The following is a 57,671-nucleotide window of genomic DNA, read 5'->3' on the forward strand; positions in this document are numbered from 1 at the left end:
GCTTCGTAATCTTGCCCTGGGGGGACAAATGTCCTCCTTTTTATTTGGAGAGGCGCAATAAAATAGGTGCCACTAAAACAAATAATAAAGGACACATCTATGGACCTATTCGCTCTACTTGATATCAACAATACTTTAGTCAATATCCCAATAGGGGATGGCTACGCAATGAGCTGGATTGAAGCATTCGGCACCGTGTTTGGTTTGTTGTGTATTTGGTTTGCAAGCCAAGAAAAAACCATTAACTACCTGTTCGGATTGCTGAATGTCACCTTATTCGCGGTTATCTTTTTCCAAATTCAGTTATACGGACTGTTACTTCTACAACTCTTTTTCTTTTGCGCCAACATTTACGGTTGGTACGCATGGACACGTCCTAATGAGCAAGGTGAAACGCTAGAAGTTCGTTGGTTGAGCCAAAATAAACTAGTAGCAACGGCCGTAGCGTGTGCGATTTCTATTGCTTTGTTAACTATGTACATCGACCCATTCTTTTTTGCGCTAGCAAACATCGCGGTAGATAGCCTGAATCTATTTGGTGCGGATTTAGCGGAGCCAGTGCTTGAACCGGATGCGTTCCCATTCTGGGATGCCACGATGACCATTCTATCTATTGTTGCTCAAGTTCTTATGACACGTAAGTATGTTGAAAACTGGATACTGTGGATTGTGATTAACATTATCAGCGTTGGTATTTATGCGACGCAGGGTGTGTACGCAATGTCTGTTCAATACGCAATCTTAATGTTTATTGCGGCAAACGGTACTCGTGAGTGGGCACGCACAGCTAAACGAAACAGTGATAAATCGTTAACTCAAGCAACGGCTTCTTAGGAGTGAAGATGGCAAAGCAACCTCATATCTGCGTTGATGAAACGCAAATTGCTCCGTTAGTTATTGTTTGTGGTGAGCCAGATAGAGCGAATCGAATCGCTAACTTGCTTGAACATGCTGAACTGGTCTCTGAAAACCGTGAATATCGAATCTTCACTGGTCAATATCAAGGTAAAGCGATATCGGTTTGCAGCACGGGCATTGGTGCACCTTCAATGATCATTGCGGTAGAAGAGCTTAAGTTTTGTGGTGTGACTCATATTGTCCGAGTAGGGTCTGCAGGCGCAATGCAGTCACATATCGGGCTTGGTGAGCTAATTATTGCAGAGGGCGCGGTTCGTGATGAGGGGGGATCTGCGGCTTACGTTAAACCGTCGTATCCCGCTTATGCAAGCTTCTCCCTGCTCAAAGAGCTAGATGGGTTCTTGCAGCAGCAGTCAACACCTTACTATTTAGGAACAGTGCGCTCACACGATAGCTTTTATACCGATGATGAACAGGCGCTTTGTCAGTACTGGAATGGCAAAAGCATTTTAGGTGCAGACATGGAAACATCCGCGTTGTTTACCGTGGGACGCTTGAGAGGGCTTAATGTAGCTTCTATCTTGAACAATGTTGTCTTGTATGAACAAGATGTAAAAGAGGGCGTTGGGCAATATGTCGATGAGGCTGAGGCAATGATGCAAGGAGAGCGGCTAGCATCTTTAGCGGCACTGGAAGCATTAATTGCACAATAAGGTTCTGGCGAAAAACAACAATAAAAGCGACGGGAGACCGTCGCTTTTTTATTGGGTTCTCTCCTGTGGTTTAAGTGGTTACAATCGTTTGAATATAAACAGCAGTAATGCAATGAGAGAGTAAGTATGAAGATTGCACCATACTCAAGCGGACGCTTTAAAAACTACTTAGAAAAAAAAAGCTCTGAATTTAGAGATCTCATCTACCAACACCAAGTTAACTCTCGTTACTTCAATCAAAATGATGAAATCCTACGTCAAGGTGAGCAGCTTCAGTATCTTTATGTAGTGCCCGCTGGAAGAGTCTCTATGAGTATTTCGGCGGCTAATGGGCGACGCTTTCAATTGGGCGAAGTGAATTGTGATTACCATATCTTCGGTGAGATGGAGTTTTTCACGCAGACCCCTTGTCAGTGGAACGTAGTGGCTGATGAACACATGCAAGTTGATGTTATTTGCATTCAGAGATTAGCAGAAGCACTACTTGAAAATCCGGGGATGATGTTCTTTTTCGCCTCTGCATTAGCGGAAGATTATCAAGACTCTATGGGCATTTACACTAATCGTCTTTTACACTCAATTACCTACAACATTGCCTACGACTTATTGGTTCAAAGTCAGACAAATACTGTGTTAGGCGGTTTCGATAAAGTGAATCAAGAAGCGGAACGTTTTGGCACATCGAGCAGAGTGTATCGAAGAGCGGTTAAAGACCTATTAGAAAAGGGTTTCATCAGAAAAGGAGAGCAAGGGTTAGAAATTGTCGATCAGCGAGCACTGCAAGCTTTTATTGACTCCTACGAATAATAAAAGAGCTTGGCACTTACTTAAATGCCAAGCTCGGTTTTTCAATGTTTACTATTAACTACTCGCATCTATTTATGAGAGACTTTCTCTCAGCAACTAGCCCGTAAGTGTCCGCGCACCATTACCGGCGACTAAGTATTAATCCTTAAGCTTTTGCATACATGAGTGTTCTATAACCACCGATTAAGTTGCGTGCTTTAAAGCCGTTGTTGACGAGTTGGCGATAAGCCACGTTACCGCGTAACCCAACTTGACAATAGATAACGATCTCTTTGTCTTTTGGTAGCTCGTCCATACGGTGACGCAATTGGTCTACAGGAATGTTGATCGCATCTTTGATAAAGCCAACATTTTCAAGCTCGCCAGGATTACGTACATCAAGAAGAACTTGCTCGTCTGTCAGTGAATCCATTTCATCGAAGTGAATCGGAGTGGCGTCACCCTTAATGATGTTGTTTGCTACAAATGCCGCTTGGTTGATTACATCCTTGGCACTGCCATACGGCGGCGCGTAAGTGAGCTCCAAGTGTTGAAGCTGCTCGACAGTCATGCCTGCACGCTGTGCAACCGCCATCACATCAATTCGTTTGTCGACACCATCTTTGCCCACTGCTTGCGCACCAAAGATCTTGCCTGTTTTAGGATCGAACAACATCTTGAATGATACAATCTCGGCACCAGGGTAGTAACTAGCATGGCTAGCGGTATGAACGTAGACCTTTTCGTACTCAACACCATCACGTTTAAGTTGTTTCTCGTTTTTGCCCGTTGAAGCAACCGCGAGGTCAAATATCTTACAGATAGCGGTGCCTTGTGTACCTTGATAGGTTTCACTGCGTCCAAGCATGTTGTCGGCAGCCATGCGACCTTGACGGTTAGCAGGGCCAGCAAGCGGCACCAAAGTTTGTGCACCTGTGACAAAGTCTTTTTCTTCGACCGCATCACCCACAGCGTAAATGCTAGGATCGCTGGTCTGCATCATTTCATTGGTGTAGATACCACCTAGTTCACCAATTTGAAGCCCTGCTTCTTTTGCCAACTTAGTCTCAGGGCGCACACCGATAGCCATGATTAAGATGTCAGTAGTTAGTGACTCACCATTGCTTAGAGTAAGATTTAGTTCACCTTCAATATGCAGGTGTTCGGTATCTTCACCAGAGCCGATGCTGGCTATATGCTCGTTCGGCACGTACTCGATAGCTTGAAGAGCAACGCCTAGTTTAAGGTCAATACCTTTTTGACGAATTTCAGCGTGAGCAAAGCCGGCCATTTCACGGTCGACAGGTGTCATCACCTGATCCGCCATCTCAATTAGCGTGGTTTTAATTCCCAATTGGTGGAAGGCTTCCATCATTTCTAGACCGATGAATCCACCACCGACAACCGTTGCGTGCTCTGGCTTGTTCATCTGGATCGTTTGAATGATACGATCCATGTCTGGGATGTTACGCAGCGAATGGGTTAGTGGGTTATCAATACCAGGGATTGGCGGTACGATAGGGCCTGCGCCTGGGCTAAGGAGCAAGAAGTCGTAGCTTTCAGTATACTCGCTATTATCTAATAGGTTCTTAACAGTAACCTGCTTGTTGTGTCGATCAATGGATATGACTTCGTTCATAACACGAACATCAACGTTAAATCGAGCTAAGAAGCTTTCTGGAGTTTGCAAGAGGAGCTTACTTCTATCCTTAATGTCGCCACCTATGTGGTATGGCAAGCCGCAATTGGCGAACGAGACGAAACTTCCTCTTTCGAACATGATGATTTCTGCATCTTCACTCAAGCGACGAGCACGTGCTGCGGCTGATGCTCCACCAGCAACGCCACCAACAATAAGAATCTTTGTCATTACCTAACTCCAAATTTAATCGAAAGTACTTAATAAACCACTCTCTGTAAAAAAGTGGTTTATTATTTACTTTTCTAAAGAGACGAATGGTCCTCGTTCAAACATTATTATTTCGGCTTCTTCACTAAGACGACGAGCGCGTGCAGCAGCTGAAGCACCTCCAGCTACGCCACCGATGATTACAATTTTAGTCATACGTTTACCTATTACTGTCTCTAAGTTTAACTATACAAATTGCCGAGCATAGAGCTTGTATCTTCTTAATGATCAGTACTGGCTGGTCGCCGGCGATTGAGTAGTTTTCGAAATACCTAGATACTATAAAGATGTAAATTAGCATTGTCTAATATTTATTTTGAAGCTATCACCTCGGGATTGAGCGTTTGGTCCAAGGGCTGTGATTAGACTAAAGCACGCTAGTAAAGGTAATACGCGTTAGCGAGTCGAGTACAGGTTAGCCAAATTAACTGTCATGAGCATAATGAACAGGATCACGGATGTGCTGACTGATTACGTTCTTCAGATCTTGTTCATACAGATCTAGCCAGGCATAACGCTCGCGATACAACTTACGCTTTTGACGTTTTAGAGCTTCAAGATCTTTCCTGTTCGGGTTTGTCGGGAGACGATAGAAATAGTTATCATGCACCTGTCCATCGTGCTCTTCCCACAGACTGTCGTATTTAAGGCTGATGTCTTTGTTTTTCTTACCGTAGCGTAATGAGTTCGAGACATGACCAGACTCTTTTACCGCATAGATATTGTCGATACCCAAGTTAATAGCGAGCAGTCGTAGTGTTTCTACCATGAAGGATTTAGGTCTTAAACCGTAAAAAGCTTTGGTGAATGTGCGGCTAAATCCATTGTCATTGGCACCACCCTGTATACCGCCGATGTAGATGTTGTTGTCGAAAACAGTAAACGAAATGGTATACATTTTTTCGAGTTGAGAGTTGGTCAATGAAATTGTCAGTTCACCTTCTTTTCTCGCGTTTCTTTCGAAGCTGAGATTAACCAGATAAACGTTGTCATCTATCTCAAGTTTTAAAAGATTGAGCCTTTCGTTATAGATTTGGTGTCTAGCTTCTGTTGCGAAGGTGTTTTCAAACCAGTCGTAGTGTTTGGATAAGATATCGGTCTTTTCTTTATTGCTAAAGCCAGTACATAAGTAGGGAGTCACAAATTTAGAAAGGAAGTTGGGTTGCTTGATAAATAATAACTTTCTCTCTTCAGAGTTGAAATTATTACTCATTTTTCGAGTAGCTGAATAATAAAACAGGGCTCGAATAGTAAACTTAACTATCGCTTTGTACTTACCCTTATTTTTATGGGTATTTGCTTCAATCCCCATGCGAACGACATTCATAATCACCTCAAAGAAGAAGGATTGCTCGAACATAGTCGTGTCATGAACCCTTCCAATAATCTCACCAATAACAAGAAAATGATGATAGTGAAAAAGGTGATTTGGGTAAGTATGGATATGTATAGCTATGTAACCTAATCAGTTACTTAGTGAGTGGTTCTTGTTCGATTATGCCTTGTTATGTGGAAGGGAACTGGATTGATGACTATAAAAGAGTCGTTTATAGGAACAATGTTGCACCTTTTACGGGTTACGTGCTTTTAGAGTTGCAAGCCGAAAAGTATTTGGTCTATCGAATCTGGTGGAGGTTAGCTTCGGTTTTAGGGTTCTGTATAAGACTTTGACCACATAAAAGCACCGATAACCCAGGCTGTAACATCTCCGCTTATAGTGGTTAGACGCAATATCATGGTTATCGCTAAAGAAACCTCTGAACCGTAAATTGGGTTAAGTAGGCTAACCAGAACAAGTTCTCTAACTCCGATCCCAGCAGGGGACCCGGGGGTGAAGAATCCAACAATCCAGGCGACCGCGAAAATGCTCCCTAGTGTCAATATATCGAGTTCCCAAAGGTCAAACAGTGCTCCTCCAACTAAAGATATTACCGCGCCCAATAGTAAATAGTTAAATAAATATGTTACTAAACTCACCATCACAATTGGTAACGTAGGGAGTTTAAGTTCGTCTATTTGTGCCACGTCTTGTTTTGATAGAAACCAAGCATACAGGCGAACAAACGAATGCCGAAAGATCTTCGGTCCAAAGACAATAGTGGTAATAGTCAAACTAAGTATAAGTACGTGTGTTTGTATGGATGATTCGTGAATGAAGTCATTCCCTTGATGGATCCCATGATATAGGGTCAAGATAACCACAACTCCAACTACCCAAATGGTTTCGATAAGCATACTCAAGAGAATTTTACTTCGCTTCATTCTTAACTTTTCAGATAACACAACGCGCCCTATATGGTGTGCTATGTTTCCGGGTAAGTACTTTGCCAATTGAGCTACAAGGTTTATTGAAACGACCTGAGTTATGTTACCTCTACTTTCTCCTACGGATTTCAGTAGGTAGTAGCTAACTAAACCACCGTTTATTAACGTCCAGCTATAAAGAGCAATACTTCCGACTAGGACTAATATTAGATCGTAGCTCCAATTAATCGTGTACCAAATTGATAATTGAATTGATGACTGATAACAAAACCATATAATTAGCGATATAGATATAAGCCAACCTAGTTTCTCTACCTGTATTCGTATATTAGACACCAAGCGAAACCCTTAGACGGTTACTTTGATATTTTTGATTTTTCATTCGCTAACCTATCCTCTAGTTTCTCGATTCGGTACAGCAGTTTTTCCATTAACTTGCGATTGAAGCTTACTAGGTCTGCGACAAATCCTACAATCATAGTGAGAAACCCAAGTATTAATAATGTGCTGCCGAGTAATAAGGACTGAATATGGCCATCGCCACCCCCATCCATGAAAAAGTATAGGAAACGAATGATGGGTAATACACCAACGGCAACCATTATGGCACCTAAAATAAAGAACACACGCAAGGGTTTGTACATTGTGTAGATACGAATTAATGTGGAAATAGACATCCTTAAAAAGTGAGGAATACTTGAAAATAGCCTAGACTCTCTAGTCTTCTCGTTAGTGTGGATTGGAACGGAGATTACACCGAGCTTTTTCGCACTAGCTTGAATAAGCATCTCAATCGTGTAACTGAACTCTGATACTATATTTATTTGTTGTGCTGCTGATCTTGATATTGCTCTGAAACCACTGACTGAGTCTTTTATGTCTAAGCCGGTCGCTTTGGACACGATATAACTACCTAACACTTGAAGGGTTCGCTTGAAAAATGAGAAATGTTTATTGTTATAACCACCTCGGTTTCCGACGACAATATCAGCTCTCTTATTCAGTATGGGTTCGACTAACTTAGAGATTTCAGAGCCATTGTATTGGTTGTCACCATCAGTATTAACAATGATATCAGCTTTCTTATCTATGCAGGTTTCTAACCCTAGGTGAAACGCGTGGGCTAAACCCTTATTTCTCGTGCTCTCTACTATGTAATCCACGCCTAACTGTTGCGCTATAGCAACCGTATCATCTGTAGAACCATCGTCTATAACAAGTATCTCGATTTTATCTATACCTTTGATCTCTTCCGGTATACCTCGGATTACTGATTTGAGGTTACTTCCTTCGTTATAGCAAGGGATTTGAACAATTAGTTTCAATTTTGCCACCTCTATTTATTCTGGTTTGTTTAAAATCCGCTAAACATACGAGATTCTCGATTGCTCTCTTTAGGCCTATATAAATTCTCCCCCCAACGAAGTGTATATGTACCTGTATCTTCGAAAATTTTAATAGTATTTTTTCCTTTTGATAAAGCGACGATTTCTTGTGGGTGGATAACTTTGTTATTTATGATTACTTTTGAATCTGATTCCAAAGTGTAATTACCAGAGATATTTAAGGTAAACGTCACGGCGTTATCCTCTTGAGTTAACAGCAACTCTTTACCTGCAACATAGAGTTCATTCCAGTGACTTATATAATTGTTTTTAATAGCTTTCCTATCTTCTTCTAAAAGAGCCAAATAGATTGATCCGACACTGCTCTCGCTGTGAATGAACTCAAGGTATTCTGAATTCACGATCAAAAATTTAGGTTCGTGATCTTCAATAGCAAGCTTAAGTATAGGCTGTCCTGCTATTAAGTAGTTATCCATCCCCCAAGAGCTCATGAAAAAGCCTTTCTGAGGGTATGATGAGATCATAGAGCACCTATCTATGTAGGCGACAGGTTCAGGAAATATCTTCTGAACAACATTAATAAAATGATACTGATAATCTAAGTTCCGGGAATATTTCAAATAAATACTTTGAAATATTAGGTTAAAAACAAACAAAAAAACAACCCCACGGCTTATTCTCATGTATCGCTTACGAGTTTTTCTTTGATTCCATACCTCCCAAGCTAGGCCGAAATAAATTGCTGAAGGAGCTAATATAAATGAATAAAAGTAGGGGAATGCGTTACGATAAATAAGAATAGATAATAAAGGAAGTATCAAAGTCATGAGCTTTAAGTAATCTAATTTTATTTCAATATTATTATTTTTAATTGTTGAAGATAGGCAGAAGTAAACGCCACAAACTAAAGTAAACCAAAAGCCTAAGTCTGTTCCTAATGTATATATAAAGTAATTAGCTCGAGGGAAAAATAAATTATGGTTTAGTGTTTTGTTTGCCCCACTTAGCATTGATATAGCATCGTTCTCGGTTGTTGATGTAATGCTTTGTGAGTGCCAAAAGTATAGAGATAAAAACAGTAACGTGACTAAAATAAAATATCGCGAAAGGATAATGCTAGTTCTACGTTTTTGGGAAGATTGTACAATGGATAAAAGTGAAATTAGGATAATAGTAGGAAGATAAAATACAGACTTTAGTGTTATAAGGAATGCTATGGCAGTAAGCAATGCAGTAATCAATGTTCGTTTGAAAGAATACTCTAGTTTTAGCAGATAATCTAAACTAGCCATTAAGCAAAAAGTTGCAATAGGGTCTGTCCGAAAACTAGCTCCCATCCTAATTACAAATGAAAATGAAAAGTAAGCTAAAACCGCAAATAGAGAAGCGGATCTACCAAGGTGTCTACGACAAATTCTAAATATAAAAAATCCTGTAGCAATTTGAAGACACAGCATAACATTACGAGCAACAATGATTTGGTTAACCTCATTATCGGATACCCAGCTTAACCAAGTGAAAACATGCACATGGAATGTTTGAAAGCTACTTATCGATTCTCCAGCTAAAAACTGATGAACAAAAGACAGATAGTAGAATTCATCCCAATTAACCTCATAATTGAACGCGGTGTATACTCGAAGAACTATAGCTAGAAATATCAAGGTAAGCATAATGGAACTTCTGCTTACCTTGATATCTCTATTTAATATATTAGGCTTACTATTTGTTTTTTCAAACATTTTCCTTCTACCCTAAACTTCCAAAGACTTTGTTATTTCATCTAAAAGCTCAGTTGCTTTTTCTAACTATAGTACCTTTGGATTTTCTTGTTTTTAGTGAGTTAGAACTTGATTACTTAGACGATTAGCTAACGGTTTGTCGTCTGTTGGGCTAAGATAAAAGTATGAAATAAGCTGTTTTATGGAACTATTGATGATACATATTTTGATTGGTACTCGCGCTCAGCTCATAAAAATGATTCCCATTATGAAAAATCTTCAAGATAGAAATGTTGAATACAATTTTATATTTATGGCACAGCATAGAGAAACTATATTAGAAATATTATTTGAATTTGGAATCAAAGAGCCAGATTATGTTTTATGTGACGATAATAGAGATATCGTTAGCAGTATACAGATGGTTGCATGGTCTATTAAGGTTTTACTTGTCGGTATTTATAATAAACGGGAGTTATTCAGAGGAGATAAGGACGGGATCGTAATGATTCATGGTGATGCCCCCCCATTGTTATTAGGTGCTATTTTGGCTAAAAGCCAGAAATTAAGGGTCGCCTCGGTCGAAGCTGGCTTACGTTCTTTTAATTTACTCAAGCCTTTTCCTGAGGAAATAACTCGTGTTGTTACAGCTAAATTGGGATTAATTGATGTTTTTTATTGTCAGGATCAACTCTCTGCAGAGAACGTAAGTAAATATAATAAACAAGTTGTCAACACTAATGGGAATACTATTGTTGATACTATACAACTTGCTAGCTCTATAAATAAATTATCGACCAATTCTATCTCTGATAAACAAGAACGCTACGCTACTGTCTCACTCCATAGATTCGAAACGATATCAAATATAAGTGGTTTGAAGAAAATAGTGGAACTAATAGAAAAACTCACTAATGTTATTCAAGTTAAGTTTATATTACACCCTCCAACAAGAGAAGCACTTAAGAAGAATGGGCTTTATAGAACTTTGGAAAACAACATCAATCTAGACTTAATTCCTCGTATGACATTTTTGAACTTTAATAAACTCATATCGAAATCTGAGTTTATGGTTACTGATGGCGGTAGTAATCAGGAAGAATGCGCATTTCTCGGAATTCCATGTTTAGTTATTAGAAATGAAACAGAGAGAAAAGATGGACTTGGTGATAATGCAGTTCTTTCATATTTTGACTATAACGTGATTGATAGTTTCATTGAAAACTATTCTGAATATCGTCGCCCGAGTAAAGTTCTCAAGAGAAGCCCCAGTGAAATCATTATCGACAACGTAACTAAGTCATTGTGATAAAACCAGTTTTGATCATCTACTTGGGTGGGTGTTAAGAGTTAGCGATACGTAACCATAACGAACAAACTCATTGTAGTTGCTGACGTCATAGATCACTAAGACAAGCCTATAACCAAAAATGCCACTACAAATCTGCAGTGGCATTAGAACGATAACAAACTATCACCTTGCTTAAACCTAAACTTTAGTTCTTATATAAACTAAAGTTCTAACAGTTTAGCCAGTTCACGCTCTTCGAGAAGCTCCTCAATGCGTTGACGAGTCTTAGGCGTTTCGGCTTGCGCTTTAGTCGACTTGCCTGCTTTTTTGCTTCGGCTCGTTTTCGCTTTTTCCTTAGTCGTCATCGTAATCTTCCTTGTGTTTTTTGTGTTACAGGTTGCACGTTTCTTTTAGTGCCTTGCCCGCTTTAAATGCTGGCGTCTTTGATGCGGCAATCTGAATCTCTTCTCCGGTTCGCGGGTTACGACCAGTGCGAGCAGCTCGAGAGTTAACTTTAAAGCTACCAAATCCAAGGATCGATACGTCATCACCGTTCGCAAGCGAAGTAGAGATACCTTCAACTAGCGCATTTAGTGCTGTGCCTGCTTGGTCTTTTGAGATGTCTGCAGAAGTCGCGATGTGTTCAACTAATTGAGATTTGTTCATAATCTATATTCCTTATTGAGTACGGCTGGCGTCTACCTTTAGCACCTAGCTTATGCGATCTTATCAACAGCAATTGAAATAATGTCAGTGAGCGGGTAGAGCTTTGTAAAGTAACCAACAGAATTGACTATAAAAGCATCTGTCGGTTCAATCAATGCAATTCATTGATTATTATTGGTTTATAGACATGTTGCCCAAATTTACTTGAGAAAAGAGCATTAGGGTTGCCCGTTCGATTCATAATCCAAATCGAAGCTGTCATCTATCACGTTGATAACGAAAGAGTAAAAACAAAGAAGCCCAGCTTAATTGCTGGGCTTCATGTTGTGCTGTCAGAGCGATTTGTTAATTCAGAACTATTTAGTAATAAAAATTTGTTCTGTTTCTAGTGATGTCATCGTGCGAACTTGACGCCAAATGTAGTAGAAAATACCTAACATCATCAGCATGCTTGGGATGGCGATTGCTGGGTAGCTGTAAAGTGTCAGCTTGCCAAGTTCTTCATTAAAGGCAGCGGTGCCAGCAGGGCTAGTCACAATCCAAGTCGCTAGGAAGTAGTTCATAGCTGAAGAAAATGCGAAAGTACTCGCGAATAGGTAGTTGGATGTCATTAGACAACGATCAAACTTTGCTTGGTTACCGAACTGCTTTAGGCGCTCTTCAATAAGAGAGATATTTAACAGGGCCGGTGTGAAGATAACTTTCTGGATAAACGGGTAGCGGGTGAAGGTAGAGCCAAGAACCGCCAAACCAATTAGACCAGGGATTAATGCTTCTTTTAGTGCTAACCAACGAGTGTCTAGCTCAAAGAAACCAATACCGCCCGTTAATAGCACGCTGACGAAGCCAAGCGCCGCGATGAAGTTGAACTTCTTGTTGCGGATCAACTCCATGCCACCATAAGCAATAGGGAAGGCAAGGGCAACAAGCAAAGCTAAGCCTGTTCCGAGATGCTCATCTCCACTGAACTTCATTAAAATGAATGAAGGAAGAAAGACGTTAAACACGACTTCGAAAAGAGGACTCGATTTTTTGTTTTCTGTGTTACTCATAATTTCTAAATACATTATGTTATGGATTTATTCTCAGGGATTGTTGTTTACCTCGCCCAAGATGTAAAGCCTTAAGGCGTCATGCTGTGTAACGACATGTGACATCAACGACATCTCTGAGCCTATATAACGCTCAATTTAATACTTTGTGAGGGATGTTTATCTGGCCGACTTGGGGAAATCGAGTGGAAATTTTGGTTTAGTTTATTCAAACCTAATTCAGTTTATTGCGTTGTCGCGTACTCTCACTCACATTCACCGCTCTTAAACGATTGATGAATGTGAAATGAGGCAGAACAGAAAGGAAGAGTTATAAGCCCATTATTCGTCGAAAAGTAGGTTAAAGCTCAAAGGGATTTGGTCGGAAATCGCTAATCCACCCACGGTCGCTGAAAGTTTGTTTAGATTCTCAGTAGATATCCCAAAATCAGCGCCGTTGACGATGATTGTCGAAGCTGAGCTAACCATGACAAACCCTGAGGATGGAACCACCACAACTGGGAAATCGATCGTTTTGGTTACGCCGTGTAAAGTAACTTCCGCTGCTACTGTTGTTATTTTTGGATCACCAGATAGCATCGACGGTTCAACCTTCCCAGAGATCTTCACTTCAGGAAAAGTCATCGATTCAAAGTAGAGTTCATTCAGTCTCTGGTCACGAATAGCGACTCCGGTGCTCACGCTTTTCAAGTCCAATACTATTGAAAACTGGCCCTCTTCGGTAAGTCCTCCAGACATAGGTTTGATGGATGCGGGCTCGACAACAAACTTCTTTTTAATGGTCGCGAATGTGATGTTCGATAACTTCGGATCTAATGTGTAGCCCGACTCCGCGAAAGATTGAGCGGAGATAACGGTGCATAGGAGGCCGAATGTAGAGATTAGTTTTTTCATAAGTTGTCACCAGATTGATGAATTCACAGGTTTACGTTCTTGAGTCGTACGTTTTTAAAATGACTTTTTGGAAAGAGTGATTGAGAGAAGCTTAGTTCAGCATTCGAAAAATTACCGCAGGAAAAGAAGAGCGTCGCTGTATTACTGGAATCATGATCGACGAAGTGACTTGTTTATTTTTAGTTATGTTATAACATAACTAAAATCACTCTTGCCAAGAATAATTATTCTGTTGGTAAAAGGGAAGCGATGAGCATGTATCAAGGAGACGACGTAATGAATGCCGTGTTAACCAAGCCTTTGGCTACCAATAGCAGCCAGCCACTCAACATTAGTTCAGCTGTGAGTATTCAGGATAAGGCAAATCACAAGCCAAGCTTGAGTGCTTCTGAGCAGCCAACGGTATTAGCGGAAATCTACCAAAGTGATATTAATATAGCGGTATGGCAGCGACAGTTTGATGAAGGCTTAACGACGGCAATTAGTGAATTTATCGCCTTGAATCCAAACTTTAGTAAGTCTGTTAGCGTGTCACCTGATAATGCTTTCGATAAGTTGGAATTTGCTACCGATGGCACCGCCTCTAAAGCGCTATTAGAAAACATGGCAGAGCTGGTGGATATGTTCTGTTGTTTGTTTGAGCTTGAAGAAGTCGGATTGCGTTTAGCCGTTCTGAATAAAGCGATGTGCCCACGTTTCCATTTTGATCAAGTGCCTTGCCGCTTGGTGACAACTTATCATGGTGTTGCGACTCAATGGTTGCCAAACGACTTAGTCGACCGTTCTAAGCTAGGGCTAGGGGCTAACGGAAAGCCTGATTCTGTTTCAGGCCTGTACAACGACGAATCTGACATCCAGAAAATGGCCAGTGGTGATGTTGCGTTATTAAAAGGGGAGCGTTGGAGTGGCAATGAGAATAGAGGCCTTGTTCACCGTTCACCAGTCACTTCATCTGACGAAACACGATTGCTGTTAACGTTGGACTTTGGTTGATCAACTTTTGACTACTTTGTCCGCAACCTGTTTCTATTCAGACGTTCAACTCATTTAAATACCTTCCTAATGATCTAACGGTATAGCGCGATCTGTGCTGTTATTATTCTCAAACAGAGACACTCATCAGCTGACCATGTTTAGCACATTAATTCAAAATTTAGAGTTTACCATTCTCTAAATCAATGGGTTACGATGCGTGCACTTACTCACATATATCAATATTTCAGTTCCTCATCGGTTTCTTAATTTATTTTAAAGCGTAAAATATATCCCGCTTGCAAACCGCTTTGGCAATCAATTTGTTCGCCACGGTTTATTACTTCCAAATTATAGGTTTCCTATGTTCAAGAAACTCTCGCTTAAAAATAAGCTGGCGATTTCAGCCAGTATGGCCATTATCCTGGGGGGGATTTTGGTCGAGGCATTGTCTTTTCGTGCTTCACTGCAAAGGTTGGATATTGAAGTTGAACAGCGCTTAGAGGGCGCATCGGCTTCGTACAATCAATATGTATCGGATTGGATCTTATCCAAAGAGCGTGCGCTTACTTCTCTTTCGAAAGAGTCCAAACAAGAAAGTTTGGTGACTCATCTAAAACAGGTTCGTGACTCAGCTTCTTTTGATAATGTCTTCTTGGCATTTCCTGATGGTTCGCAAAAGAACGCGAACGGAGTAGTACTGCCGCCGGGCAATGATGATCCCCGTTTATGGGGGTGGTACACCAATGCGGTTGCGAACCCAAGCAAGGTGTTCATGGATAACCCAACGGTTGCTGCAGCAACTGGGGCGAACGTTGTTTCATTAGGAACAGCAATGCAACTGCATGGGCAACAGGTTGTGTTGGGTGCTGATGTAGAAATTACAGACATCTTAAACAGTCTAGAGCAGGTGATTCTTCCTGGTGAAGGTTACATGTTCATCGCGACCAACAAAGGCACGGTTTATACGCACCCTGACACTAAGTTACTGAACAAGAATATCAGTTCACTTGGGTTAAATTTCTCCGATGTACAAAAGGCTCTGACTAGCGGTAAAGACACTTCTATCGAGCTGAATGGCAGCGACTATGTTCTGTACGCACGTGCTATTGACGGAACGAGCCTGATTACAGTGAGTGTTGTTAATCATGACTCTCTGGTTGCACCGTTATTTGATGCAGTGATTGGTCAAGTTTTAGTGACACTGCTGGTCGTCATTGTATGTACCATACTGTTTAACCTGTTGTGTACGATTCTATTCCGTCCGTTGAACCACGTATCTCAAGCATTGGCGCAAATCGCGAATGGTAGCGGTGATTTGACTCAACGCATTCATGTAGAAAACCAAGATGAAGTGGGCGAGTTGGCTCATAACTTCAATACCTTTGTTGGAAGCTTACAGCAGTTGATTGGCCATATCCGTGGGCAGTCAGAACAGCTAAATAGCCAGTCAGAGCAAAGTACTCAACGTGCGAACCGTTCTGTGGATGAGCTTAACCATCAACAACAAGAAATCACAATGGTCGCGACGGCCGTAACTGAAATGGCGAGCGCCACGCAAGAGATAGCATCGCATGCCGAGCAAACAGCAAAAGCGGCGCAAGATTCAGCGACAAGCACTAACAGTGGTCACGCTCTGGTCGTCGACACTAAAGGTTCTATCAATAACCTAGCCAATGAAGTGAACGAAGCAGGTAATGTGATCAGCGAGCTAAACAAGCATGCTCAAGAGATCTCGACCGTACTCGCAACGATTCAAGGTGTTGCTGAGCAAACCAACTTACTTGCTTTGAATGCTGCGATTGAAGCGGCTCGTGCTGGTGAACAAGGTCGTGGCTTTGCTGTGGTTGCTGATGAAGTACGTGTGCTTTCGCAGCGCACTCACTCTTCAACAGAAGAGATCAAATCAACGATTGATATCCTGCAACGCACGACAGCTCAGGCGGTTGAGCTGATGGAGAGCAGTTCTAAGTTGGCAATACATTCAGTAGAAGATGCCGATCGAGCTTCGCATGCGCTTGAAGAGATCAATACTGCAGTTGCTTTGATCAGCGATATGGCGACTCAAATCGCGACGGCTGCTGAAGAGCAAACACACGTGACGGGTGAAATTACCCAAAATATTACGACCATTAAAGATGTTACTGACCACCTAGTTGTGGGCGCACAGGACAGCTTAACTGAGTCAAACGAACTTAAAAGCCAAGCCGCGGGTTTAAGCGACAAAGTGGCCACTTTTAAGCTTGCTTAACTGTTTCACTCGCTGATGCCTGATCAGTGAGTGCGCGGTAAGCAATAAGTCAAAGCGACGTAGATTACGTCGCTTTTTTTGTGTCTTTGAACAATCGAATTCTTTACTAATCCGCTTCTGAAAATTCTCTAAGCGCACTCATTGCGGCTTCAGCTTTGTCTTTCTGAACGAAGATATGGTCGTGATAAAAGCCAGCAATCACGTTGGCGCTAATGCCGTAAGAACCAAGCTTGGTGGCAAAGGCTGCTGTTAATCCAACCGCTTCAAGACTGGAATGTACCGACAATGTAATCAGGCTAAACACACCATCGAAGTCTAGCTGAGCTTTGGTCGCAACTTCTTCTTTCAGAACCAGTGTTAAACCTTCTTTCTCACGAAAAGTCGAGATTGGATTGAGCTGAACATAGTCTGTTAACGCTCCGTCGACAGTACAGAAAACATAGTTGCCTTCAATGAGTTCTGGTGACATGGACTTTAACAAAATGTCTAAATCGGTAATGGCAGTCATAGTCAGTTTCCCTGCGTTAATAAGCTAATTGATGATGTATGCAGTCACGATAGAAGCAACTGACAGTTAAGTAAAATTAATGATTTTAATTCTGCATCAGTTTTACTAATGGCAAGTTTTCCTCCTTAGTGATGGCATCGTACTTCTACCAACTTGTCGATTGTTCCATCTCGTCAGATAAATGGTCGATAAAGGCTCTTAACAGCGGTGTGACTTGTTTACGCGTTCCATAAATAGCATGAACACCGAGCGTTTTAGGTTGCCATTCAGAAAGCAGTGGCACTAATAGACCATCACGCATCAAGGTTTCCACTGAAGGGAAGGGCAGTAAACAGATACCGTTGCCTTTGAGTGTGGCAGAAAGCAGAACCTCTGAGGTGTTTGCACTGATATTCCCTTTAATCGGAACCGATTCGAGCCCATTGGGGCCATTGAACGTCCAAGCGGTTTTGCCAAAGTAACTGAACGATAAACAGTTGTGGTGCGCTAGATCTTGGGCTTCTGTGGGTGTGCCTTTCTCTTTTAGATATTGAGGCGATGCGCAAATCACGGAGCGGCATTCACCGATCTGCTTCGCGACAATATTGGGCGTCAGTTCGTTGGTTATGCGAATGGCCAAATCGATGCGTGACTCAACCAGGTTGACGGTCTGATCAGTCGAGATAATGTCGATAGAAACCTCTGGCCATTTGGCGATGAAGCGACTAATTGATTCCATCAAGAAGCTATCGACAATCGAGTAGCTCGCAGTAATACGCAGCTGACCTTTTAAATGCTCTCGGTTTTGGTTTCTGATCCCAGCTAGGGATGTTTCCAGTGCCAAAAGTTCTCTGGCGACCTCAAGTGTTTCTTTACCTGCGCTGGTTAAACTCAAGCTTCGTGTTGTTCTGTGAAGCAAGCGTGTGTCCATCCATGCTTCTAACTCACCCAAATAACGAGTGACCTTGGTTCGTGAGAGATCAAGGTGCTCTGCCGCAGCGCTTAAACTGCCACGTTCCACTATGGTGACAAAGACATTCATTGCCTCGAGTTTATCCATTGTTTTATTGCCTAGAGAATTAAACCGACCTCAGTATATGTCCGAAAACTGCAACAGTTAAAGTTAATTTGATGTCTATTTCATCTAAAAACAATCAAATAAGATATTTGGACATTCAGCGAGTTGGCAGGTGTTCAACTCCAAATATCGGAATAAAGCCATGAATACGTTATCGAAAACCCTGTTATCAAAAAGCATGCTTTTAGGAACCATAAGCCTAGGAACCGTGCTGGCATCAAGTGTTGCGCTAGCGACAGAACTCAACATTACTCACTATAACCCCGGCGAGAACGCGATATTCCCGGCAAGCTCGGTATTGGTCTCGGGTGAGAAAGAAGTGATTCTGTTTGATGCGCAATTTAGTGTGGCTGATGGACAAAATTTGGTGGAGCAAATCAAAGCGACTGGCAAAAAATTATCGATGATTTACATCAGTAGCGGCGACCCAGATTACTACTTTGGTTTGGAACCGATAGTTTCGGCATTTCCTAACGTTAAAGTCGTTGCCAGTGAAGCCGTTGTCGCGCATATCAAACGCACCAAAGATGCAAAGCTTGAATACTGGGGGCCTATATTAGAAGGCAACGCGCCCTCTAAGGTGATTGTTCCAATGGTGATGAACGACACAACATTAAGCATCGAAGGTGAAACCATCGAAGTGAAAGAGATAAATACACACCAAGCTTACCTATGGGTTCCGTCTGAAAAAACGGTGTTTGGTGGCGTGTCGGTGTATAGCGGTGTGCATGTATGGATGGCAGATACTGCATCGAAAGAGATTCGTAGCCAGTGGTCACAATCGTTGGAGCGTATGAAAGCACTAGAGCCAGAGGTTGTAATTCCGGGTCACTATTTAGGTGAAATGCCAACAGGAATAAATGCAGTTCACTTCACGAAGGATTATGTGGCTGATATTGAAAAAGCGTTGGCGAGCAAAAGTAATCCAACATCGGTCGAGATCAGTGATTACATGAAGAAAGCCTACCCGAAATTTGAGGCTACGGAAGGCGATTTAGAACTTGGCGCGAAAGTGCTAAGCGGCGAGATGGCTTGGCACTAGAGTTGATTATCTCGGTTGTGTCCCAGAACAGTCTGAAGATTGTATGCTAGATTTATTGGTGATACACAACTGGAGATATCGATGATCTGGCTTTCAGTGAAAGTACTACAGATTGGACTTGTCTATGGATACAGGAAGTATCAAAAAACGAAAAGAGCTCCAGCTTAGGAGCTCTTTTTTTGTTTCGGAGAGACGACTTTCTATTTCAAGTGAGAAAGAAAATCAGCATTTACCCGGTTTACAGTTAGTAGTCAGATTAGCCTAGTAGCCAGATCCGCCCTGCAACTCAATATCACCAATAAGCGAAAGTATGTTGAAAATAGAACCCATTACTCCTCACATCGGCGCTCGTATTCACGAACTAGAGCTTTCTACATGCAGTGCTGATGAACTCGATAAGGTGTATCAGGCACTTATTGCCCATCAAGTGATCTTTCTCGACGGGCAGACTTTGTCTCCAGAACAACACTTGATGATTGCACAGCGCTTTGGAACGTTAGAACCTGCACATCCTTTCTTCCCTCGCGTGGAAAGTGCGCCACAGGTGAGTGTGATTGAAACAACCCGTGGCAATGCGCCAAAGGAAAGTTATTGGCATACCGACTTAACGTGGCGCAGCTTGCCGTCGAAAGCTTCCCTGTTGCATGCTCAACACATTCCAAGCATTGGTGGTGACACTATCTGGTGTTCTATGACTGCGGTTTTTGAATCTCTACATGAAGATATGAAAGCTAAGTTGAGAGGGTTGTCGGCGACTCATTCGCTTGTGGCCTTTGAAGGTATAGAATCAGAAGACATTGATCTCGATTGGCACAAATCCTTGATTAAAACAGCACAGGAGAATCCGCCAGTGGTTCACTCTGTTGTTCAAGTTCATCCTGAAACGGATAAAGAAACGCTCTGTATCAATGAACAGTTTACTCGTTATATCAACGAACTCGACCGCAAAGAGAGTGATGTTTTACTCAGCCAACTGTTTGAAATTGCGAGACGCCCTGAGTTTCAAGTTCGTTTCAAATGGGACAACGGCTCAATGGCGATCTGGGATAACAGGGTAACGCAACATTACGCAGTGATAGATTACGGGGATACTCCAAGAAAAATGCATCGAGTAACAGTGACATAGCAGTAAGCTGAACACAGTTATCAAAAGAACACCGCGCATGCCCATCCCTGAACCAAGCACTCGTACTTAAATTTAAGCGTCAGCAGGGTGCATCATTCATCTACGCTTAATAATAAAAACAAATGCGTTGGTACATATTTGATTGAAACCTCACTGCTCGGACGTGATGTGTAATATAATCGGCGCCAAAATATAAGTATAAAAACCAAATCATAGAATTAATAAACGTCAGGGCTTAGAGAGCAAAGTATTTCGTATGAACGCGATTCGTAAAGTTTACCAGTACGCAGAACCGAATTTAACCCTCGTGGGTTGGATGGGCTTTGTCGGCTTCCCAATTTACTACATTGTGTGGGAGTTTTTGTTCCCGCAACCCTACGAAAACTTAGCGCTTCGCCTGTTTTGCTCGGTATTGTTCTTTGGCATTATATTTCGCAATCGCGTCCCATTTGAATGGCGAAAATACCTTCCGGCTTATTATCAAGTTGCCGTAACTATCTGTTTGCCAGGTTTCTTCTTCTACATGCTGCTAATGAATAATTGGTCCAACGTTTGGGTTATGTCATTCATGTCGGCTATTTTCCTCCATATTTTATTGGTGCACGTGACGAGAGTGATGTTTGCACAAACCTTTGCCGGTATTGGGATTGCTACCTTGTGCGCTTGGATTGCACAAGGCTTCTACCTCGAACTCACAATGGATTGGACGCATGTGCCAATCTTTTTGTTTATCTACTTATTCGGCAACTTGTTCTACTTCCGCAATCAGGTGGAACATGAAAACAAGGTGTCATTGGCGAAGTCTTTTGGTGCGGGTATTGCCCATGAGATGCGAAACCCTCTAAGCGGATTACTTACCTCTATTGATGTCATGCAGTCCATATTGCCGAACCCTAAAAGTGGCGATCAAAGAGGGCAATATGCGTTAAGCAATGAAGAAGTGATTCAGTTGCGTGAAGTGGGCGATGAAGCGATGGAGATCATTCATTCCGGTAACGAAACGATAGATCTGTTACTGACTTCAATTGATGAAAACCGAGTCTCTCGATCTACGTTTAAGAAGCATTCAGCGCAAGCGGTGGTTGAGGATGCGATAGACAGTTTCAATTACAAGCGCTCTGCTGATAAGTCAGCAATCTCCTTGGATGTGCAGAGTAACTTTGAGTTCTTGGGTAGCGACACCTTGTTGAAATACGCCATGTATAATCTGTTCAAGAATGCGTTCCATCATCGTAGCCCTGAAGATTTTCATATTCATGTCACCATGTTCAGTGATGAAGTGACGAACCAGATAATGGTGACGGATAACGGCTCTGGTATTTCGAGCGATATCATTCGTCGTATTTTCCAAGACTTTTACACCACAGGCCAGTCGGGTAATTACGGTTTAGGTTTGCCATTTTGTCAGAAGGTCATGCGCTCGTTTGGTGGTGAGATTAAATGCCAGTCTGAAGTGGATCAATGGACACAGTTCACGATGATTTTCCCATCTTTGACTTCCAATTCGGTAGAGGAAATCAAGAGCGAACTGACTAAACTCAAGACGGTGCTGATGATCAGTGATCAGACAGTGCTTTCCAGTAAAATGACTGAAATCTCTCGCTTTATGGGTTTTGACCTAGAGATTTTGGATGTGGCATCAGCGCTTCAGAATAAGGAATATCAATTTGAGTTCGACTTGATTTTCGTTGATATGGAGAGCTTGGATTTAAGAGCTAGTTGCCTCGATAAGATTGAATCGTTACTTTCGTTCACTGAGGCGCGAATCATTTACTTGTATGAGCGTCATCCTATCAAGCGTGTACGTAACATTTCTTTCGAGCCTATTTGGGTGGAAACACAAGTCTGGCTACTAAATACTGAAGCGACCATTGACCGTTTACTGTTTGACTCCAACTACGTGATGCCATCGGTTGCTGTAAAACCGCTAGAGGCCACCACTAGACGTACGATTATGGTGGTCGATGACAATGAATCTCTACGCCGATTTACGGCAATGTTATTGGAAAAACAGGGCTTTGATGTTGTGCAAAAAGAAGACGGACAACAAGCCTTAGATGCGCTTGATACCGACGAAATCGACTTGATCCTAATGGATATTGAAATGCCAATCATGGACGGTGTTGAAGCTTCTCGCCGAATTCGCAGTGCCGACAAAGAATACTCTTCGGTGCCGATTATTGCTCACACGGGTGACAGTTCTCCCGTTACCTTGGAAAAGATGGAATCATCAGGCATGTCGGACTTTATTGTTAAACCTGCCGATAAAAACCGACTGTTTGATAAAATTGCTCACTGGATTTAGCGGGTGTAATAGTCTGAAGTTCACGGCCATTGGGTAGACATAGATTCAAGAAAGAGCTCAGCGAATTGCTGGGCTCTTTTTGTATCGCGACATGATAGCGTCCATTCAGTCCTGCCGTTGGTGTTGGTTATAAATATGGTTCGAAAAAGGTTACACGAACTCTAACTCGGGGTGATGGTACGCTTCGTGACAAACCGTGAGCACATGGTCAATGTCTCTTGGTGTCATATCGGCATTCACTGAAAAACGGATGATGTTTTTGTTCTTGCCAGTCGCAGGGCGGCAGAATACCGCACCGAACACATCACGTTCTTCTAAGAAGTCTCGCACACGCTCCGTGTTTCTTTCATTGCCGCACTCTAGCGCTACAATTTGAGACTCACTGCGGATATTAAAGCCAATTTGCTTTAGCCCCGTAGTCAGCGACTTAGCCCGATTGAATAAGGCTTCTCGTTTGTCTTCCGCACCTTTGATCACCTCCAACGTTTTCTCTAAACGAACCACTTCTTGTGGTAACACTGTTGAGCTAAAAATCGCAGGGTACGCCACAAACGGCAAGGTTTTAGACAGTTGTTTAGGGCCAAGGATTGCCCCAGCGCGATAAGCAAAGGTTTTTGCCAAGCTAACGGTGATGAAGTCGACTTGGTTGGTGAGCCCCAATGCTTGCACTAAGCCTGCACCATTCTCTCCATGTGTACCCAGTGAATGGGATTCATCAACGACGACCGCACAATCAAACTCTTGCGCCATTTCGTAGATGTCGCACAGTGGGGCAATGGTGCCTATTGTGCTGTAAACCGAGTCGACAACAATGACACCTGAGCCGTGGCGCTCTAACTGTTTGCGTAGGTGATTCATATTGTTATGCATAAACGGATGGGCAACTGCGCCGGCAGCCCGAATCCCTTCCCATAGCGACATGTGTGCAAGGAAATCAATATACACAGGTGTGCCCGGTGGGCAGATGGTTTGCAATAGCCCAATATTGGCCGCCCAGCCCGATTGAGAAAGCAAACAGCTCTCCATTCCAACATAGTTCGCAAGCTCAGTTTCGAACGCAGGTTTAGACTGCTCATCTTGTAAGAAAATCGCAGACATCACCACGTTGTCATCGTGCTCACAGATCGCCGCTTGATGGGCTTGTTGGATCTGTTTGTTGTGTGACAGCGCTAGGTAATCATTGCTCTGCATCACAACGGCACTGCGCTGGGGGCGTTTACCCAATACCAAATGCTTTTGGCTTTGGTTCTGGGTAATCAGGTCTTGAATATAGAAGTTCAAGCGTTCTTCGATAAAGGAAGGTAGTGGTTTGTTTTTTGTTTTATCACTCATAATAGTTCTCTTCAAATACAGGAAAACGCCAGCGCTGACGGCTGTATATTGACGATAAAAAGTGATGTGTCATTAGCCAAGTTGCATAATTTTGTGGGTGCTTGCAAACTCAGCATTTAAGGGTTTTGAGGCGAGTGGGTTTCCTTACGGTTTGGGGCTTTACCCGAATTAAGATAGGAATAATAGCCTTCTTTTTTATGACAAAAGGCTATTAGAATTCGGCATTCGAAGGCATTTAAAAAAGCGGATTTTGAAAGGCTACGTGCTACGTGCTGTTAGCTGTGAATATGGATAAGCTCGATTAAGGCATCCAATTGCTGCTTGGCTTCATCCTCTAACGGATACCCAATATTGAGGCGTAAGCAATTGCTGTAAAGGTCGAGAGTGCTGAACAGGTGTCCAAGCCTAATATCAATGTTCTTCTCGGTAATGCCCTGAGCAAAGGCTGACTGGTTCAAGCTTGGGATTTGCAGCCAAAGCACCATGCCACCTTGTGGATTACTTATCTTCACATCTTGAGGAAGGTGCTGAGCCAAATAACTTAGGTATTGTTGGCGCAAAGACAAGATCTGAGTGCATCTTCTCTTCACGTGCTTAGCGTATTGGCCAGATCCAATAAAGTCAGCAACCGCAAGCTGAGTGGGCAGGGCAACGCCGTAGCTCGCAGCTGAGAACTGAGCCTTGTATTCGTTGATAAACCTGCCCGGCAAGCACCATCCCAAACGGTAACTCGGTGACAAACTTTTCGATACTGATCCACACCATAAGACAAAACCGCCTTTGTCGTAGTATTTCGCGGGGAGCGGCATGTGTGAGGAGTAGGACAGTTCCAGATACACATCATCTTCAATGATCGGCACTCGATAGTGATTCGCTAATTCAGCCAGTTTCTGCTTTTGAGTGGCTGACATGTTGATCCCTTGAGGGTTCATATGAGAGGTACAAAAGATCGCGGCATCGACTTGTTTATTTTTCAAATGCGCTTCCAGTTGTTGCAAGTCGACACCATCATCTAGAGACGGGATCTCGATGATTTTTCGCGACATTTGTCTGAGCAATTCCAGAATACCGTTGAAACATGGCGAGCTAATAGCGATGGTGTCGCCTTCTTTAGTGCAAGATTCAAGTGCGGCCTTAATCGCAGACATACAGCCAGCCGTAATCACCATCTCTTCAGGTGAAAAGTGCACATCGAGCTTGGCAAAATGAGTGGATAATGCCTGTCGTAAAATCGGCTCACCTTGTGTATCTGGGTAATGGTTAAGCCTGTTGCTCATACGCCTAATAGCGCGACGAAAACTTCGTTCCAGTTCAACGATCGACTGCTCATCATTAGTGGTGCTCGAAACCCCTAAAGGCCCATTGATTGAGTTGTGAGTCGATGAGGTTTGCCTAACGCTGGACACCTTACTCTCAAACTGTGCCCACTCTGGGGTTGAGTGAGCAGGTTTATGAGGAGAAACAAAATATCCCGCTTGCGGTCGAGAATGAATCCAACCTTGTGATTCCAGTTTTTGGTAGCAGCTCACCACGGTCGACATGCTGATCGCCTGTTGCTTGGCGCTACTTAGTCAGTTATGGCTTTGTGTTCGGTGTGGGTATCTGGGGTATGGCTTCATGGTCGATCACTGCTGGTTTATCGTCTGGGCTTTCATCGGTCTTGCTTTCAACCAACGTATTAATCGGCATGGCGGTTGGCGTGTGGTTGTTCAAGGAGAGTGCTTCTATTCGTAAATTATTGGGTGCGATGCTAGCTATGTGTGCATTGGCGGTATTGGTATCTGCAGCTACGGGTAATGTCACCGTTAATGGCGTGATCTTGATTATGATTGCGGCGTGCAGTTGGACCTTGATGGGCGTGATCGTTAAGGCATCGAAAACCACTCAAGCTTTTGCGTTCAATGTCTGGGGGATGCTGTTTGCTCGTAAGCGTGTCACGAACCCCGCATTCTAATTAACCAGCACGAAGAATAAGATCATCTCTCCAACCCAAAGGAGAGTTGAAATGGTAAAACGACGCACCGACCTAGAATGGCAATCACTGTTTGAGCAATATGAAAGCAGCAGTGTTACCCAACGCGCTTTTTGTGAAGAGCATGGACTGAGTTTATCCACGTTCTTTGCCAAACGGCGTCAACTCCAAACAGCAAACCAATCGGAATCTGTCGGATTTGTTAGAGCCGAAATCGTTGAAAAGACAACCAAGTATCAGGCCCAGATAGCTACGGCGAACATGACACTTCTCATCAATGATGTGGAGCTGAGCATTCCTCAAGGCACGCCAGCCACCTATCTTGCTGAACTCATTGGAGCGTTGTCATGAAAGGTATGCTCAGCGCTCCAGACATTTACCTTTATCGTGAAAGCGTCGATTTTAGAAAGTCCATCAACGGCCTTGCAGCGATTATCGAAAATGATACTGACTTGCCTCTTGGCAGCGGTGCGCTGTTCCTGTTTACCAATAAACAGCGCGATAAGATTAAAGTGTTGTACTGGGATAAAACAGGCTTCGCCCTCTGGTATAAACGCCTTGAAAAAGCCAAGTATAAGTGGTCTTCAAAAGAGAAAAATCAGGTGTTTACCCTCACTCAATTTGAGCTTGATAGACTGCTTTCAGGCTTCACAATTATCGGCCACGAACCCATCAAAATAAACGATTTTACAATGAGTTAATCGAGAATAAAGCCTTATTCTCCAAGCGTTAACGGCACGATTTTAGTATAATCAATGCTATGAAAAAGACGCCAAATATCAACCCAGAAAGCCAAGATGTTGCCGAGCTACAAGCGATGGTAGCTGCTCTGATGTCGGAGAGAAATGAGTGGAAACAAGAGCGCCAATCGCTGCTTGAACAACTCAAACTCGCCTTCGACCGTCAGTTCGCGAAACGCTCGGAGGCATTAAAGCCTTACGATGAATCACAAGGTGACCTCTTCAACGAAGCGGAATGTGAAGCCGTTAAAGAAGACGAGGTTGAGGTGACAACCACGACCACAACGAAAAAGCGCGGTAAACGTAAACCTCTGCCTAAGACCTTGCCTCGTGAGGTTATCGAACTTGATGTAGACGACCATGAAAAGCAGTGCGCTTGCTGCAATCATAGCCTGCATAAAATCGGTGAAGACCGCAGCGAGAAGCTAGAGTTCACGCCAGCGGTACTCAAAGTGTTGGAATATGTTCGTCCTAAGTACGCTTGCCGCCAGTGCGAGAAAACAGGTGACAGCAGCCGTATCGTTCAGAAGCCATCCCCTCAGAGTCTCATCCCTAAAAGCTTCGCCACAGAAAGCTTGCTGACCAACATCATTCTTGGCAAATACCAATACGCGATGCCACTTTATCGCCAAGAATCGCTGTTTACCCCGTCGGGTATCGAGCTATCACGCACCACCATGGCAAGGTGGGTTATCCAAGTCAGTGAGAAGTTCGCCCCGCTGTATGCCGCCTTGAAAGAGCACCTGCTTCAACAAGTGGTGGTTCAGGCGGATGAAACGCCGCTCAATGTGCTCAAAGAAGAGAAGAAGTGTTATATGTGGCTCTACTGCTCAGGCGCTGACTCACCCGAAGCGGCACTGCCGAATGTGAAAAATATTGCCTTGTACGACTATCAAAACAGTCGCGCGAGGGCGTGTCCCGTGGACTTTTTAGGTGACTACAACGGTTATCTACAAACCGATGGCTACGCGGCTTATGATGGTCTGCATCACGTCACCAATGTAGGGTGCTTAGCGCATGCTCGTCGCAAGTTCATGGATGCGAAGAAGCTTCAAGGGAAAGGTAAATCGGGCAAGGCTGATAAGGCGCTGGCTAAAATCCAAAAACTCTACGGGATAGAATCACGCTTAAAAGGTGCGCCTGCCCAAGAGCGAAAAGCAGAGCGTCAAGCGCTTGCCAAGCCGATACTGGATGAGCTTTACCAATGGATGACGACCCAGAAGGTGATTGGCTCTAGCCCACTAGGCAAAGCGATAAAATATACGCTTGGGCAGTGGTCAAAGCTTATTCGTTATATCGACGATGGTCACTTATCTATTGATAATAATCGCGCTGAACGCGCAATTAAACCACTGGTTATTGGCAGGAAAAATTGGCTGTTCTCTAACACACCAAACGGTGCTGATGCGAGCGCGATGCTTTACAGCATCATCGAGACCGCGAAAGCCAACGGTCTTATCCTCTACGACTACATGGTCAAGTGCATGAAAGAGCTGGCGAAAGCTGAGCCTGATATCGACGCACTCCTGCCTTGGAACTTCAAACACTGACAAGTCGCCCCGTGGGTTCATGGGGCGGATACGCTGGGTCTGAGAAGATTTGGGGTAAAACTGAGCTAGCTTGCACTTTTTGAGAAAAGTGCCACGAGTAAAACTTCGGGTCTATGAAGCCTCTGTCGAGTAGACGACACTTGTTACCAAGTGCCGCCCCTCTAAGAACCGTACGTGCAACTTTCACTGCATACGGCTCAAGCCTCCACTAAGGCATCATTGATACCCAGCAACTTATAACGCAGTCGGGACAGGCTCTTTCCAAGAGTTACGAGCTAGCCTTTTAGATTTTCTCTTCACCAAATATTCTTGGTATTGAGGGTCAAAAGGGGTCGCTGCATTCCTGATTTTTACGTGTCGCTCGATGGGCACTTTAGCTATTTGGAACAGATTGAAGTGACAGTCCATGTCCATGATTTTCTGCCAACCGTGAAATTGCCACTGGCCTTTACGATTGAGAAAATACTTATGAACAACCCAGTCTTTGGACTTGGTTGGATAACGTCTAACTGCCCAGTGCCATAACGCTTGGAATAGTTTGTGGCCGACATACCCGAATACTTGTTTAGCAACACAGTGGCGATAGTAATTCGCCCACCCTCTAAGTTTCGGATTTATCAACTTGATAAGATCGTTAACAGGGATGGTTGCGTGCTTTTTAATAAGTTCACGTAGATTTCTAAGGAATAACAGCGTGTTAGATTTGCTCGGTTTAATGAGCAATTTCCCTTTGTACTTCCTGTGATTGAAACCCAGAAAGTCAAAGCCATCATCAATATGAGTGACCTTCGTTTTCTCTTCGGAGAGGGTTAACCCTCTTTCTGCCAGAAAGTCAGCAATCAACGGTTTGATATCGTTCACTAGCACTTCCTTTGAAGAGCAGGTGACCACGAAATCATCCGCATAACCAATAAAGTTGGCCCTAGCACCCATTTTCAGAGCTGTAGATTTTATTTGTTGCTCTATTCCCGCGAGAGTCATTAGCATCAAGGTTGGAGATATTATTCCACCTTGAGGTGTACCCTCATCGGTATCATAGAACAGACCCTTATCCACATAGCCAGACTGTAACCATTGCTCTAACATACGTTTATCTACCGTGATATTGTCCATAAGCCATTGATGCCCGATTTTGTCGAAGCAAGCCTTAATATCTCCCTCAAGAACCCATTTCGCTGATCGCTTTAGAGCCAAACATTTGAAACACTGACTGACGGCGTCAGCCGTACTGCGATTTGGCCTAAACCCATAGCTATTGAGGTCGGCAAGCGTTTCGGACACTGGTTCTAATGCTAGAAGGTGGAGGGCTTGTTGCGCTCTATCAATCATGCATGGAATACCCAATGGCCTGAGCTTACCGTTCTTTTTGGGGATGTAGATACGTTTGAGTGGTTTTGCAGAGTAAGCCTTGCGGCTCAGTTGATTGACTGCTTTCATACGGCGTACATCTGTGTTCCAGGTGACACCGTCTATTCCAGACGTTTTACTGCCTTTATTCTGAGAGACTCGCTTAACCGCAAGAAGCTTGGCTGAGCGAGAATGAGTCAAGAGCCACTGTAAGGACTTCACCTTACCGTATTTCTTTTCTCTCGTTGCTTTTGCGATACGCATTTGAAGCTTCAATACGTGTGCTTCAACGGATTTCCAGTCGATGGACTGCCATTGAGCGCCGTCAGAAGATGCACTAATCTCTTTCGAGATCACCATTTGCTTTTCTCCTTGAATAAAGTTCTTCAAATTCTCTCGCAATGGGAGACCAGTCGGAAGTGGGCTCACTTTCGTGATCAGACATAAGTCTGTATCTGCATCATTACAATGCAGCTTTCGCTTTTTCCGACCTCCTATACCTGCATCACTATCGGCCACAAAGGCTTTCCCAAAGGGAGTGATACAGGCTTACCCTGTTCCGTATGTTACGTAAAATGTCAGCTTAGATGCCCACTATAGTGCGGAGAGTACGGCGACCACGAAAAAGTACTGTCCAACCTCTTTCCAACTCTCATTGCCTTTTGGCCACAGCGTATTAACCACTTCCGCTGCTTCATCATATAACGCACCTTGAATGGATTCACATACGTTCATCATACTGACTACCTAGCACTTACCCGAATTGTGGTTTTCAGGAGGAACGTCCTCTCACGATTCTTTTCCCACTCAGCCCAACGGCCAAGTTTCGTTACATTGTCCGAGCCGCTGCTTTATTCAGGCTCGTAGGTTCATCTGGTGATACAGATGGTTCACTCGTTAAGCGGTGAACAACGCTTCATACGACCTCAGGTCGCACGGACAAAAATGAGTTAGAGAGCTTTCAATTCTTAGACGATTTAACGGAAATGTATAACGTTATTTTATCTAGTTTCCCCTCAATGATTGAAATACACATTTACTAACAGTTTGAAACCGTCATTCCATAAACTAGATAGCCTAATAGTAGTAAACTAAACACCATGAAAATCAGATAAAACAATACATTATATTAATGAAAAAGCTAACTTTAATCACCGCATCAGCACTATTATTAGGATGTGATGGCGGTTCAGACTCAGGCAATCAAGGCACAAGAGGCATCGCCAACGTAAACACCAAAAATGCTGTTGTTTTTATGCAGCAAGCTCAAACAGGTGCTCGATCTTCGGATATCCAAACTTGTGGTGATTACTTCACTCAAGTAGGCGAGCAAGGGCACAATCAACCAGATATTTCCAACCTCTTCGACTTTCATTACGTTGCGGGTGCAACCAAATGTGAAATAGTAGAAACAGTAGCAAGCCAGAACAACCTCTTCCTTAAAGGTGCATTTATTGGATTTGAGCTGGAAGCTGATGGTAGTGGTGATGTCTCACATGTGGATTCATGCGTAATACTTAAAGTCCCAATGCACAGCAGCGAAAAAGGCGGTGGTATCGAATGTATTGCTAGGGGCAATGATGACGATGATCACAGGATTCATTTAACCAACTCAGGTATGTCAGTTGATAAGAATGGCACTTTACGATTCATCCGACACAACCAGTACGACAAACAGTCATGGTTGATGGAATACGATGAGAACATTAATGACGTGAAAACACTGGTTGAGCTTAATTTCAAGCGAGAGAGAGATGGACAACCTGAGAGTTACATCACTTACTCCACTGACGGTGATAAAACAATCATCATTGCTATTGGCGATGTTTACTATGACAGTGAGCCACAGAATTACACCGCAGTAGGCTTGTATAATGACGGAGTAATGAACTATTACCATACCACTATGGATTTCATCGAACATGCTGACTTGATTGGTGATTGGGCATTTACTTACGAAAAGAAAGATCGAACTACGATTACAGACTTAAGCTCAAACAGTAACTACGGTGACAACGTTGGTTCGATAGACTTCTATGGCAATGATCGAGTTTACGAACAGAATGGTAAAATCTTCACTTTAGTTAAACCCTCTAGTAACGAGGATTATTCAAACACCAAGAGTCTTAGCTTAATTAACCCAGAAACTGGCGAGACAACACCTGTAATGTCAAATGAGCACTATGATTTTTACAATCTCGCTGAATCTGATTTAAACGGTGAAAGTGTTCACTGGGTAGTCTATGTTGATAAAGGTGGTGACCATTTAGCTAGAAAGATCGGGGTTTTAGGTGATGACTTAGGTTTAAAGGAAGGGTTCGAGGATTTACTGGGTGACAAACTGGAATATAGACAAGTTCCATTCCTTACACCTGTCGTGGGTGGCATGAAGGTTCATACTAACGGCGATAAAGCTCAAACCTTTTACCTATCAAGCTTCGATGGTCAAATTATTGATACAGAAGATACTCTAAATGAGCTGAAGGCACTGACTAGGATTCAAAAAGAGAACTAACAAAGCTTCATTCGTCAATGCCCCGGAACTCGTTTTGGGGCATTTCTGAGGTAGAACATACCACGGGTAATAATTCAACCTGTGAAGGTTTTGGACAAAAGCTTGTCTGCGATTGATTAACCAAGGGATGGGATTCGGGCTTCCAGAACGACTCTTGCACCAAAGGTGGCTGATAACTACTTTAGTATGAATTAGTATCGAAAATACTAATTAGTAAATTATTTTAAATCAATGACATCTTATTAAAACTAGCTCCCTTCTGGATAATATTCGCTTCCTGAAGTAGGGGGTACTTCTCTTCCTCTTTTTATTTCTCGAACTATACGACTCATCATTAACATCACTCTTTAACTTGTTGAAAAAAAATCTCTATAGTGCTTTTTCTTTTTACATCCAGCGTAAGTGGGCTTTGGAAACTCATTATGAATCGGATTCCATAAGTTATTGGGCATTTATACCTAATAACAACCCAAGAATTGTACTGTGAAAGCACTGTACTTTTGACACTTGGAACTTTAGGCATTAATTACGCCCCGTGGGTTTGTGGGGCGCTTACGTTTGCTCCAGTGCCATTAGTGTTATTTGCCGTGATGTTACATGGTGACCAAATTATCTGGCAGGGCATCGAACAATGGGATTGGAACACGACGATTGCGGTGCTGTTTCAGGCTTACCCAACCACGCTATTTGGTTATTGGGTATGGAATAAGCTGCTAATCCAATACCCTTTAAGCACGACCGCGCCGTTAACCTTGTTAGTGCCTATCTTCGCATTGATTAGCGGTTACTTTATGTATGATGAGGTGCTGTCTGTGGCTCAGGTTGTTGCATCAATACTGTTTCTTGTCGGAATTGGTTTGATTGTGAAACCTGCGAATGTAACGAATACCAAAGCGACACAAACACTTGCTGAACAAAAATGATTGAAGAAAGCTGATATTGCATGAGCAGCTTTGAATGACAAATAAGACCTCGCACTTGTGAGGTCTTATTCTATGTCGAAGAAGTGAAGTTATTTAAATAACCAACTTACTAAGCAATCAACTAACCATACACGCAAGTAACTGGCTCTCAAGATCATCGTCTATTTCTAGACCGATCATTTCTATTCTGATTTCGATACACTCATCGAGTTCTGATTCCGTCAAGCCATCCTCTGTTAAGTTGTAACCGAAAACCTCAAAAGAACATAGGCTTTTATAAGTGAATTCGAATTAAATTCTGAAATGATACAAATCTTATATTTAATAACGCTTATTTAGTAACCTTTGTTGAGTCCCATATCAAATCAAGTGGCTGATTTTATTGGGTATCGGAGAAAAGTCTCAAAAATTATTATTTAGTTCGCTAAAGTTTTAAATTCTATTAATGGTTGTTTGTATGGAATATAACTCCATTTCGTTACTGTTGAGTAGATGGTTTTTAGCTATATATGTGAAATTTGAAGCGAGTTATCTTTCTGATTTGAAAGAATAATTAAATAGTTAAGATAAAAAAGTTGGCGAAAATCAGAAGCTTGGCATACACTTTCCTAGTAAATGACCTTATCTCATTGATTGAATAGGGTAAATGCTTTGGCGCTACTGGCGATGGTAGCAATGTTTAACATAGCTTTGAGGAAAGTTTTATGGCACTCACGAAGGCCGATTTGGCTGAGAACCTGTTTGAGACACTCGGATACAGCAAGCGGGATGCCAAGGAAACGGTGGAAGTGTTTTTCGAAGAAGTTCGTAAAGCGCTCGAAAATGGCGAACAGGTAAAACTGTCTGGTTTTGGTAATTTTGATCTTCGCGAGAAAAACGAGCGACCTGGTCGTAACCCGAAAACTGGTGAAGACATTCCAATTTCTGCTCGACGTGTTGTTACTTTTAGACCGGGACAAAAACTAAAGGCCCGTGTCGAAAATATTAAAATCGAGAAGTAGCCAAGCAATAGACCACGCCTAGCGTGGTCTTTTTGTATCTGCATAGAGTTTAAGCTAAACGCATTTCTTTAATTTTTAGTAACCTTTCTCAAACTCCATCTATTTACTGTCCGGTAAGAACTTGCTTTAGATGCGAAAACAGAGGCTAGGCCTCTGACTTTGAATCTTCACTCTAAAGGGCTTGTTGAACCTTACTTGCGATGTCTTCAGACACCCAAGGCTTCCATACCTGTGGTGAGCTTTCTAGAAAGTAATACATGGCTTCTTCGGCGTCGGCTTGGTTGTCTTCCATCCAGGCCAGCAACTCACTCATTTGTTTATTGGTAAAACCACGCTTTTCAAAGTATTGGTAGGCAAGAGGTTCGTTATTAGCAAAGGCTTCTGTGGTGATTGTGTGAACCGGTGCTGGTGGATACATGGTCACTTTAGGAGATTCACAATCAGGTTGTGTCGTACAGTTACGGAATTCCTCAATGTCAGTACCACTTCCGAAATCAACCTTCACCATTTCATACTTACCTAGCACAGGCGTAGGCGACCAGTAATATCCAAACCATGCTTTTTTGCGTTCGTAAGCTTTCGCTATCGTACCTGCTAAAGCGGCGCCTGAGCCGGGATCAACCATTTCAAAATTGTGATCTTCTAACTTAAGCGCATCGAACAGGTGACCGGAGGTAATCTGACAAGTCCAACCCGCAGGGCAGCTATAAAACGCAAACTTCTCATCATCTTCTGGGTGTTCAAACAGCTTTGCGTTTTTAATCACACCTTCAATGGTTGTAAGCTCTGGGTACTGTTCAACAAGGTAGTTTGGTACCCAGAAACCTTCTTCACCGCCGTTGACCAAAGACTTGCCCGCGTAACGTAGACGCTTATCCGCAACACCCTTATCCAACGCTTCTTTGATGCCATTAGTCCAAAGCTCTGGCGCAACATCAGGTTGACCTTTTTCAATCATTGACGTGCCCGTAGGGACGCTATCACCGGGGATTAAGTCCGCTTCACAGCCGTAGCCGTTATTCAAAATGAATTGGTCGACATGAGCAATAAGGCTCGCCGAGTTCCAGTTCATGTCTGCAATGGTGATCTTTCCGCATTCGTCAGCACTAGCGTGTACAGAAAACGCAGCAAGTAGCGCGATGGAAAGCATGGATTTGTTATTCGGCATTGACGTAATTCCTTTTCTTGTCAGAAGCTTATTCGCTATAGAAACAGAAATGTTCGACGGAGAAAAGAGACTGAGATCTAAATTTAAACGATCTGATTATTTGGGATAGGAAGTGGAGAGGCTACTCAACAAGTACTAAAAAGGGCTGCGAGTGCAGCCCTTGTGATGTTTATTGGAATAGCCTATCTATGTGTTAAGCCGCTTTAATGTGCGTTGTAATGTACGGTTGCCATGCTTGTTGGTAAAGCTCTAAAGATTGGCGTCGTAGGCTATTGATTTGTGCCGCTTCGATATCGTTGATTGGGCGATGTTCTGCAATTGCGTGACGCTCAATACCTTGGATAATTTCGTACAGTTCGTGCTCAGGACCACTTTTCACATCAGCAATCGCTTTTAAGTGAAGTTGAACCTCTGCAATGATGTTGGTTTTAGGCAAACGAACCAACAAGTTAAGGTCACGGTAACCAGAGTCAGCCGGCGATTTAAACTTATTTTTCAGCTTAACAACGTCTGCTTCACGGCTTAGCGCTTCGTAAACTTCAACCAAGCTCTCTACATCGTTCGCGATGATAGTTGCACGGGCTAAGTCGGTAATTTTTGTCACATCACCATCAAGCTCAAGGGCGATTTTTTCTTCTGCGCGAGCTTGAGATTTAACGCCAGCAAATAGCGCTTCAGAATTGGTGAGTAGGGCAGTACTTTTACAGATAGTTTCTAGTTCAGCTTGGCCTTGATGCGCTTTGCTGTACAAAATATCGAAGTCGGTGTAAGGCTGAGTCGGGCGTGAGTCGAAGGCCTTGATGCCGTAAAGGCCGCTCAAACTATGACGGAATACGTTTGAAGATACTTGGTTTTGCGCAGGAGTGCGCGTTTGATCTGTTGAACTTGTTGAAACAGGTGCTGCTGCGAATGCAGGCGCTCGGCTCAATACCAAAAGCATTAGGGCCGTCGTACGGAGAAATACACTCATTCAAACTCCAAAATACAAGGTTACAAAAAACGGGTAGTCAAAAGGGGTAACCAGTAACGCACAAGAGTAAAAACAGCTTAACTAATTTCACTACATATTAAATGAGGCTAGCTAAGACAGAAACCAATTCTAACGTTTAATATTGCTTTAAAATGTGAAGATATAGCCAAATAACCCAACCGTTAGTTCCGCAATTATCAGAACTTTGAACTTAGCCAGTTTCTGATTTTATCGAAATCAATTTAGTACTTTAAACCAAGCTAAGGTTGCTCTTACCTCTCTATACTGTACCCTTGCATTATGACTGTTTAACATGAACGAAAGATGAATAATCCTGAATTTTGGCACAATAAATGGGCAGCCAACCAAATTGGTTTCCACCTCGAAGATGTAAACCCACTTCTGATTAAATTTTGGGAAAAGACTGAGCCTAGCTGCGAGAAGAGTGTGTTTGTTCCACTTTGTGGCAAAAGTGAAGATCTGATTTGGCTAGCTTCAAAGCATGAAGATGTTCAAGGTGTCGAGTTAAGCCAGATTGCGGTTCGCGCATTTTTTGCAGAGCACCTTTATACCCCGACTGTGACTCAAATTAGCGGTCAGCACGAGCTCTACCAATTCGATGAACTGAACATCTACACGGGCGATTACTTTTCAGCGCCAATCCAACCTGTCGATACCATTTATGATCGCGCGTCTTTAGTCGCATTGCCTGAAGAGATGAGAGTGCAGTATGTCGAGCGTTTGAAACAACTGCTGAAACCGGGCGGTAAGATCCTTCTGGTGACTCTGGATTATGATCAAAGCGAGATGGCGGGGCCTCCGTTTAGCGTACCTAAGTTAGAGATTGCTCAATTGTTTGCAGGATACAAAATTACATTGTTGAATCAAGATATAGCGAACGATGAACATCCGAAGATTGCTAAGAAAGGCTTGTCTCGCTTCTTTGAAGAAGTGTATTTGATTGAGTCAGACGCTTAAGTTCAGTCTGCTTAGTTAAGCGAACAGATAACACCAACAAAAAGACGGGCTCGATAGCCCGTCTTTTTATGGTTCAGATTTGAACTCGTGATTGTTCAGAATTGAATAGCAGGTTAGTAAATCACTTTTACTTTTGACGCGCTCTCAATGGCATCTTCAATCGCTGTTTCAGTGCTGTTACGACGAGTAAGCGCCACACCTAAACGACGGCGACCATCGATATCAGGCTTACCAAACAGGCGAACTTGTGTTTGTGGTGCGTCTAGCGCCTCTGTAAGACCTTCAAAACGAATGTTAGTTGAAGTGCCTTGGCCTAGAATAACCGCTGATGCACAAGGGCCGTATTGCGTGATGGATTTGATCGGCATACCCGTAAAGGCTCGTACGTGCAGTGCGAATTCCGATGAGTCTTGAGACATCAATGTTACTAGGCCTGTATCGTGTGGGCGAGGGGATACTTCGTTGAAGATAACGTGATCGCCTTTAACAAACAGCTCGACGCCAAAGATACCGTGGCCACCTAGTGCATTAACCACTTGTTCAGCCGTGTATTGCGCGGCTTTAAGTGCGTTGTCTGACATCACTTGTGGCTGCCATGATTCGCGGTAATCACCGTCTTCTTGGCGGTGACCGATAGGCGCACAGAAGTGAACACCGTCGACTGCGCGAACGGTAAGTAGCGTAATTTCGTAATCGAAGTCGATGAAGCCTTCAACGATTACACGACCCGCGCCAGTACGACCGCCTTCTTGTGCGTAGTCCCAAGACTTTTGAATGTCTTCCTCCGTTTTGATAACGCTTTGGCCTTTACCTGAAGAGCTCATTACTGGCTTAACAACGCAAGGCATGCCCACGAATTCAACAGCGGCAGCAAAGTCTTCAAAGGTGTCTGCAAAGCGGTAAGGAGAAGTGCTCAGCTTTAGCTCTTCTGCCGCTAGACGACGGATACCTTCGCGGTTCATCGTTAGCTTGGTCGCATTCGCAGTTGGAACGACATTTAAGCCTTGCGCTTCTAGCTCTACCAACTTGCTGGTGGCAATAGCTTCAATTTCAGGAACCACATAATCTGGTTTTTCAAGTTCAATGACTGCTTGCAGTGCATCGCCGTCTAACATGTCTAATACATGACTACGATGTGCAACTTGCATTGCGGGTGCGTCTGCGTAACGGTCACATGCAATAACTTCCAAGCCTAAACGTTGGCACTCGATAGCAACTTCTTTGCCGAGTTCACCTGAACCTAATAGAAGTACACGAGTAGCATTTTCACGAGTAGCAGTACCAAACATAGAAATTCCTTCCGATCTTTTGAGCGATTGATTGAAAACGGGGTGATCATACTTATTTCAATGATAAAAGCAAACGTTTGCGCAAGTTGTTGCGTTAATTACAGGTATAAAAAAAGCAGCCCCGTTAAATAGGGCTGCTTATTTAAAATTTTGTTAATTAGATGTACTTAGATTGCTAAGTAAGTCACTGGAATGTCGGGATTAATCGCTTCTAATGTAGATTGCGTATCCGCTAGGTGACTGATGCTACCTTCGGCAATTTCAACCAACGCTGCACTTTCAATCTGTTCAAAATCGAAGCCAGCCAGTTTAAGTTGAATCAACGCCACTTGTAGAGGAGGTAAGCTCGGGTTGAACGCTGCGTTTTCAGCGTAAGCACCGGTGAAAATCTCACCCGACGTCAATTGCAGTGAAACACCACTTAGGTTTTTGGTGTAAGGAGCATGGCTGCGGTTTAGTGCTGCTAGCGCTTCTACAACAATAGGCGTTGTTTCTTCAGTCGTGTGCTTATGATCAAGCTTAGTCATTAGGCCAGTCGTCACACCTAAGTCAGCAGGGCCGAATGAGTCTGGTAGGTACTCTTGCAGAGACATTTCATCACGTTGTGGAAGCTGAACTTTAAGTTCTTTTGCTGTGGTCAGTTCGTTCATGAATTGACGACAGTGACCACAAGGGCTGAAATTGATTGTGATATCAGAGATACCTTGCTCGCCTTTCATCCAAGCGTGGCTGATTGCAGATTGCTCAGCGTGTACTGTTTGGCCAAGTTGAGCACCAGCAATTTCAAGGTTTGCACCAAAATACAGAGTGCCAGACAAACCACGCACGATTGCACCAACATAAAAGTCAGATAACGGAGCGTAAGAATAGGCTGCGGCAAAAGGAAGTAGCGCAATACGTAGCTCGTCATCCGCTAAACCACTTGCTTGCAGTAGGCTAGCAAATTGTTCTGGAGACAATGTCGCGTCAAAGTTGTCTGCTAATACGATGTCACTCAAAAGTGCTTTGATTGCTGTTGGAGCACTTTCCAGCGCCAGGGTAATACGACTGTTCATGTTGAATCCTTAATTGACCTTAGGCTTTAATTCTATGCAATGCTCAGGAATTTTCTGTGACCTTGATCACCACTGTGTTGTTGTTGTTACATTGGTTTGCATAATTAGAGTGAGGTCACAGATGAAATCGATTGCAAGAGTAAAAACTACCATTGATATCCCACTTATTGGCCTAAACAGGGCGTGATTTGACTGCTATTGCCGAGTAATTGCGAGAAAAAAGCCCAAGCTATCACTGAAATAATCAGGTTATGCTTGGGCTTATTGATATCTGTAACGCCTAAAAGTCGCGAACCAGTGAGTTTAGCTATTTACCAACTCATCTATTAGAGCGCGTATAAACTGTAATCAAAGTGGTTAAGAATAGAACCAAACCACGAGCGAAAATATACTCGGTGCAATGATTGAGGTGATAACCCCACAAAGAACCAATGCCAACGAACTGAATGCAGCATCTTCCTGATTCTTTTCAGCACAGGTTGCCGTGCCTAAAGCGTGAGACACAGTACCCATGGTTAAACCACGCGCGATAGGGCTCTTAATACCAATGAGATTGTAGATTGGGTAAGCAAAAATTGCCCCAAACAGACCAACAATCAATACCAGTATTGCCGCAATTGCTGCTTCACCACCTAAATGGCTCGATACTTCCATCGCAATTGGTGTGGTGACTGACTTACCTAATAAACTCGCAATCAAAGTTAAGTCCGCTTTAAAAGCCACTGCGATTAATGCTGTCGTTGTCATCGACATCACACTGCCTAGCGTGCAAGCAAAGGTAATAATGCGCCAGTTGGCTCTGATTTGAGGTAGCTGTTCATAAAGCGGGTAAGCAAGTGCAACAACCGCAGGCTGAAGCATGTAGGTAATCCAGGTGTTGTCGGCATAGTAAGTCTCAAACGGTACTTTGAAGAACGTGAGTATCGGAATGATGATACCAATGCTGATCAGCAGGGGATTACACAGCGGTGAGTTTACTTTTTGACTTACCCAGCGAGCAAACAGGAATACCACGATGGTGAGTAGAATCCACATGATCAGTTACCTCTCGAAAGCAAGCGGTCTAAAAACCATGATAAGGACACCAACACCAGCAACGTGCCACCAACGGCGCTCGCCATAATTGGCAATGCGTTCGCGATGAGCATGTCGAAGTGATCCATCAACCCAACACTGATCGGAACAAACAGTAAGATCATTAGGCGGATAATCAAGCTTGCGCCGGGTTGTACCCAGTGCGAAGGAACAATACCAATCACCATGGCGGCAAACAGAATCAACATGCCAAAAATACTGCCAGGGATTGAGGTATCCAAAAAGTGCTGTAACGCGTTACCTGCTGTAAGTGCACCTATGATTAAGGTGAAGGAGATTAAGCAGTAAACCAGTTGGATCAATCTTTCTTTCAAAGTGTTACGTCTCTTGATAATGGAATTAGCTAGCTAACTTTTCTACGTATTGATAAACCGCCTTCAAGATAGCCATTTTCTTCTCGTCGCTTTCATGTTCATGCGCGAGGTTTTCAAGGTTTAGCATGTACTCTTCTAAACGGCTTTCATAAAACTCACGACAATGGTTCGCCCATTTCAATTGCTCAGCTTCGTCGAGCGTCCATGGGAAGTTACGCGCACGGTAACGGAACAGTAACGGTTTAATACGTTCATCACCGAAGGTGATATCTAAAGCTGCCAAGTTATTTGGGTCAGTTTCGCGAATGATGTTCATCGCTGTTTTATCAGCAGGTGAGAAGAAACCGTCATAAAGGTGTGTATCAACATCATCACTCTTTTCGTACTCTCGCTCTTGTGAGTACAGGCCGATCAGTTTTTCGCGGATCTCTGGGTGTTCGCGCAGCAGTGCCAAGTTCTTCAAGCATTGTTGGCGATCAATACCGATGGTTTCGGCATTTTCAGCCGTCAGCGTTTTGGCTGGAGCAAGAATAGGGCACTTGTTCAGTTGAACCAATTTGATGGGTACTGGTAGCTCGTCTTCACCCAGTTCACTGCGTTTGGTGTAGAGTCTGTCTCTGAGTTCATCAGCGTCCAGTTCTAACAGTGGGCTTGGATCTTTGGCTAAATCAACCACGATAACCGCATTTTGATTGGTTGGGTGCCAAGCCATAGGCACAATCCAACTTGTGTAGTTGCAGTCACGGCCAAACATGCCCGAAACGTGCATCAATGGTGTCATGTTTACGATATCAACCAGATCATTCAGCTTACGCTTATGACGCATGTTGTAAAGGTAATCGAACATCTTAGGTTGCGCAGCTTTCAGCTTCTTCGCTAACTCGATGGTCGCAATAACATCGGCCATCGCATCGTGCGCGTTCTCGTGTTCAATGCCGTTTGCCACAGATAGGTGTTCCAGTTTGAAGCTTGGGTAACCTTCTTCGTTCTCTGGCCAAACAATGCCTTCAGGACGCAGTGCGTGAACAGCGCGCATTACATCTAATAAATCCCAACGAGAGTTGCCATTCTGCCAGCTCCACGCATATGGGTCGATGAAGTTTCGGTAACAGGTGTAACGCGTTACTTCATCATCAAATCGAATACTGTTGTAGCCAAGGCTTGTGGTGTTAGGTTTCGCTAACTCAGCATGGATCTTAGCGATAAACTCTGGCTCAGGGAGACCTTGTGAAGCCGCTTTTTGTGGTGTGATACGGGTGATCAGTGCAGCTTCAGGCGCAGGGAGGTAATCAGCGGGAGGTTGGCAATAGATAACCAGAGGCTCTCCAATAACATTGAAATCTTGGTCGGTACGAACACCCGCAAACTGACTCGGACGGTCTTTTGCTGGGCTAACGCCCCATGTTTCGTAATCGAAAAAGAAGTAGGTTGGCTGATTATCTGAACTCATTGAATTTCCTGAACAGCAAGCGCGGAACGTTTACTGTGGCTGAAGGTTAGTTTTGTTCAGTATCTGATAGTATGCGGTACGCGTGCAACCCAGATCACAAATAAATTGCCGGAAAACGGTGCTTTACTATTCAATCGAGTCGGTGGGGAAGGTTTTGAATCCAATTGTGGCTTTTCTATGGTCACAATTCTGCCTGTGTACCTCTTTTTTAACCTATCTTGTCACCTTAGCTGTTGTAAGGCGATGAGTCGGGTTTCAGGTTTACCGCGAATGAGTTTGTTTGTCTTTTACTCTAAAGCTGTGTGATTAGAAGCATCTCGTTGTTTTTTGACTGGTGGTTAATCTGCTGTACCTGTACCTGTACCTGTACCTGAGGCTAATCCGCTGTGCTTATGTCTGACCGCAGCGCAGATGTTTAAACTGCTTCACTTGCCTGTCTAGGCTCTGTCCAATTAAGGTGTTTTTCGCAATACAATCCCCTTAGATTTAATTAATTTTTCGGTATTTATGATTGTCGGGGTTAATTTGTCTGGAGCGTTATGTCTGTCTCATTTTTAATACTTTCTATAATCCGTGTTTGAATTGGATATGAAGAACACTCTAATATTTCATTTTTATTACAATTTATTTTAATTGTCAGTATGTTTCACTTCTGAGACTGAATTGCAATACGGTGATCTATATAGTAATTAACCTGAATATAATAAGGGTTTATTCTTGTCCTTTATTCTTGTTCTTTATTTTAGGGTTACTTTAATTAAGGTCTTTTTATAGAAGTAATTACGTACAAAAATAAAGGAATTAAGTGTAAAACCAGTTTTATATATAATTGGTAAAAATGATCCAATACCATTATTATTGTTAGTGTTATTTATATCAATTTGCGTGATCTTATTCTCACTGCGCCTCATTTCTTTATAAATAAGTGTCAATATATATATTTTCTAAATAGGATTGTTGTTACTTAATTGTTAACTTTGATTGACTATTAGGTAACCCTAATAATAAAGCCGATTTTATATAAAGGATTAAAGAAATGAACAAAGTCTTTAAGGTTGTTGCTGTATCTGCACTTTCTATCTCTTCTGCGAACGTTTTCGCTGTGAGTGACACTTTTGATGCAACACTAGAAGTAAAACAAGCAATTACAATGACAAAAACAAGTGATCTTGACTTCGGTATCATCACTTCAGACAACACAACGGACGTTGTTATCGCTCAAGGTGATGCTGGAGCTGCGGCATTTACTCTTTCTGGAGAATCTGGTGATGCAGTAACAGTAAGTATTTCTGATACTAACTTGGTTAACGGCGTAAATACGATTGCAGCTGAATTCGACTTTAATAACGCTATTACTCTTACCGGTGGTACTGCGGCTCTTAATATTGGTGGTACTGCACGTACTTCAAGTGCGACATTAGTTGCTGGTACATATACTGCTAACGTTGCAGTAGATGTTACTTACCAGTAATTAAATGAAACCAGTGTAATATTGTGGCTGCTATAAAGCAGCCGCTTTTACTATGAGTGTTCTATTCAAATACGCGATTTATATTGGTCTGATGATTTACTCCAGCCCTTTTCATGCGCTAGAAATTATTCCTGAGAATATGGAAGTGAAATTTCCGGGCATGTATATCTCTGGGTCGGGCCAGAATGCGGATTCAAACCCATCCAATAGTCAGGTTTATGTGGTTCGTTTTTATGTTGAAGGTGAGCCTGGTAAAAAAATCGTGGTTTCTCTCCCTTCCAAGCAATATCTAAACCATTCTCGCAAATCCAAACGCCTGCGTATTAGAAAGTTCTATTTTGGTTGTGGCTTATCAAAGCGTGGTAGAGCCAAAATCAAAGGGAATGGAAGAAGCAAATTATTGTGTATTGGTGCCAGAGTGAAAATCGGCGCTAACCACCCAGCAGGCCTTTACACCAGTACAATCCCTTTTGAGGTTAATTATAAATGAAGTTGTTTATCTCATGTGTTCTCGGCTTAATCTTCACAACACAAGCCTATGCTCAGTTACTCATCGCACCGACTCGTTTTGTGCTGGATGCCGACACTTCGGTGACTGAGAAAATCGTCGTCGAAAACAATTCAGATCAACCGATTCGCTTGGAGATAAAACCGATTTATCGCCCGGTAAAGGCGAGTGGCTTAGTTCGAACTGACGCTAATATCTCGCAATCAGAAGATATCGCGAGTTGGATTAAAGTGTCACCACCAATAATTCGTGAACTTAAACCCAATCAAAGACGCACGGTTCGCTTACGTATGAATGCTTTACCTGCTGCCATGGCTGATGGTGAATATCGTGCTTACTTGTGGTTTTCCCCAATAGCAAAAGCTGCAGAGCTATCAGACATTGCGTTGTCTTCAAGTAAAACCAACAGTGATGGTTCAGCCTTTCAACTGAACTTTCACATCAACAGTTATGTACCCGTTTATGTTCAGAAAGGTGAGCAAGTGCAAGATGTTAAGTTTGCGTGTGACAACCAAAGCATCAAGATTCGAAACGATGGAAACTTTCAGTTTACTGCGAAATTGAATGTAGACGAGCATAGCGAAAAAGTGGTGCTACTTCGTAATGCTGAATTAACCAAGCCTTTCCCAAAAGGCTCAAAGATCTCACTGGTTCAGAACGAACAGCCTCTGTACGAATGTGTTCTGTAGTGCTCGTTTCATTGTCGCTGACTCTGTAAAAGCCAGTGTTCAATTGCATGGTTTGGCGACTTTTTTTGCTCGCTTCACTGTTTCCTTTTGGTGCGTATTCGCAATCTAAAGCAGAAAGTGAGGCGAGTGAACTCTATCCAGCCCATGTTGAAGTTCGAGTCGGGAAAGTGGGGGATAGCTTTTATCGTGTCATGATGGATGACTACGAAGAACCCTTCATTTCGATATCCAATGCCGCTTTTTATCTGCTCGAAATGAATGGTCAGTGTGATGAAAGCGGATATTGCGAACTGTATTTGCCTCAAGATGTGGGAAGAGAATCTCCTCCGTACATTTTAGATACCGAACAAGCCATTTGTTATCGCGATGACAACAATATCCAGTCGATCAAATATCAAGTCATCGACTCAGAAACTTACGTCCACTGGTACAGCTTACAAGCTTGTATCCCGGCAAAAGTGCGTTGGGATATCGATGATTATCGACTCACCGTTTCTCCAGAATTTAGTTCATTGACTGAGTTGGAAGCGGCCATTTCTAAGATGAAAAATGAGTCACGTAAGAAGGCCGAGGATCTCAAGCGAGCTGAAAACACGCCAGCTTTCGAACCTGTTGCTGCAGTGGGTTTGGCGACTCGGTTAGCGGCTTCTGTTTATCACGACAGTGAAACTGGCGGTGATGTTTACGCAATCTCAGACACCATATTAAGCACTGAACACTCCTTGTCTCGCTTGTCGATTGACTCGCGAGAAGATACCCCGATTGTTTATTACAACATTGCGGTTGAAGCTCATGACGGTGAAGGCTCTTTGGAAGTCGGCCATGTGTTATTAGATGGCAGCGTCTTTACCGTGAATCAAACCCTTGAAGACGGGCTCTATTACACCAATCGAAAGCGACAGACAGAGTTCGGCAACCTTCAACTCGAACGAACCACTCAACCTAACATCAGCATCGATGTTTTGGTTAATGGCATCTATCAAACCACTTATCGCTCTGATGAGTTTGGACGCTTCGTTTTTGAAGAAGACAACATCTCCCCCGGTGACACCATCAAGTTTCGCTACTACTTATCGAAAGGTGTCTGGCAGGAAGAAGAGATCACCGTCGCCGGTTTAGAAGATGCATTTCTGCCAAGTAATGAGTGGGGCGTGCAAGTGGTAGGCAATGAAGGTGCAGACCGAGCGGGCGCTGTGTCACTTGAATATGGGCTTGCCGATTACTTCACCGTGGGTGGTGCCTTTATGAGGCAAAATGGTAAAGACTTGATTGGTGTTCAAGGACGATACTTACCGGCGCATTGGTTCGCGGGTCATATCGGTTGGTTGCCGGAGTTCAATCGGTTTCCAATGGAGTTTGATATTTTGATCAATGGTGATCAGTCGGCATCGATAGAGCTCAATAAAACCGATGAATTGGACTTAGAGTCGATGGAGTACGATGTTTTCAAATACAACCTGTCGCTTGCCAATCTAACGGCCTTTTTGACGGTAAGGGATGATGAAGATGAGTTGAGCGTTGAACCCAAGTTGAACTCGAAAGTGGCTCGTAATCTGTTTGTCTCATACGCCGGTGACTATCGATACATCAAAGCTTCTCATCAAGACGATTACCTCCATACGATTGGCTTGGCTAAAAGCGGTTTTTCGGATACGTCGTGGAATATTTCTGGAACTGTTGATGGCTCTGGTCATCATGAACGAACGGAGCTGTCTCTGAGAAATGCGTGCAAAGAGTGCCTGTTAGATCCGTTGGAGGTTTTTCAAGAGCTCACGACGAACGTATCGGCTCGCTATCAGAAACAGGAAGTTTCGTTTTCCGCCTCTTTAGAAGCTCGAGTGAACCCTTATTTACTCTTTAAGCTAGAAGGAACCGAAGACCGATACGGTGTCGAGATGACGACAGAATTCGGTGCTAAAACTTACTTTGATGAAAGTATTGGTGAGTTTGTTGAGTGGAATCGTTACAACCATTCTAAGCTGACGGGCGTTGTCTACGATCACCACAAACAACCCATACCTGGCGTAAGCCTACAAATCTTGGACCAACGAGCGGTCAGTGATGCAAAAGGCCGATTTGAATTCTCAAGTGTTCCGGCTCGAGATAATCTACCTATCTATATCGATGAAGGGGCACTCGACCTTAACCTCACGCCGATTCAAAACCCTGTGTTTGTAAATACTAAGCAAGTCGGGCTAACTCATGCTCACATCGAAATGGTAGTGTCATTTGGCGTCGATGGCACGGTGGAAGGCGATCTAGAAAACAGTGCTTATCTGCACTTTAAACATATCCAGAAAGGCACCGAGTATTCGAGCGAGATTGAGAGCGATGGCTTTTACATGGTAGAGGGGCTCATCGCGGGCAAATACATTGTGACTTTAGAAATGGGCGACAAGCGATACGTGCAAGGTGCCGACTTGGACGGCGATTTCTGGGTAAGCGACCTCACATTCAACCTCATTGATTTTCATAAGGTGTACTAAATCCGATCGTTTTGATTAGTCTGAAGGAGGCGACAGTATCAATCGCACTTTTTGTTTCATGGTTAGCTCTCGGTTCTTCAAATCTTTGAATATGGCCTTCCATTCTTGAAAGGTGACCACTATCGGGTTAAAACTGTTTACCGGCTTGGTGACGCCGTAACGTACAGTTTCAACTTCAGGTTCGAACGTACCAAACAACTTATCCCAAATGATCAAAACACCGGCGTAGTTCTTATCGATGTATTGCGGGTTTTTGCCGTGATGCACACGGTGGTGTGATGGGGTGTTAAAGATGTATTCAAGTGGTCCTAAGCTTCGTATCCATTGTGTATGGACAAAGAACTGCAAACCTAGATTCAGAAGCACCACAAAGATGACCCATTTAGGGTCAAAACCTATGATGACTAACGGTACCCAAAACAACCAGATCCCAGCAAGTGGGTACATTAAGCTTTGACGGAAAGCCGTACTGAAGTTCATCTGTTCTGAACTGTGGTGCGCGACGTGCGCGGCCCACATCCAGCGAACACGATGGCTTGCTCTATGGAACCAGTAATAGCAAAAGTCTTGCAACACCATCAACACAATGAAACTCAGCACGCCCATTTCAATGTCCATTAAACGCCAACCAAACATCAAGAGATACAACTGCACGACCAATAACCCGGTGATCAAATCGGAGAGTTGATGCATTCCTGCAAGCGTGAAGTTACACATCACTTCTGAAAGTTTATAGCTGGAATTATCTGGCAATCGACCTTGCTTCTGACCGATAAAATACTCAGCCAACATGCACACCACGAATAAGGGCGCTAATACCAGCAGTAGCCATTCTGGGTGATTGATTAATGCGTCGATATTCATGTTTTATCCTTGTTGAGACGCCATACGCGTTCTTAGTATCAAGTTTACTTAGACTTGCTCGCCAGAGATTCAATCAGCAGAATTTCGCTACCAGCGAGCAAAGTGATCTTCTGTTAGGCCAAGAACACCATCGAGTTGATGTGTCACTCCATTGTTGTCTTCAATCGAGCCAGAAAAATGACCAATGAACTGACGAAAGTTACTCTTTAACAGCCATAAATTGAGCTTTTCGTTGCGGTTATTTAAGGGCGTAAAGGTCAGGTTTATACGTCCATCTTGTGATGTTATCTGCCAAGGCAAGTTCGTGTCTTGGCGACTGAACGTAAACTGTACCGGGTTAAGCAAGTGTCTGGTTCCATTGACCCATAACACGTTTTCGCAGCCTCCGGTTTCATTCACGCCCGCCGCGAGGTTTAAGCCAATATCTGTGCCATGGGATTGCGTGTTGATACTTGCCCAGCGCCAACTGGTTTCACGTCTCATGTAACCCGCTGAAAAGTCATAACCAGCACGAGCTTGTTCGAGAACGAGTGATTCTCCTTTGATTTGGATTTCACCGCTGATGCGCAAAGCATTGTGCTTTTGAGTGTAAGTCCAACCTGAATAACCCGTTGGGCTGCACATCGCCATGGGTAAGCTGTCGGTTTTAGGCTCTAAAGCGATATCGGCCTTGATGAGTTTGGTATTCAAGCGAACTCGCCATTGTCCGCCTTCAATCTCAAAGGTGATGCTTTGGTCTGCAATGATTGTCTTTCCTTCAAATGGCGAAGCGGTGACTTGCTTATCAAAACCAAACGGCCTCAACCAAGATGACTCTTGCAGATGGTTGTTTTCTATGTCGTAGACATAACAAAATGCTGAGCCTAAGTAGCGAATATCCGCGATAGCGACACCAATAATGTGCGTGTTGGTGACGATGCTGACAAATTGAAATTGTTTGTAGTGGAAGTGCTTCTGCCAAAGATTTGCTTTTGCATCCATCGAGTTTCGGTAGTCAAAGCTCTCGATGTTCAGGTGTTTGGGGATGCCATCGAAATGTCCAATGATCGGCTGACCATTAGAATCAATCAAACTGTGTGGGGCTGGGTTCGTTTTTATCATTGCGATGGTTCACATTAATTTAACAACTAAAGCCATTGTGCGATGAGTAGCGTAGAATTGGGAGGTCATATTCGGACAAGAGCGCGTTACCAATCACGATTTTGTTAGTAGTGTTGTTGAAGCTGAGTAGTCATGTTTATGGGAATGGGCTCGATATAAGGAGAGACGATTGGAGATTATTGCGGAGTATAAGCCGACCGGACATCGGCATCAGTTGGGTACATTAGATATCGCGCTGCTGTTGAATACGTTAGAGCAACGAGGTATCGATATTGAAAGGCTACTCAATGATGTGGGTTTGCCGAACATGGATTGGCGAGACCCGAATGGAAAGCTGACTTACGCTGACAAGCTTGCGTTATTTAGCGCGGCGAATCAGAGCTTTCCTCACGATGGCTTAGGGCTTTGGCTGGGGGAACACGCTAGCTTGAGCCACTTTGGTGTGTTGGGTTATGCGCTATCGACCAGTCAAAATGTCGGGGAGGCCATCAAGTCGGGCTTTAAATATCTGCGCCTGAATGGTCCTATTTTCTCGGTTAAATTATTTCTAGATTCCGAGCAAGCAGTGATTCAGATTGAGAACACCTTGGAAGTGGGCGATCTCCTACCTTTCTGCAGTGAGTATTTCTTGAGTTCAATCGTCTCTTTGTTCAAAGAACTGACTGGTCATGAGTTGGATATTCATACTTTGGCTTTGCCTTATGCTCGCCCTAATTACACCAAGCTTTATGACGAGCGTTTCCAGTGCCCGGTGATTTTTGAACAAAACCATTGTGAACTGCGTTTTGATGCCTCGGTTTTATCACAAACCTTATTGACTCATGATGCCGCAACACTGAAGCGCTATCTTGCGTCTTGCCAGTCGATAGTGGAAACGCTGGACTCTGAGCATCTGCTGACTAACCAAATCAAAACGATCTTTTATCAAACCGCAGGCAGTTTCCCGAATATTGAACAACTCGCGGATGAGTTTGGTTGTAGCTCTCGTACACTCAGGCGAGAGCTAGTGACCCATGATTCCAGTTATCAAATATTGCTTACCGAAGTTCGAGTGGAACTGGCCAAAGAGCTGTTACTCGGCACAACCATGAGTATCGATGATATCGGTGAAAGGCTCGGTTATAGCGACCCCGCAAATTTCAGAAGGGCGTTTAAAGGTTGGCTTAATAAAACGCCCGCGCAGTTTCGTGACGGTTTAAGTTAAAGCGTTACTTGCTAAAAAACTGTTCTCTGAAATCGGTGACTTGCTGTTGATAGTAACTGTCCCAATCGTGTTGAGTCCAAGTGGCATAACTTGATGAGCGCTGAGAGTCTAAGGTCGCGTTGAGCTGATCCAGTTGCTCGTGATAACTCATCACGGTTTGCTGCTGTTGCGCGACTTGTTGTTCTCTTGCGGCAATGTTGCTGGTCTGCGTTTTATCTAAGTAGGCCTCTTGAAGGTCGGCTTTGACTGATACTATCTCAGCAGGGCTATAACTGCTGGGTATCAAAGAGACTGCCAATTCATATTTTTGAAGCTGTGTTTCGGCGTTTAACGTGTCCGTATTGTTTTGCCATTCACTAAGCAAATCTTGATAGTTGGCCAAAAACTGGCTCGCTTCGTTTTCTTTAAGGGTGTTTGCGTCGAGCGTAAAATCCAGATGAGTAAACTGGTCTGCGAATAGCTGGTGGGCCAACTCGCCCCATATTTGCTGTGCAGACTGCTTGAATAAGGCAACACGATCTTCAAGAGTCTCTATGGATTCAAGTGGGATGGTACTTTGGGCTAATTGCCAGTCGACTGATAGCTGCGGATAGTCGCTCAGTAACTCAAACCATATACTCGGCAACTCTGATTTCAATCGTGCGAGTTGCTCAGTGCAGTCATCACGTTGTTGGCAAAGCGTCCAGAACCCATTGAGTTCATCGAATAGAGCTTTACCTTCAAGTTCGCTCAAGTTTTCAGCAAGAATTTTACCGTCCAGTGCTCCAGCTTGGGATTGATTGCTGTGCGATGCGGAGTTTTCCGAACTGGCGGTTGCAGTAGGGGTGGAATTATCGTCATCAGTTGTCATAGAAACACGCGGATTAGCTTCAGTGTGTTGAGCAGAAGATAGCGGTGTTTCAGTGGATTTTGATGACCACGAATAGCCAACAATGCTCGTCACCGCGACGAGCATTAGGATTAATATAACTCGACGCATTATTGGTTCACCGAGTTACTTGATCACGGCGCTAACAGGGAAGTGGTCTGAAAGGTTGTAGTGCTTCCATAATTCACTGCTGGTTGAGCGAGGAACATCAACGCGGTTATTGTTGTGAGTTTTTTGTGCGTACTCCGAACTCACCACTACGTAATCCAAGTATTCGACATTTTCCCCGCCAGACATAGGGTCGCCTGCAAAGTTGTTGATACGAGGATCAAAGGTTGAAGCGGTATAACCTGAATACTCCGGTTCATCGGCTTGCAGGTTAGCGAACATTTGTTGGTAGTCGCCTGGGAACTTCAGCTTGTTCACGTTGAAGTCACCGCTGTAAACCACAGTTTCTGATGTAGGGATATTCAGAGACTGAGCCAGTGCACGCATCTGCTTGAATTGACGTTGTCGGTAGTCACGAGCGGTGTCCGTATCGAATGATGCGGTGTGAGTGCCAAACACGTGGTAAGCCTGACCGTTTTTGATGACTTCAGCGTAATTCACGCCTTTATCAGCGAAACAATCTGTGCCTGTACAATCAGGGAACACGTATTGCGCTTCGTTGACAATAGGGTAGCGGCTCACAATGATCACACCGCCGTCATAGATGTTAATCCCATCTTTATCGAGCATTTTGGTTTGATAAGGATACTCTTTCGCAATTTCACGTAGGAACTCATCTCGTCCGTTGGCAAACACTTCTTGAAGCGCTAACACGTCGTAGCCCTTAAGGTATTGAGGAATAAGGTCGTAACGATCACCGATGTGCGAAGCGATAGCCGGTAGAGCCCAGATGTTATAAGTCATGACTTTGAGTGTATTGGCATCCGGCTCTGGCTGCTCATCCACTTTTGGCGGGGTGATGGTGTAATAAATATCATCGTAGCGCGCCGTAGAATCGGCTTTAAGTGCTAGTTCTGCATTGACCCCGAATGCATCGGTCGTGCTGCGATGAATATTGCGGTCGTCATGCAACGTTAAGTTGACGTCTGCGGCGCTTAAACCATGTTGCAGTGTCGAGTTATACCAATGACCCTTCATGGTTTGGTTGAGCGTGACACTCTCGCCCACAGCGTTCGATACCACAGTGTCAAACTCATAGGTCTTCCCAGATTTTACACCAGTCCAGCGGTTAAAACTGATCAGCTTCTTCGTCTCCCAAGGGCCAACCTGTTCAACATACTGTTGCCACTCATCACCGAGTTGAAGCAGATCTGTCCCAGTGTGGTTGGCTTGAATGGTCATCACTTGATTGGTGTTATTGGTGAGATACACGTCGGTGTCTGCGATCGCCGAGGTTGAAATGAATGAAGCTGATGCAAGTATTGCACTCAGGTAAGTCCATTGAGTTTTCATTTTCACGTTATCCTTACTGATTGGTTTAAAGAATAACGTAGTAAAGAGTTGTGACATTGGAGTTATAACTCTATGGGAATTATCCAAATATTAGATATATGCCATGGTTTTATAAATTAGATTACTCATTGAAAATTAACATATTGCTTTGCCTGAATGATAAGTGATACGCGCGCACGCTAAAAAATAGAGGAACGATTTGGGTTTGAGGGTAAGTCACTACTGGTTGTTTTCGTGGAAATCATAGGTCGGTAAATAACCAGAAATGGATGCTGTGAATCACGATAAGGGAAAACGCTAACCGCCTTGCTCTATCAGTATAAATTTTGCCATTGTTCAGTAAACAGAAACCTCAAAAACAGGTATGATAGTGCCGTTTTTAATCCTGAACTGGGAAAGTCATGGCAAAGTTAACACTCCAAGAGCAGATGCTTAAAGCTGGCTTGGTAAATGAGAAAAAATTAAAGAAGGCGAAGAAAGGCTCTAAAAAGTCTCGCGTTCAGTCTCGTGAAGCAAAAGCGGCAGCTGAAGAAACTAAACTGGCGCAGCAAGCGAAAGACAAAGAGCTAAACCAACAGTTGAAAGAACAACAGTTGAGCAAAGAAATTAAAGCTCAAGTGAAGCAACTGATTGAGATGAACAAGATCGAACAGAAGAACGGTGAGATCAAATACAACTTCACCGACGGTACGCTAGTTAAATATCTTTACGTAGAAGAGCTGACTCAAAAGCAACTAAGTAAAGGCATTCTAAGTATTGCTCGTCAAGGTGAGAGCTATGTTGTTATTCCAACAGCAGTAGCGAACAAGATTGCTATGCGCGACGAAGAATCTATCGTTGATACGCAGGCAGGTAGCACAGACGAAGTAGACGAAGATGACCCGTACAAAGACTTCGTGATCCCAGATGATCTAATGTGGTAATCCGTTTTACCTAGCTCCATTTTAATGGTTAGCTAAGTTTACAGGATCTAAGAATGCAGCGAACAATCACTCGATTGGCGCTGCATTTTTTTTGGCGCGAAATGACTTCAACAAATCTTGAATAAAGCTTAGTGTTCTGACATGCCGTAAACAAGGCTATCATTGGCACTTGCATGATCGATAAAATCGGTATTAGCGCGCTGTTCGTGTTGGTCATAGCCATCGAAGTAACAGTCGCCAATTTCATTGCGCGGGCAAACGTGAATGTGGTCTTTGATGACCAGTTCGGTAGAGCAGCATGGGCAGTGTTTTACATGTCCAGTGAGTACCGTAGATCGATTTGGTTTCATACATCCTCCTGATAGGCACTGTAATCTGATTGTCTATTTGCATCCTAAGTTACGCAAATTAGTGTGTCGTTATGATTTCATTTTTAAGTCAATGAAAAACGATTCAGAAAGTGAATACTTAGCGGCTAATACAGATGTATGACTGAGAGAATGTAAGACGAATCAAGCCCAGAGCAGACGCAATGGGCTTGGAATAACAGCTGAAACTTTCTATGGGCTTATGGCTGCATTGGGGTAAGCGTTAGCTGAGCGCTGTTATAACCCAGTTGCGCTAGGGCTGCAGGGTCGAAGTCAGTCAGAACCTTGATGTCACCAGCGTAGTAGGGTGTGTAATCGCCTGAAGGTGTCATGGCGTTAAATGAATCAATAGAGTGCTCGGTACCAATATCGATCATTCCAGAATATTGTGACTCCGCACTAAACTGGCCTGAAACATAGGTGTAGAAAGGACGGACACTGGCACCTGCGGCGTACTGCATGCTACTTAAACCATTGGTGTTGATTGCCCAGCTCCAATCCCACCATTTCATCTCTCCAGGAATATAACGGTGATCCCATTGGTAGCGGATATTGGCTTGATCTTCGCTGGTGGTTCCCATGGTAAAGGTGTGAGAGACCGTCGGGCGGTTTGTTGGGTGTGAGCTTAGCGCATTGCCGCTATAACGAAGGAAACCTGTGAAGTTCACGTCGTAACTCATGCTGGTTTTGATACGGTATGGGTAAGTGATGGTAGAGCGTAAGAACTCTACTTGAAAAGGAAGTACTGAGTGAGCAGGCACGGTGATGATGGCTTCCAGTTCTGTTGGTTCAAAACGAGCACCATTGTTGGTATCGGAGAAACGTTGGCCATCTTCTAGCGCTACTCTTACTTCTGTCTTTCCAACTTGTGGCCAATGAAAGGTTTCATCAATGACGACTGAATCAGCAAGGTCGAAGCGTTGGGTTTTACTCCATTGTGTGGATTGCTCAAAATGAAGGTCAACGACGATATGTTTAGACTGATCGTCGTCATTGATTGCATAAGCCGAGACGGTTTCAATCAGTTCTTGGTCGGTCTCTGTCATAGAACCGTGTAAAAACGATGTGTTATCGAGCGTGTAAGCGAAGTTATCAACAGTGATGCTTGTCTTCTCATCACAGCGATCACCGGCACAGCTTCCATCGTTATTGCCTTTAATCTCCCAACCATTGTTAAGCGGTTTTATTGCCATGTCTTGGCCGACGTAACGCGCGCTATCGCCTCCAACCCAAGCGTAACCGAGGTTATGGGCCAAGTAACTCAGTGGCCTGATAAAGTTCGTGTTGTCGCTGACTAAGGCGCGTTGAATATCAAGGTTATTGTTCGTTTCGATAGCTTGCGCTTCGTAGTAAGGCAGGCCTGCGTCTGGGGTATTGGGGTAGCACCAAGTATTGTCACTTGGTTGTCCTTGTTTGATGAGCCCGTGGTAGCCAGACCCCATGATCACCCAGTCATTTTTAAGGCCAGCAATGTCCCACACATTCATGCGAGATAGTAGGGCGGTTTTGTGTTCTTGAGCTTCTGTATTACTGAGCGGACGATAATCGGAACGGCAGATATCTTCACCGAGGTTATCCAATACGATTTGGTCTGAATATATCTTGGCATGAGTGGCAAAAGAGATGAAACAGAGGGCAGAGCTAAATAGAACGGTTTTACTGACGTTAAGCATGAATAAGTTCCTAAATGCCATTATTTGGCTATTTTTATTAGAATCGAGTTATTAGATTTTATTGATATTATTTAAAGCCGAGGGGCTCTAGCGGGGTGTACTTTGTCATATAAAACAATGCCAAAAATACTGAAATGAATTGAAAATAAATACTTATAGATATCAGGAGGTTGTACTGATCAACTTGTTGTTTGATAAAGACTTATCTTGATGACTTCAATTAGTTTCAACAATCCAATCTATGGGTGATTAATTGTTGAACGTTTCTGTTTTTGAAGCCTCGTTATTTGGTATGTTGGCTTGGAAAATTTAGGCCAGCAAGATGGATTAGATAGGTTTATTGTTTAAAGGAGGGGGAAGTACTGAGTAAGCCAAATAAGGAGGGATGTTGTGATAAGCAAGATCGAAAAATGCAGCCAACAACCGTTCGATTGCTGCTGCATTTTTTATTGTTCGAGTTAACTTAATTGGAAGAGATTAAGCATCACCTGGTTTTTCGCGTTTGCTGTTCCAACCCATAAAGTTGTAAATGTTGTAACGAGCAAAGCCAATCTGTTCATGCAAAGCAAAATCTGTGACCGCAAAGTTGTACCACAATGGCAACCATGAAATTTGAGCAGCCATATAGTCGGCTCTCACTGGAATAACATTCAAGCCGAAGTGGTTGAAGTAGAGCTCGCTACGACGAATATGTAGGCCAGATGAAACCAACACAATGTTGTCGAATTTATGATGCTTCATTAGGTCACTAGTGAGCTGAGCGTTCTTCCAAGTGTTGACGCTATTTGGCTCTTGAATGATGTCACCCATCGGAACGCCAAGTCTCAGCAATTGTTGCTGATAAACTTCTGCTTCGGCAACACCGTTATTTTGTGCATCGCCACCACTGATGATCACTTTGCATGTGGTTTGGGTTTTGGCGCAATCTTTATATTGGCTGGCGGTTTCACTGATTCGGCCAAAAGAGAAAAAGGCTGGCTCGAACTCTTGCGTGCTTTTAATTAACTGCGTTCCCGCACCCAGAGGAACAATGGCGTTATTGTCAGACCATTGGATATCAGGCTTATTTTCGTAATCGGCTTGCAGATCGTTCAGTAAATAACGAGGAATTAAACCTGAACCAATCAGCACAAATGACGATATAAGAACAAGAGATAAAAACAGAGAGGTTTTTCGCCACTGAAGTAAACGTGTAAAGCCTACGAATAGCAGAAGAAGTAATAATATAATAAAGCTCATGAGGATCCTGTTATCGAACTGGTGCCAAGATGATGTGACATACTGAAGCGGTGCATCATATATCAGTTGTGTTAATCATTTATAGGTAACTCATTGTATTATTGAACAAATGCACGATTTCTTTCTATCAAGAACAATCATCGATGAGAGCATTCGAAAAATCGCTTTATTATTGTTCGATAATCCCATTTTAAATATAGGTATATAAATCAAGAGGGTTATTTAAACCTTATTTCGTGTTATTTGATTTATCTGTTCATCGGTTTCCGTTTCTTCAACTCGTTAACTCAGCTTTCATATTCTTAAACTACCAAATCTTCAAGCTCTTAAATGATCGAGCTCTCCAGTTTTCAAG

Annotated in this window: 48 protein-coding genes and 5 pseudogenes; 23 read left to right on the forward strand and 30 right to left on the reverse strand. The window is 43.3% G+C overall.

Features of this window, described 5'->3' with window-relative positions:
- Positions 1 to 99: 99 nt before the first annotated feature.
- From pnuC to AB4133_RS06240, 3 genes are all read left to right on the forward strand, one after another.
- Positions 100 to 834, forward strand: coding sequence for a nicotinamide riboside transporter PnuC (pnuC, locus tag AB4133_RS06230; RefSeq protein WP_017069647.1), 735 nt, complete (start codon positions 100 to 102; stop codon positions 832 to 834).
- An 8-nt stretch (positions 835 to 842) separates the two neighbouring features.
- Positions 843 to 1,571 (forward strand): nucleoside phosphorylase, encoded by a 729-nt coding sequence (locus tag AB4133_RS06235; protein ID WP_017065476.1) that lies wholly within the window; start codon positions 843 to 845, stop codon positions 1,569 to 1,571.
- A gap of 126 nt (positions 1,572 to 1,697) precedes the next feature.
- Positions 1,698 to 2,378 carry a Crp/Fnr family transcriptional regulator gene (locus tag AB4133_RS06240; RefSeq protein WP_372224076.1) on the forward strand — a complete coding sequence of 227 codons (681 nt, stop codon included), beginning with the start codon at positions 1,698 to 1,700 and terminating at the stop codon, positions 2,376 to 2,378.
- A gap of 145 nt (positions 2,379 to 2,523) precedes the next feature.
- Here AB4133_RS06240 and AB4133_RS06245 read toward each other — a convergent pair whose 3' ends face one another.
- The 5 genes and pseudogenes from AB4133_RS06245 to AB4133_RS06265 all read right to left on the reverse strand — a co-directional run bounded on the left by AB4133_RS06245 (position 2,524) and on the right by AB4133_RS06265 (position 9,619).
- Complete coding sequence (locus AB4133_RS06245) at positions 2,524 to 4,227, reverse strand: FAD-dependent oxidoreductase (protein WP_372224077.1); 1,704 nt, start codon at positions 4,225 to 4,227, stop codon at positions 2,524 to 2,526.
- A 78-nt stretch (positions 4,228 to 4,305) separates the two neighbouring features.
- Positions 4,306 to 4,422: pseudogene (locus AB4133_RS06250) on the reverse strand (pyridine nucleotide-disulfide oxidoreductase); the annotation flags it as partial.
- A gap of 268 nt (positions 4,423 to 4,690) precedes the next feature.
- Positions 4,691 to 5,593: a VirK/YbjX family protein gene (locus AB4133_RS06255; protein WP_136974869.1), complete on the reverse strand. Its 903-nt coding sequence runs from the start codon at positions 5,591 to 5,593 to the stop codon at positions 4,691 to 4,693.
- A gap of 1,294 nt (positions 5,594 to 6,887) precedes the next feature.
- Positions 6,888 to 7,856 (reverse strand): glycosyltransferase family 2 protein, encoded by a 969-nt coding sequence (locus AB4133_RS06260; protein ID WP_017065481.1) that lies wholly within the window; start codon positions 7,854 to 7,856, stop codon positions 6,888 to 6,890.
- A gap of 29 nt (positions 7,857 to 7,885) precedes the next feature.
- Entirely contained in the window at positions 7,886 to 9,619 is a 1,734-nt protein-coding gene (locus AB4133_RS06265) for a glycosyltransferase family 39 protein (RefSeq protein ID WP_017065482.1), read from the reverse strand.
- A gap of 181 nt (positions 9,620 to 9,800) precedes the next feature.
- Here AB4133_RS06265 and AB4133_RS06270 point away from each other — a divergent pair, with 181 nt between their 5' ends.
- On the forward strand, positions 9,801 to 10,907 hold the full coding sequence (locus AB4133_RS06270) for a UDP-N-acetylglucosamine 2-epimerase (protein ID WP_241846870.1): 1,107 nt from the start codon (positions 9,801 to 9,803) through the stop codon (positions 10,905 to 10,907).
- Between the two features lie 203 nt (positions 10,908 to 11,110).
- Here AB4133_RS06270 and AB4133_RS06275 read toward each other — a convergent pair whose 3' ends face one another.
- The 4 genes from AB4133_RS06275 to AB4133_RS06290 form a co-directional block, all read right to left on the reverse strand.
- Entirely contained in the window at positions 11,111 to 11,254 is a 144-nt protein-coding gene (locus AB4133_RS06275; protein ID WP_017059112.1) for a hypothetical protein, read from the reverse strand.
- Positions 11,255 to 11,279: 25 nt separating this feature from the next.
- Positions 11,280 to 11,555 (reverse strand): HU family DNA-binding protein, encoded by a 276-nt coding sequence (locus AB4133_RS06280; protein WP_017059113.1) that lies wholly within the window; start codon positions 11,553 to 11,555, stop codon positions 11,280 to 11,282.
- Between the two features lie 356 nt (positions 11,556 to 11,911).
- Positions 11,912 to 12,607, reverse strand: a complete 696-nt coding sequence (locus tag AB4133_RS06285; RefSeq protein ID WP_017059114.1) for a VC0807 family protein — start codon at positions 12,605 to 12,607, stop codon at positions 11,912 to 11,914.
- 321 nt (positions 12,608 to 12,928) lie between these two features.
- Positions 12,929 to 13,501 carry a YceI family protein gene (locus tag AB4133_RS06290; RefSeq protein WP_372224078.1) on the reverse strand — a complete coding sequence of 191 codons (573 nt, stop codon included), beginning with the start codon at positions 13,499 to 13,501 and terminating at the stop codon, positions 12,929 to 12,931.
- 276 nt (positions 13,502 to 13,777) lie between these two features.
- Here AB4133_RS06290 and AB4133_RS06295 point away from each other — a divergent pair, with 276 nt between their 5' ends.
- Positions 13,778 to 14,494 carry a DUF1826 domain-containing protein gene (locus AB4133_RS06295; RefSeq protein WP_102427793.1) on the forward strand — a complete coding sequence of 239 codons (717 nt, stop codon included), beginning with the start codon at positions 13,778 to 13,780 and terminating at the stop codon, positions 14,492 to 14,494.
- 343 nt (positions 14,495 to 14,837) lie between these two features.
- Positions 14,838 to 16,724, forward strand: coding sequence for a methyl-accepting chemotaxis protein (locus tag AB4133_RS06300; protein WP_372224079.1), 1,887 nt, complete (start codon positions 14,838 to 14,840; stop codon positions 16,722 to 16,724).
- A gap of 106 nt (positions 16,725 to 16,830) precedes the next feature.
- Here the strand turns inward: AB4133_RS06300 and AB4133_RS06305 are convergent, their stop codons facing one another.
- The gene (locus AB4133_RS06305) at positions 16,831 to 17,232 is read right to left on the reverse strand and encodes an ACT domain-containing protein (RefSeq protein ID WP_372224080.1); all 402 of its coding nucleotides are present in this window, start codon (positions 17,230 to 17,232) and stop codon (positions 16,831 to 16,833) included.
- Between the two features lie 145 nt (positions 17,233 to 17,377).
- Positions 17,378 to 18,271: a LysR family transcriptional regulator gene (locus AB4133_RS06310; protein WP_017069834.1), complete on the reverse strand. Its 894-nt coding sequence runs from the start codon at positions 18,269 to 18,271 to the stop codon at positions 17,378 to 17,380.
- Positions 18,272 to 18,431: 160 nt separating this feature from the next.
- On the opposite strand from AB4133_RS06310, the gene AB4133_RS06315 reads away from it, so the two are divergent.
- From AB4133_RS06315 to AB4133_RS06325, 3 genes are all read left to right on the forward strand, one after another.
- Positions 18,432 to 19,331: a Vmh family MBL fold metallo-hydrolase gene (locus AB4133_RS06315; RefSeq protein ID WP_017066263.1), complete on the forward strand. Its 900-nt coding sequence runs from the start codon at positions 18,432 to 18,434 to the stop codon at positions 19,329 to 19,331.
- 310 nt (positions 19,332 to 19,641) lie between these two features.
- Positions 19,642 to 20,457, forward strand: a complete 816-nt coding sequence (locus AB4133_RS06320) for a TauD/TfdA family dioxygenase (protein WP_017059123.1) — start codon at positions 19,642 to 19,644, stop codon at positions 20,455 to 20,457.
- A 256-nt stretch (positions 20,458 to 20,713) separates the two neighbouring features.
- Positions 20,714 to 22,762 (forward strand): response regulator, encoded by a 2,049-nt coding sequence (locus AB4133_RS06325; protein ID WP_372224081.1) that lies wholly within the window; start codon positions 20,714 to 20,716, stop codon positions 22,760 to 22,762.
- A 150-nt stretch (positions 22,763 to 22,912) separates the two neighbouring features.
- Here the strand turns inward: AB4133_RS06325 and cqsA are convergent, their stop codons facing one another.
- Both cqsA and AB4133_RS06335 read right to left on the reverse strand, forming a co-directional pair.
- A complete protein-coding gene (gene cqsA / locus AB4133_RS06330; RefSeq protein WP_372224082.1) occupies positions 22,913 to 24,094 on the reverse strand; it encodes an alpha-hydroxyketone-type quorum-sensing autoinducer synthase in 1,182 nt (393 codons plus the stop codon).
- A gap of 275 nt (positions 24,095 to 24,369) precedes the next feature.
- A pseudogene (locus AB4133_RS06335) lies at positions 24,370 to 25,656 on the reverse strand (PLP-dependent aminotransferase family protein); the annotation flags it as partial.
- Here AB4133_RS06335 and AB4133_RS06340 point away from each other — a divergent pair.
- The 4 genes and pseudogenes from AB4133_RS06340 to tnpC form a co-directional block, all read left to right on the forward strand.
- Positions 25,647 to 26,018 (forward strand): annotated as a pseudogene (locus tag AB4133_RS06340) (hypothetical protein); the annotation flags it as partial. The pseudogenes AB4133_RS06335 and AB4133_RS06340 overlap by 10 nt on opposite strands.
- A gap of 81 nt (positions 26,019 to 26,099) precedes the next feature.
- Positions 26,100 to 26,417, forward strand: a complete 318-nt coding sequence (gene tnpA / locus AB4133_RS06345) for an IS66 family insertion sequence element accessory protein TnpA (RefSeq protein ID WP_120459697.1) — start codon at positions 26,100 to 26,102, stop codon at positions 26,415 to 26,417.
- Complete coding sequence (tnpB, locus tag AB4133_RS06350) at positions 26,414 to 26,767, forward strand: IS66 family insertion sequence element accessory protein TnpB (RefSeq protein WP_372224083.1); 354 nt, start codon at positions 26,414 to 26,416, stop codon at positions 26,765 to 26,767. The genes tnpA and tnpB overlap by 4 nt, the downstream gene beginning before the upstream one ends.
- Before the next feature lie 59 nt (positions 26,768 to 26,826).
- Positions 26,827 to 28,356 carry an IS66 family transposase gene (gene tnpC, locus AB4133_RS06355; RefSeq protein ID WP_372224084.1) on the forward strand — a complete coding sequence of 510 codons (1,530 nt, stop codon included), beginning with the start codon at positions 26,827 to 26,829 and terminating at the stop codon, positions 28,354 to 28,356.
- Positions 28,357 to 28,590: 234 nt separating this feature from the next.
- On the opposite strand, the gene ltrA is transcribed toward tnpC, so the two are convergent.
- Together ltrA and AB4133_RS06365 are read right to left on the reverse strand one after the other, a co-directional pair.
- A complete protein-coding gene (gene ltrA, locus AB4133_RS06360; RefSeq protein ID WP_372224085.1) occupies positions 28,591 to 30,063 on the reverse strand; it encodes a group II intron reverse transcriptase/maturase in 1,473 nt (490 codons plus the stop codon).
- A 234-nt stretch (positions 30,064 to 30,297) separates the two neighbouring features.
- Positions 30,298 to 30,441 (reverse strand): hypothetical protein, encoded by a 144-nt coding sequence (locus tag AB4133_RS06365; protein WP_162497971.1) that lies wholly within the window; start codon positions 30,439 to 30,441, stop codon positions 30,298 to 30,300.
- A 394-nt stretch (positions 30,442 to 30,835) separates the two neighbouring features.
- Here AB4133_RS06365 and AB4133_RS06370 point away from each other — a divergent pair, with 394 nt between their 5' ends.
- Together AB4133_RS06370 and AB4133_RS06375 are read left to right on the forward strand one after the other, a co-directional pair.
- Positions 30,836 to 32,218: a hypothetical protein gene (locus AB4133_RS06370; protein WP_372224086.1), complete on the forward strand. Its 1,383-nt coding sequence runs from the start codon at positions 30,836 to 30,838 to the stop codon at positions 32,216 to 32,218.
- A gap of 551 nt (positions 32,219 to 32,769) precedes the next feature.
- Positions 32,770 to 33,141 (forward strand): annotated as a pseudogene (locus AB4133_RS06375) (EamA family transporter); the annotation flags it as partial.
- A gap of 117 nt (positions 33,142 to 33,258) precedes the next feature.
- Here AB4133_RS06375 and AB4133_RS06380 read toward each other — a convergent pair.
- A pseudogene (locus tag AB4133_RS06380) lies at positions 33,259 to 33,396 on the reverse strand (GTP-binding protein); the annotation flags it as partial.
- 449 nt (positions 33,397 to 33,845) lie between these two features.
- On the opposite strand from AB4133_RS06380, the gene ihfA reads away from it, so the two are divergent.
- Positions 33,846 to 34,142, forward strand: coding sequence for an integration host factor subunit alpha (gene ihfA, locus AB4133_RS06385; protein ID WP_004734853.1), 297 nt, complete (start codon positions 33,846 to 33,848; stop codon positions 34,140 to 34,142).
- Between the two features lie 172 nt (positions 34,143 to 34,314).
- Here ihfA and AB4133_RS06390 read toward each other — a convergent pair whose 3' ends face one another.
- Together AB4133_RS06390 and AB4133_RS06395 are read right to left on the reverse strand one after the other, a co-directional pair.
- Positions 34,315 to 35,310 (reverse strand): ABC transporter substrate-binding protein, encoded by a 996-nt coding sequence (locus AB4133_RS06390; protein ID WP_372224087.1) that lies wholly within the window; start codon positions 35,308 to 35,310, stop codon positions 34,315 to 34,317.
- Positions 35,311 to 35,503: 193 nt separating this feature from the next.
- Positions 35,504 to 36,280 (reverse strand): RelA/SpoT domain-containing protein, encoded by a 777-nt coding sequence (locus AB4133_RS06395; protein ID WP_017059130.1) that lies wholly within the window; start codon positions 36,278 to 36,280, stop codon positions 35,504 to 35,506.
- 324 nt (positions 36,281 to 36,604) lie between these two features.
- On the opposite strand from AB4133_RS06395, the gene AB4133_RS06400 reads away from it, so the two are divergent.
- Positions 36,605 to 37,258 carry a thiopurine S-methyltransferase gene (locus AB4133_RS06400; RefSeq protein WP_372224088.1) on the forward strand — a complete coding sequence of 218 codons (654 nt, stop codon included), beginning with the start codon at positions 36,605 to 36,607 and terminating at the stop codon, positions 37,256 to 37,258.
- Between the two features lie 113 nt (positions 37,259 to 37,371).
- Here the strand turns inward: AB4133_RS06400 and purT are convergent, their stop codons facing one another.
- From purT to sbcB, 5 genes are all read right to left on the reverse strand, one after another.
- Positions 37,372 to 38,547, reverse strand: coding sequence for a formate-dependent phosphoribosylglycinamide formyltransferase (gene purT, locus AB4133_RS06405; RefSeq protein ID WP_004734863.1), 1,176 nt, complete (start codon positions 38,545 to 38,547; stop codon positions 37,372 to 37,374).
- 167 nt (positions 38,548 to 38,714) lie between these two features.
- Positions 38,715 to 39,602, reverse strand: a complete 888-nt coding sequence (gene cdd / locus AB4133_RS06410; RefSeq protein WP_004734864.1) for a cytidine deaminase — start codon at positions 39,600 to 39,602, stop codon at positions 38,715 to 38,717.
- A 357-nt stretch (positions 39,603 to 39,959) separates the two neighbouring features.
- The gene (locus AB4133_RS06415; RefSeq protein ID WP_004734865.1) at positions 39,960 to 40,637 is read right to left on the reverse strand and encodes an LrgB family protein; all 678 of its coding nucleotides are present in this window, start codon (positions 40,635 to 40,637) and stop codon (positions 39,960 to 39,962) included.
- A 2-nt stretch (positions 40,638 to 40,639) separates the two neighbouring features.
- On the reverse strand, positions 40,640 to 41,011 hold the full coding sequence (locus AB4133_RS06420) for a CidA/LrgA family protein (protein ID WP_004734867.1): 372 nt from the start codon (positions 41,009 to 41,011) through the stop codon (positions 40,640 to 40,642).
- A gap of 25 nt (positions 41,012 to 41,036) precedes the next feature.
- Positions 41,037 to 42,461: an exodeoxyribonuclease I gene (sbcB, locus tag AB4133_RS06425; protein WP_017080644.1), complete on the reverse strand. Its 1,425-nt coding sequence runs from the start codon at positions 42,459 to 42,461 to the stop codon at positions 41,037 to 41,039.
- Positions 42,462 to 43,497: 1,036 nt separating this feature from the next.
- On the opposite strand from sbcB, the gene AB4133_RS06430 reads away from it, so the two are divergent.
- The 4 genes from AB4133_RS06430 to AB4133_RS06445 are packed head-to-tail and all read left to right on the forward strand — an operon-like array spanning position 43,498 to position 47,615.
- Complete coding sequence (locus AB4133_RS06430; RefSeq protein WP_004734871.1) at positions 43,498 to 43,932, forward strand: DUF4402 domain-containing protein; 435 nt, start codon at positions 43,498 to 43,500, stop codon at positions 43,930 to 43,932.
- 52 nt (positions 43,933 to 43,984) lie between these two features.
- On the forward strand, positions 43,985 to 44,422 hold the full coding sequence (locus tag AB4133_RS06435; protein ID WP_372224089.1) for a DUF4402 domain-containing protein: 438 nt from the start codon (positions 43,985 to 43,987) through the stop codon (positions 44,420 to 44,422).
- Positions 44,419 to 45,129, forward strand: a complete 711-nt coding sequence (locus AB4133_RS06440) for a molecular chaperone (RefSeq protein ID WP_372224090.1) — start codon at positions 44,419 to 44,421, stop codon at positions 45,127 to 45,129. Before AB4133_RS06435 ends, AB4133_RS06440 begins: the two co-directional genes overlap by 4 nt.
- 47 nt (positions 45,130 to 45,176) lie before the next feature.
- The gene (locus AB4133_RS06445; protein WP_372224091.1) at positions 45,177 to 47,615 is read left to right on the forward strand and encodes a carboxypeptidase-like regulatory domain-containing protein; all 2,439 of its coding nucleotides are present in this window, start codon (positions 45,177 to 45,179) and stop codon (positions 47,613 to 47,615) included.
- Positions 47,616 to 47,630: 15 nt separating this feature from the next.
- On the opposite strand, the gene AB4133_RS06450 is transcribed toward AB4133_RS06445, so the two are convergent.
- Positions 47,631 to 48,479 (reverse strand): sterol desaturase family protein, encoded by an 849-nt coding sequence (locus AB4133_RS06450; RefSeq protein ID WP_372224092.1) that lies wholly within the window; start codon positions 48,477 to 48,479, stop codon positions 47,631 to 47,633.
- A gap of 87 nt (positions 48,480 to 48,566) precedes the next feature.
- A complete protein-coding gene (locus AB4133_RS06455) occupies positions 48,567 to 49,580 on the reverse strand; it encodes a DUF2804 domain-containing protein (protein WP_372224093.1) in 1,014 nt (337 codons plus the stop codon).
- 169 nt (positions 49,581 to 49,749) lie between these two features.
- Between AB4133_RS06455 and AB4133_RS06460 the strand changes: the two genes are divergently transcribed.
- The gene (locus tag AB4133_RS06460) at positions 49,750 to 50,784 is read left to right on the forward strand and encodes an AraC family transcriptional regulator (protein ID WP_102427805.1); all 1,035 of its coding nucleotides are present in this window, start codon (positions 49,750 to 49,752) and stop codon (positions 50,782 to 50,784) included.
- Positions 50,785 to 50,788: 4 nt separating this feature from the next.
- On the opposite strand, the gene AB4133_RS06465 is transcribed toward AB4133_RS06460, so the two are convergent.
- A complete protein-coding gene (locus AB4133_RS06465) occupies positions 50,789 to 51,739 on the reverse strand; it encodes a chromosome partitioning protein ParA (protein ID WP_372224158.1) in 951 nt (316 codons plus the stop codon).
- Between the two features lie 39 nt (positions 51,740 to 51,778).
- On the reverse strand, positions 51,779 to 53,113 hold the full coding sequence (locus AB4133_RS06470; protein WP_372224094.1) for a sphingomyelin phosphodiesterase: 1,335 nt from the start codon (positions 53,111 to 53,113) through the stop codon (positions 51,779 to 51,781).
- A gap of 401 nt (positions 53,114 to 53,514) precedes the next feature.
- On the opposite strand from AB4133_RS06470, the gene AB4133_RS06475 reads away from it, so the two are divergent.
- Positions 53,515 to 54,036, forward strand: a complete 522-nt coding sequence (locus tag AB4133_RS06475) for a DUF2058 domain-containing protein (RefSeq protein WP_010441213.1) — start codon at positions 53,515 to 53,517, stop codon at positions 54,034 to 54,036.
- Positions 54,037 to 54,164: 128 nt separating this feature from the next.
- Here the strand turns inward: AB4133_RS06475 and AB4133_RS06480 are convergent, their stop codons facing one another.
- The 3 genes from AB4133_RS06480 to AB4133_RS06490 all read right to left on the reverse strand — a co-directional run bounded on the left by AB4133_RS06480 (position 54,165) and on the right by AB4133_RS06490 (position 57,316).
- Positions 54,165 to 54,386, reverse strand: a complete 222-nt coding sequence (locus tag AB4133_RS06480; protein WP_017059142.1) for a hypothetical protein — start codon at positions 54,384 to 54,386, stop codon at positions 54,165 to 54,167.
- Between the two features lie 218 nt (positions 54,387 to 54,604).
- Positions 54,605 to 56,077 (reverse strand): aerolysin family beta-barrel pore-forming toxin, encoded by a 1,473-nt coding sequence (locus AB4133_RS06485; protein WP_372224095.1) that lies wholly within the window; start codon positions 56,075 to 56,077, stop codon positions 54,605 to 54,607.
- A gap of 477 nt (positions 56,078 to 56,554) precedes the next feature.
- On the reverse strand, positions 56,555 to 57,316 hold the full coding sequence (locus tag AB4133_RS06490) for a YdcF family protein (protein ID WP_372224096.1): 762 nt from the start codon (positions 57,314 to 57,316) through the stop codon (positions 56,555 to 56,557).
- Between the last annotated feature and the right edge of the window lie 355 nt (positions 57,317 to 57,671).

This window comes from Vibrio sp. 10N.286.52.F8, assembly GCF_041468745.1.
GTDB lineage: Bacteria > Pseudomonadota > Gammaproteobacteria > Enterobacterales > Vibrionaceae > Vibrio > Vibrio crassostreae_C.

What these genes read in the sequence shown, in the direction of transcription:
- AB4133_RS06480 (WP_017059142.1), bottom strand. Translation starts at nt 54,386, where the DNA reads ATGAAACCAAATCGATCTACGGTACTCACTGGACATGTAAAACACTGC.
- AB4133_RS06395 (WP_017059130.1), bottom strand. Translation starts at nt 36,280, where the DNA reads ATGAGTGTATTTCTCCGTACGACGGCCCTAATGCTTTTGGTATTGAGC.
- AB4133_RS06275 (WP_017059112.1), bottom strand. Translation starts at nt 11,254, where the DNA reads ATGACGACTAAGGAAAAAGCGAAAACGAGCCGAAGCAAAAAAGCAGGC.
- AB4133_RS06445 (WP_372224091.1), top strand. Translation starts at nt 45,177, where the DNA reads ATGGTTTGGCGACTTTTTTTGCTCGCTTCACTGTTTCCTTTTGGTGCG.
- tnpA (WP_120459697.1), top strand. Translation starts at nt 26,100, where the DNA reads ATGGTAAAACGACGCACCGACCTAGAATGGCAATCACTGTTTGAGCAA.
- tnpC (WP_372224084.1), top strand. Translation starts at nt 26,827, where the DNA reads ATGAAAAAGACGCCAAATATCAACCCAGAAAGCCAAGATGTTGCCGAG.
- AB4133_RS06400 (WP_372224088.1), top strand. Translation starts at nt 36,605, where the DNA reads ATGAATAATCCTGAATTTTGGCACAATAAATGGGCAGCCAACCAAATT.
- cqsA (WP_372224082.1), bottom strand. Translation starts at nt 24,094, where the DNA reads ATGAGTGATAAAACAAAAAACAAACCACTACCTTCCTTTATCGAAGAA.
- AB4133_RS06455 (WP_372224093.1), bottom strand. Translation starts at nt 49,580, where the DNA reads ATGATAAAAACGAACCCAGCCCCACACAGTTTGATTGATTCTAATGGT.
- AB4133_RS06235 (WP_017065476.1), top strand. Translation starts at nt 843, where the DNA reads ATGGCAAAGCAACCTCATATCTGCGTTGATGAAACGCAAATTGCTCCG.
- AB4133_RS06415 (WP_004734865.1), bottom strand. Translation starts at nt 40,637, where the DNA reads ATGTGGATTCTACTCACCATCGTGGTATTCCTGTTTGCTCGCTGGGTA.
- purT (WP_004734863.1), bottom strand. Translation starts at nt 38,547, where the DNA reads ATGTTTGGTACTGCTACTCGTGAAAATGCTACTCGTGTACTTCTATTA.
- AB4133_RS06290 (WP_372224078.1), bottom strand. Translation starts at nt 13,501, where the DNA reads ATGAAAAAACTAATCTCTACATTCGGCCTCCTATGCACCGTTATCTCC.
- AB4133_RS06475 (WP_010441213.1), top strand. Translation starts at nt 53,515, where the DNA reads ATGGCAAAGTTAACACTCCAAGAGCAGATGCTTAAAGCTGGCTTGGTA.
- sbcB (WP_017080644.1), bottom strand. Translation starts at nt 42,461, where the DNA reads ATGAGTTCAGATAATCAGCCAACCTACTTCTTTTTCGATTACGAAACA.
- ihfA (WP_004734853.1), top strand. Translation starts at nt 33,846, where the DNA reads ATGGCACTCACGAAGGCCGATTTGGCTGAGAACCTGTTTGAGACACTC.
- AB4133_RS06300 (WP_372224079.1), top strand. Translation starts at nt 14,838, where the DNA reads ATGTTCAAGAAACTCTCGCTTAAAAATAAGCTGGCGATTTCAGCCAGT.
- AB4133_RS06485 (WP_372224095.1), bottom strand. Translation starts at nt 56,077, where the DNA reads ATGCTTAACGTCAGTAAAACCGTTCTATTTAGCTCTGCCCTCTGTTTC.
- tnpB (WP_372224083.1), top strand. Translation starts at nt 26,414, where the DNA reads ATGAAAGGTATGCTCAGCGCTCCAGACATTTACCTTTATCGTGAAAGC.
- AB4133_RS06435 (WP_372224089.1), top strand. Translation starts at nt 43,985, where the DNA reads ATGAGTGTTCTATTCAAATACGCGATTTATATTGGTCTGATGATTTAC.
- AB4133_RS06315 (WP_017066263.1), top strand. Translation starts at nt 18,432, where the DNA reads ATGAATACGTTATCGAAAACCCTGTTATCAAAAAGCATGCTTTTAGGA.
- AB4133_RS06325 (WP_372224081.1), top strand. Translation starts at nt 20,714, where the DNA reads ATGAACGCGATTCGTAAAGTTTACCAGTACGCAGAACCGAATTTAACC.
- AB4133_RS06430 (WP_004734871.1), top strand. Translation starts at nt 43,498, where the DNA reads ATGAACAAAGTCTTTAAGGTTGTTGCTGTATCTGCACTTTCTATCTCT.
- AB4133_RS06370 (WP_372224086.1), top strand. Translation starts at nt 30,836, where the DNA reads ATGAAAAAGCTAACTTTAATCACCGCATCAGCACTATTATTAGGATGT.
- AB4133_RS06470 (WP_372224094.1), bottom strand. Translation starts at nt 53,113, where the DNA reads ATGAAAACTCAATGGACTTACCTGAGTGCAATACTTGCATCAGCTTCA.
- AB4133_RS06465 (WP_372224158.1), bottom strand. Translation starts at nt 51,739, where the DNA reads ATGCTCGTCGCGGTGACGAGCATTGTTGGCTATTCGTGGTCATCAAAA.
- AB4133_RS06440 (WP_372224090.1), top strand. Translation starts at nt 44,419, where the DNA reads ATGAAGTTGTTTATCTCATGTGTTCTCGGCTTAATCTTCACAACACAA.
- AB4133_RS06270 (WP_241846870.1), top strand. Translation starts at nt 9,801, where the DNA reads ATGGAACTATTGATGATACATATTTTGATTGGTACTCGCGCTCAGCTC.
- AB4133_RS06490 (WP_372224096.1), bottom strand. Translation starts at nt 57,316, where the DNA reads ATGAGCTTTATTATATTATTACTTCTTCTGCTATTCGTAGGCTTTACA.
- AB4133_RS06450 (WP_372224092.1), bottom strand. Translation starts at nt 48,479, where the DNA reads ATGAATATCGACGCATTAATCAATCACCCAGAATGGCTACTGCTGGTA.
- AB4133_RS06240 (WP_372224076.1), top strand. Translation starts at nt 1,698, where the DNA reads ATGAAGATTGCACCATACTCAAGCGGACGCTTTAAAAACTACTTAGAA.
- AB4133_RS06365 (WP_162497971.1), bottom strand. Translation starts at nt 30,441, where the DNA reads ATGATGAACGTATGTGAATCCATTCAAGGTGCGTTATATGATGAAGCA.
- AB4133_RS06305 (WP_372224080.1), bottom strand. Translation starts at nt 17,232, where the DNA reads ATGACTGCCATTACCGATTTAGACATTTTGTTAAAGTCCATGTCACCA.
- ltrA (WP_372224085.1), bottom strand. Translation starts at nt 30,063, where the DNA reads ATGGTGATCTCGAAAGAGATTAGTGCATCTTCTGACGGCGCTCAATGG.
- AB4133_RS06255 (WP_136974869.1), bottom strand. Translation starts at nt 5,593, where the DNA reads ATGAATGTCGTTCGCATGGGGATTGAAGCAAATACCCATAAAAATAAG.
- AB4133_RS06265 (WP_017065482.1), bottom strand. Translation starts at nt 9,619, where the DNA reads ATGTTTGAAAAAACAAATAGTAAGCCTAATATATTAAATAGAGATATC.
- AB4133_RS06310 (WP_017069834.1), bottom strand. Translation starts at nt 18,271, where the DNA reads ATGGATAAACTCGAGGCAATGAATGTCTTTGTCACCATAGTGGAACGT.
- AB4133_RS06295 (WP_102427793.1), top strand. Translation starts at nt 13,778, where the DNA reads ATGAATGCCGTGTTAACCAAGCCTTTGGCTACCAATAGCAGCCAGCCA.
- AB4133_RS06390 (WP_372224087.1), bottom strand. Translation starts at nt 35,310, where the DNA reads ATGCCGAATAACAAATCCATGCTTTCCATCGCGCTACTTGCTGCGTTT.
- pnuC (WP_017069647.1), top strand. Translation starts at nt 100, where the DNA reads ATGGACCTATTCGCTCTACTTGATATCAACAATACTTTAGTCAATATC.
- AB4133_RS06320 (WP_017059123.1), top strand. Translation starts at nt 19,642, where the DNA reads ATGTTGAAAATAGAACCCATTACTCCTCACATCGGCGCTCGTATTCAC.
- AB4133_RS06245 (WP_372224077.1), bottom strand. Translation starts at nt 4,227, where the DNA reads ATGACAAAGATTCTTATTGTTGGTGGCGTTGCTGGTGGAGCATCAGCC.
- AB4133_RS06285 (WP_017059114.1), bottom strand. Translation starts at nt 12,607, where the DNA reads ATGAGTAACACAGAAAACAAAAAATCGAGTCCTCTTTTCGAAGTCGTG.
- AB4133_RS06280 (WP_017059113.1), bottom strand. Translation starts at nt 11,555, where the DNA reads ATGAACAAATCTCAATTAGTTGAACACATCGCGACTTCTGCAGACATC.
- cdd (WP_004734864.1), bottom strand. Translation starts at nt 39,602, where the DNA reads ATGAACAGTCGTATTACCCTGGCGCTGGAAAGTGCTCCAACAGCAATC.